We start from the raw sequence: 56685 nt of genomic DNA on the forward strand, positions 1-56685 counted from the left end.
CGCGGGCACAGACGCCGCGTGCCCCCGTGATCAACTTGTCATCGAACGTACACGTCAACCGCCGAGTCGCGAGTGCATCTCCCAGATGAGCACCTCGGCCGAATCGGCAGCTGTAATACGTTGCCCACCAGTGGAACTCATGCGCACCGCGTCACCCTCGTACAGATCTCCTACGCCTTCCATCGAGACGGTGCCGCGGACCACGAACACGTGGACGAACGGAGCGTCGGGAACGGTCACGGTCGAATCCGGTGTCAGTCGCGCAGCGTGCAACGCGGCCGACTTCTGGCCGATGCCGATTGCCGCCTGACCACGGTGTCGGTCCATGCCCGACGCGACCGTGACGAGTCCGCCGCGCAGCAGCTCGTCGTCGATCTCGAGTTGTTCATAGCCGGGTGCGGTGCCGGGACTGTCGGGCATCACCCACATCTGTACGAAGCGGACGGGTTCGGTGTGCCGATTGCCGTCGATACTCCAGGAGTCGTTCTTCTCCGAGTGCATGATGCCTTTGCCCGCACTCATCCGTTGCGCCAGTCCGGGATAGATGATGCCGGAGTGCCCGATCGAATCCTGATGCACCAGAGAGCCCTGCACCACCCACGTGATGATCTCCGTGTCGCGGTGCGGATGCGTCTCGAATCCCTGCCCGGCGGTGACGATGTCGTCGTTGTTCACCAACAGCAGGCCGTGGTGGGTGTTCTCGGGGTCGTAGTGCTGACCGAAAGAGAACGAGTGCTTCGAGTCGAGCCAGGACACACGGGTTTTCAGTCGATCACCGGCACGATGCACGTCGATGTGGGCGGTCAGTGGAGCGGACATGTCCCCACTGTACGAGCATGTCGATGCACCGGCGTAAGACCTGCATAACGTTCGGGTGTCTTTGCTGCCGGGGTGTGGCGGTGGCTCCGAGTGGGTAGGTTCGGACACGGTACGGTCACACGCTCTGCAACTCCCCGAAGGCGGCGAGAGATACTCATGGTCGGTTCCAGCTCGAGCGCGGCACACGCTGTTCGACACCTGCTCGAGGACGCACTGGTGTCGTGGTTACCAGGTCAACGATGGTTCGGCGCAAAGGGTTCGACGGTGGGTGCCGTGCGGATCGTCGCTCTGGACGTACTGCACGACGAGCCGCATTTCGCCGCCGAGCACCTGCTCGTCGAAGTGGATCTCGTCCAGGACGGCACGTCGGTGACCCAGACCTATCAGGTGCCCCTCGGTTTCCGCACCGAGGTGCCCGAGGAACTACGCCCGTGGCTGTTGCCGGTGCCCGGTGAGATGGCAGTGTTCGACGGCCTACGCGATCCCGAGATCATCGCCCTGTACGGTGACGCGTTCTCCGATGAAAAGCCTACGGGCAGTATCGAATTCAAGGTCGTCGACGGTTCGAGCGTGCCGCAGGGGATGCGCGGTCGGGTTCTGGGTGCAGAGCAGTCCAATACTTCGGTGATTCTCGGTGATCTGCTGCTGCTCAAGCTGTTTCGTCAGGTACCGCCCGGAATCAGTCCGGACGTCGAGTTGCACCGCGCGCTGGCGGAGGTAGGCAGCGTCAACGTGGCACCGCTGCGAGGGTGGCTGGAAGCGCAGGTCGGCGGCGAGACGACCACGCTGGGGATGATCCAGGACTTCGCGGCGAATTCTGCCGAGGGATGGACCACTGCGCTGGCGAGCGTGCGCGAGGTGTTCGATTCCCCCGCCACGCCGATCGAGGATCTGTCCGCCGATTTCGCTCCCCACGCGCATCGACTCGGCGCTGCCGTCGCGCAGGTACATCACGACCTCGCCTCGGTCTTGGGTACCGCCGAACGTTCCGTGGAATCGACGGCCGTCGAAGAGATCCTCGAGCGCATCTCCGGAGTAGCGCGAGTGGTTCCGGAGATCGCCCGGTACATCCCCGCCGCGACGGCCCTGATCTCACGGGCCGAAGCGTCGAGCAGTACCACCGTTCAGCGCATTCACGGCGATCTGCATCTGGGGCAGGTGTTGGGAACCCCCGAGCGGTGGCTGCTCATCGACTTCGAGGGAGAGCCGGCCAAGACGCTGGACGAACGCAGGCAGATGGACAGTGCTTTGCGCGACGTCGCCGGAATGCTGCGGTCGTTCGACTATGCCGCCAACCATCTGCTCGTCGACCTACCGGAGGACCCGGCGCTGCGGGAACGCGCCGAGCAGTGGGCTGCGCGAAGCATCACGGCCTTCTTCGACGGGTACACGTCGGTGGCCGGCCACGATCCACGCGACGAAGCCGATCTGTTGCGCGCGTACGAACTGGACAAAGCCGTCTACGAGGTACTGTACGAAGCGCGCAACCGACCGACCTGGTTGTCTCTGCCCATGCGCGCCGTCGAACGCTTGGTGAGCTGACGGCCGTGGAACGAGCTACAGGGGCGGGCGTGGACCGGCCCGTCTACGACAAGTACCGTATTGCCTGACACGGGAGGCAGGACATGAACGGTATTTTGGCAATCTTCGGCATCGCGGTGGTAATCGTCACCATCGTCGTGGTGGTCGTGCTCGTCGCGGTGTTGTTCGTCGCATCGATCAAGCCCGACAAGCTGAACATCGACCTCGATCGCAAGAAGCGTGCACGGGAAGAAAGTTCCTCGAAGGTCTGAGACCTCGGTCACCTCTGGCACCGATTCGGGCGCACGCGAAGTTGTATCGATTCGAAGCGTCGGTCGACGCTTCCGGTTCTACAACTGGAGACCTCGTGAGCACAGCACTGTCAGCGCCTACGGAGCCCGACTGCAGGGCACGCCTGTTCGGTGAGACTGTGCCGGCCCAGTTTGCTCGTTTCGTGATCGTCGGGGTATCGAGCAACGGCGTCTATGCACTGCTGTTCGTCGCTCTCGCGTCGTTCGGATCTTTCCCCGCCAATCTGGCGGGAGTGGCTGCGAGCACCGTGCTTGCCAACGAGTTGCACCGTCGCCACACCTTCCACGCCGCCGACCGCGTCGGCTGGTTCCAGACCCAGTGGGAAGCGGGAGGACTCGCCCTGATCGGGCTGGGTCTGAGTACCGCCGCGCTGGCCGCAGTCCACCTCCTCGTTCCCGCCGCCGCCACGTACGTTCAAGTTCTGGCAGTGATCGCCGTCAGCAGTCTGGTCGGTGCCGCTCGATTCCTTGCCCTTCGCGGATGGGTGTTCCGCTCGCCGAGCCTCCCGGGGATGGAAGCGGCTCACTCGTGATGCTGTGACAGAGCACGACCGATCTCGAAGATCGGTTGCTACCTGTAACAGAGTTTCGGCGAGGCTTCGTGATAGTCGCCCGCATCGACCTAGGCTCGTGAGCTGACGTCAATGCGAGGAGGCATGTCGATGGCCAGGGATCTGACACAGCTCGAGCTTCTGCAGGAGCTGGTGCCCACTGCCGAGGACAACGTGAACCGTCACATTTCGATGGCGCGCGAGTGGCACCCCCACGACTACGTGCCGTGGGACGAAGGCCGCAACTTCGCCGCACTCGGCGGCAAGGACTACGACCCGGAGCAGTCCAAGCTCTCCGACGTCGCGCAGGCTGCGATGATCACCAATCTGCTCACCGAGGACAACCTGCCGTCCTACCACCGTGAGATTGCCGAGAACTTCTCCCAGGACGGTGCCTGGGGAACCTGGGTCGGCCGCTGGACCGCCGAAGAGAACCGCCACGGCATCGTCATGCGTGACTACCTCGTCGTCACCCGTGGCGTCGATCCCGTCGCCCTCGAAGAAGCCCGCATGATCCACATGACCAACGGCTACGCGTCGCCCGCCGGGGCAGGTGTCGGTCTGCTGCATTCGGTCGCGTACGTGACGTTCCAGGAGCTGGCGACCCGCGTCTCGCACCGCAACACCGGCAAGGTCTGCGACGACCCGATCGCCGACCGCATGCTCCAGCGCATCGCCGCCGACGAGAACCTGCACATGATCTTCTACCGCAACATCACCGGCGCAGCGATGGACATCTCGCCCGATCAGACGTTGCAGGCTGTCTCGGACATCGTGACGAACTTCGTCATGCCCGGTGCCGGCATGCCGAACTTCCGCCGCAACGGTGTGCTGATGGCCAAGCACGGGATCTACGACCTGCGTCAGCACCTCGAAGACGTCGTCTGGCCCGTGCTGCGCAAGTGGCAAGTGTTCGAGCGCAACGACTTCACCGCCCGCGGTGAGAACAAGCGCGAAGAACTCGCCGCGTTCCTCGAAGACCTCGAACGTCAGGCCACCAAGTTCGAGGAGATGCGAGATCGCTCGCTCGCCCGCGAACGCGCCAAGGCCGAAGCGCGCGCGTCCTGAGGTGCCTGCGGCAGTGGTGCGACAAGGCCTGCGGGTCGTTCCGCAGGCTCCACTCCCATGTGCACCCAGCGGCACATAACCGCACCACTGCGGCGAAGCCGCATACTGTGGTGTGAACGAATTCTGGGACCGCATTTCCGCGGTGAGTCCTGATCCACCCGTGTGGATCGTCCAAGTGGCTGCCCTGGCGGCGCTCGTCATCGTCGTGTTGCCGCAGACGTGGCGAATTGCACGCAACGTGGTGACCATCGCGCACGAGGGTGCGCATCTGTTCGTCGCGCTGATCACCGGCCGACAGCTGATGGGTCTGCGACTGCACTCCGATACCTCCGGCGTCGCGATCTCCAAGGGCAAACCGACCGGGCTCGGTGTCATCGCCATGACCTTCGCAGGCTACGTCGGTCCGTCGCTTCTCGGCCTCGGAGCCGCTCTGGTACTGGGTACACAGCGAGCCTCGGCCGTGCTGTGGATCGGCATCATCTCGATTGCGTTGATGCTGTTGATGATTCGCAACATCTACGGACTGCTGTCTCTCGTCACCGTCGGTGGACTGCTGTTCGTCGTGTCCTGGTGGGGTACCGGGGAACAACAGGTCGCCGCGGCGTACTTCATCACGTTCTTCCTGCTGATCGCCGGTCCGCGGCCGGTTCTCGAACTGCAGAAATCCCGAAGTGCCGGGCGAGCTCGGGACTCCGACGCCGATCAACTGGCTCGGTTGACCTTCCTGCCCGGCATCGTGTGGGTCGGACTGTTCCTCGTCGTCACCGTCGGCGCACTCGCGCTGGGGGCGTGGAGAATCCTCGTGCCGGTGCAGTGACGACTGGCCGTTGTGTTCAGCCCGTCCGTCTACTCGCTTTCCGTCAACGACCTCACCAGTCGCGTGATGCGCTCTGCTCGGGTCTGCGGTCGCGCAGCATTGTCGATCGGCATCAACAACTGACGTCGGTCGCTCGCCCTCTTCCGCTCCCATACGGTCGTGCAGCTCGCGTCTTCCATCGCACGCGCAAGATCCTCGGGCACCGGAACGAGATCGGGGTCGGCCGGTTCGAATTCGCACGACACCAGATCACCGGCAGCGACGCCCAACCGACGCTGGAGACCTGCACCGATGTAGACGAACGACCCGGACAGCACAGTCGAATCTGCTTTGTTGAGACCGAGATTGAGACTCAGTCCGTCGATCGAACCGTCGATCCGGCGAGTCGGCCACCGCTCCGCTGCCTCGACCAATCGAGTCGGAACACGAATGATGGTGTACGTGTTCTTGCCCCACGTCATCGGCTCGAGCACTCCGTCGAATCGAATGCTGTCACTCACGATTGCCTCGCACCGTCGGTACACCGCTGAAGGAAATGTCGCCTGAGACTGCAGCATGTCGAGTGATCTCCGCGGAAAGGAGAACCGTAACAAACCCCTCGCCGATCGAGACCCATTAGGTTCGAGTCGTGAACCTCACCGCGGTATGGACCGCGTACATGGCGACGCTTCGTGAACGTGCGCCCATCACTGCTGCGTCGATTCGGCCGCCGCGGACCGCGGGCGAGCGAGAGTCTGCGGAACGTGCGACAACGCCGTGGACCGAGGAACTGCGCGAGTTCTACGGACTGCACGACGGGCAGCAAGTTCCCCTGGGTGAGGATTACGTTTCGGTCGGCTCGGTCTTGCCGGACTCGACGCTTCTGTCGCTCGACGAGGTGGTCCGCGAGCACAACAACAATGTCGAGAACCCGCACCGGATCGATTACTTGGGCGATGATTGGCCGGCCACCGCGGGGGCTCAGGAGGCAGGCGAGACCGCGGAGATGTTTGTCCCCGCCTACGTCCCGTTCGCCGAGGGCATCTTCGGGCTCACCTACATCGACACACGCCCGGGTCGACGGCGCGGCTGCGTACGGATGTTCTCGGCCGAGGCGGCGGACGGGGGCGCACCGCTGTTCGATTCCGTGACCGAATACATCGCAGCGATTCACCGCAGCGTCGAGACCGGATCAGCGCTCGGGGAGATGACGCCCGCGTTCGAGGACGGTGTGCTCGAGTGGCGTGACCCCGAGTTTTCCGACGAATCGATGGCACATGCGGCGACGCTCCCCGTCATCCGAATACCTTTCGCACTCATCGACTTTCGTCCGTCGCAATTGTCGGACGACGACGACCTGATCGATCTCGACCATGTCCGTCGTACCGTCATCGAGACCGCTCGGAGGCTGCATCCGCAGGCCGTGGTCGAGGACGCCCGAGCAGTGTATCGGCAGGTGCCGCGTGTGCGCGGTGCCAACATGAATTGGTGGGTGTCGATGGACGGTGCGGAGGTCATCTTCACCGCGATCGTCACCGGAGAGGACCACGACGTCATCGTCCTGGAGCTTCCATCCGGGGGATGCGTGTTCGAAGCCGACGAGTGAGACGAGCGCTGTACTGGTGCCGACGAACGAAGGGGTACGCATGGCCGTCATGGACGACGCACCGAGGGTGCATGCCGAGACACGTGCCCAGTGGCGGACATGGCTGATCGCACATCACGGAACAACGGAATCCGTGTGGCTGGTGTCGTAAAAGAAGGCGACCGGGAGACCTGCGGTCAGCTACGACGACGCCGTCACGGAAGCACTCGCGATGGGGTGGGTCGACAGTCGACCCCGCAAGCTGGACGACGAGCGAACCATGTTGTATTTCTCGCCCCGCAAACCCGCGAGTGCATGGTCCCGTCCGAACAAGATTCGCATCGAGGCCCTTCGTGAAGCAGGCCTGATACTTCCAGCGGGGGAGCGAGCCGTCGAGGCCGCCGTGGCCAACGGCGCATGGACCGTACTGGACGAGGTCGAGGATCTGATCGTGCCCGAGGACCTTGCGGCTGCATTCACCGAACACGTTGATGCGGAGAATAACTGGAACCAGTTTCCGCCGTCCGCGCGCCGCGGGATTCTGGAGTGGATCGTGACCGCCAAGCGGCCCGAGACCCGAGCCGCTCGTGTGCACGAGACTGCTCGGCTCGCATCGATCGGCGAGCGCAGCCCGCTGGCAACCCAAGCGCGACGGGCGATAGCAGCCGGGTCGCCGACTGTCACGAGCGAAGTGATCCTCGAAAGAGTATGTCCAGCAATTGGCGTCGCGCCTCGGTCGGCGATATCCGTTCCTCCCGCACGTGACGTGTCATCGAAGTGATCCCCGCGATGACAAGACCGGCCGCTGCCTGGCGAGACACGTAGGGCCAGGGCGTGTCGGTCATACCTGTCGAGGGTCGGCGCGAGACCGCTGCCAGACTGGCGACATGTCGATCACACTCGTCCCGATCACTCGTCAACGGTTTCCCTCATGGCTGAAACGGAGCGGAAGCGAGTACGAGACGGACCTGATCGCTGTAGGTGAGACGCCGCGCGCCGCTGAAGAGCACTCCAGTAATGCCATCGAGCGTGCTTTCCCGGCGGGTGCTCCCACCCCGAACAACACTGTGTTCGACCTCGTTGACGACACTGGCCAGATCGTCGGGTACCTCTGGATCGGTCGCGACAACTCGGACGACGCCAGCTCGTGGTGGGTTTGGGATGTCGTAGTCGAGCCGGAGCACCGAGGCCAGGGCTATGGGCGAGCAGCGATGCAGCTCGCCGAAGACCATGCACGGGCGGAGGGCGCGCGGACGCTGGGACTGAGCGTGTTCGGTTTCAACGCGGTCGCGCGCGGGATGTACGAGTCAGCCGGATATGAAACCACAAGTGTGAAGATGCGCAAGCAGCTCTGACCCCCTCAGTTTTGGGCCGTCGGGATGGTCGTGAGCTGGTAGAGGGTCGCGGCGAGGCAGAGACCAGCGCGGTGGGTTGCGAGCGGGCTTGGCTGACCTCGCCACAACGCCGCGCCGGTGCTCGAGCTCGTCGTACCGACGTTCGACGACACACATCCGGTGTAGCGGCCGTGCTGGTTGTGGCCGAACCCCGCTAGAACACCACCCACAGCAGCGACGCGAGGGCGAATATCGCCAGTCCCAGTGTCGTTTCCATGACGGTCCAGGTTTTCAGTGTCGTCTTCTCGTCCATGCCGAAGAAGCGGCTGACGAGCCAGAAGCCGGAGTCGTTGACGTGGGAGAGCACGGTGGCTCCGGCGGCCAGTGCGAACACCAACAGCGCGATCTTGAAATTGCTCAGATCGAGCTCGGCGACCTGGACCGAGATCAGCCCGGCGGTGGTGGTCAGGGCCACGGTGGCCGAGCCCTGTGCGACGCGAAGAGCGGTGGCGATCAGGAAGGCCTGCAGCAGGATCGGCAGTCCGAGGCCGGACAGCGAGGAGGTGAGCGACTGCCCGATGCCGCTGGCCCGCAGCACTCCACCGAACATGCCGCCGGCACCGGTGATCAGGATGATCGAACAGATGGGTCCGAGGGCTTGATCCATGTACTTGGCACCGTCGGCGACGGGGAAGCGTCCCGGCGCGAGAATGAACAGAGCCAGCAGCAAGGTGATGAGCAGCGCGATGGGCGTCTGACCGATGAGTGTCAGCGCTGCTGCCCAGGTCTCGTCTCCGGTCAGCACACCCGAGGTGGTCAGAGTGTTGACCACGGTGTTGAGGGAGATCAGTACGAGCGGCGTCAGCAGGATGAGCAGCACCGCACCGAACTTCGGCGCAGGGTCGCGGAGGCCGGCCATCTCTTTGTCGTGTTCTTCGGAGTTGGCTGCGCCCTCGGCGAAGAGGTCGGCAGGCGCGGTGACGAATCGTTTGCCGAGCTGGGTACCGACCAGGTAGGAGCCGACGAACCAGGAGACGACTGCGACGGGAACTCCGACGAGAAGCACCGAACCGATATCTCCGCCGAGGAGTTCCGTGGCGGCGACGGGACCGGGGTGCGGGGGAACGATGGCGTGCATCGCGGCGAACGCGCCTGCGGTCGGCAGTGCGTACAGCAATACCGATCCACCGAAGCGCTTGGCGACGGTGAAGATGATCGGCAGGAAGACGACGAGGCCGGCGTCGAAGAAGATGGGGAAGCCGAAGATGAGTGCGGCGACACCCAGGGCGAGCGGTGCACGTTTGGCCCCGAAGCGGTTGATCAGAGTATCGGCCAATACTTGAGCGCCACCGGTGATTTCGAGCAGTCGGCCGACCATCACACCCAGGGCGACGAGTAGAGCGACCGAACCGAGGGTGGAACTGAAGCCCGAGAGCAATGCCGACGGCACGTCTGCCAGTGGGATGCCCGCTGCGACGGCGGTGACGGCGCTGACCAGGACCAGCGAGACGAAAGCGTGCAGTTTCACCTTCATGATCAGGAACAGCAGAACTGCGACGGCTGCTGCTGCGATCAGGAGTAGGGGAGTCGTCCCGTACGCCGGTTCGATCGGATCCATCTGTGTACCTCGTTCGCTCGGCTGGAGATTCGACCATAACGGACAGCTCGATGACCGCGCGGGGATACCGAGCACGGTCGTCGGACCTGAAGTTCGCGGTGGAGTACCGTGCGGGTATGAGTGATGGGGATCACGTAACGGGTGGGGACAGCTCCGACAAGCCTTCGAAGGACGCTTTACGCGAGCAAGCGCAGCGTTATGCCGCAGCGGCTCGGCTGAAGATGAAGGAGCGACGCGAGAAGGCGTCGGGTGGCCTCGGGTCCGTGGTCGCCGACCGCGCAGGAAATTGGGATCTCGACGATCAGAACACCGTGGCGATGGACCGTCAGCAAAGGCTCTGGAACGGGGTGATGGATCGCTACTTCCGGATGGAGATCGACGGTTGGGAGACGATTCCCGAGTCGCCGGTTCTCGTCGTCGGAGTGCATTCGGGTGCGCCGTTCGTGTGGGACGCGTGGACCGTCGGAGCGCAGTGGTGGCGACACTTCGGCGAGAAGCGCATCCTGCACGGCACTGCGCACGACGCGCTGATGGCATTTCCGTTGATCGGGAAAGTCTTTCGATCCATGGGTGTGTTGCCTGCGGCCCCGGACTCGATGTCGACCGCATTGGCCGAGGGCAGGGACGTGATCGTGTGGCCCGGTGGAGAGGTCGATTCGCTGCGACCGTGGAGCAAGCGTGACGAGGCGACGCTCGGTGGTCGAACCGGTTTCGTCAAGCTTGCGATCCGAATGGGCGTGCCGATCGTTCCGGTGGCGACCGTGGGCGGTGCCGACGCGATGCCGGTGCTCATTCGAGGCGACAAGCTGGCCAAGGCGCTCGGACTGGACAGATTTGCGCGCCTGAAGGTTTTTCCCATCGCCATCTCGCTGCCGTGGATCATCGCTCCTGCCGCGCTGCCGCAGATTCCGTTGCCCGCCAAGATCCGAACCCGGTTCATGCCCCCGGTCGAGCTCGACCACGATCCGGCTCGCTGTGACGACGAGGCCTACGTCGAAGCGAAGTACGACGAGGTCCGGGCCAGTATTCAGGCCGGCATGGACGAGCTCGCCAGCAAGCGCAAGTTCCCGGTGTTCGGCTAGTTCACTCGCGCCGAGCATCGCGGACCGTAGCTGACCGCGATCGTTTCTAGCGTCTCCTCTCGTACGGATTCACCGATACGACGAGGGGCGCACGAGATGATCGAAACATCGGGACTGACCAAGACTTTTCGGCAAGGCAAGAAGACCGTGGAGGCGGTGCGCGGCATCGATCTGACGATCGGTGAGGGAGAACTGGTAGCTCTCCTCGGTCCCAACGGTGCAGGTAAGTCGACCACGCTCCGAATGCTGACCACACTGCTCGCGCCCACGTCGGGCTCGGCTCGGATCGCCGGGTTCGACGTGGGCCGGGACCGGGACAGTGTCCGGCGCAGCCTCGGCTATGTGGGGCAGGGCAACGGTGCGGGACACAACCAGCGCGTGCGAGACGAGCTCGTCGTGCAAGGCCTGTGTTACGGCATGACTCGTCACCGATCACTAACTCGTGCAGACGAATTGATCGACGCACTCGAACTCGGCGAACTGCGGTCGCGCACCGTCTCGACGCTGTCCGGCGGACAGCGTCGCCGACTCGACATCGCCTTGGGACTGGTGCACAGGCCGGCACTGTTGTTCCTCGACGAGCCGACGACCGGAATGGACCCGCAGAGTCGGGCCAACCTGTGGGATCACATCCTCCGGCTGCGACGCGAGATGGGCACGACCATCGTTCTGACCACACACTACCTCGACGAGGCCGATTCGATGGCCGAGCGGGTCATTGTCGTCGACCACGGAACCGTCATCGCCGACGACACCGCTGCGTCGCTGAAATCGGAACTGGCAGGAGATCTGATCGTTCTCACCGTGTCCGACGCGTCGGCGCTCCTTTCGCTTCTCGCCGGAATGGACGGCATCAGGGACGTCACGAGAACCGGCTCGCGCCTGAACCTGCGCGTCGGACGCGCCGAAGTCGTTCTCCCGGAAGTACTGCGTTGCAGCGAGATGCACGGTATCCGCGTTCTCACCGCGGACATGACCCGACCGACTCTCGACGACGTGTTCCTCGGCCTCACCGGCCGTAGTCTTCGAGAAACTGCCGCAGCGCTCGACAACGCAAGCACGGCAGGAGAACTCCGATGAACGTTCTCTCCGGAAGCGCTTTGGTGATGGGTCGGGAATTGCGGCCGATGGTGCGCGATCCGTTCACCGTCATCTTCAGTCTCGTCCAACCGCTGATCCTGCTCGCTCTGTTCGGCCCACTGCTCACCGATGTCCCCGGTCTCGGAGACGGAAGTGTCTGGGACTGGTTCGTGCCGGGTGTTCTCGCGATGATCACCATCTTCGGCACTTCCATGACCGGCTCGAATCTGCTGGCAGAGTTGCAGCAGGGTTCTCACGAGCGAATGTTGGTGACCCCGTTGCCGCGATCGGCTCTGCTCGTCGGGCGGGCGTTCAAGGAAATGGTGCCGCTCGCTGCGCAGGCCGTGTTGATCGTTCTGGTCGCATTGCCACTCGGCCTGTCCGTGAATCCGATCGGTGCCGCCGTGGGAATAGTGCTCCTCGGAGTGTTCGGCGTCGGGCTCGGCGCGCTGTCCTACGCGTTGGCTTTGGCTGTGCGCGGGCAGGATTGGGTGTTCTGGTCCATCCAACAGACGTTGATGTTCCCGCTGCTCATCCTCTCCGGCACGATGTTGCCGCTGACGGCCGCACCGGGGTGGATGCAGTTCTTGGTGAACATCAACCCGCTCGGATATCTCGTCGACGCCGAACGTGCACTGTTCGCCGGCGACTTCGCGAGTTCGACGGTGACGGCAGGTGTCGTCGCAGCCGCGGCCACTGCGGCGGTCGGGTTGGTCGTCGGCATCCGGGCTATGGGCTCCTCGCGCGTGTGAGGCTAAGCTCGCGTCATGGATCGGCCTGCGGTAATTCTCGAGAACGACGAGACGGTGTACGACTTCTATCTGCGGCATCAGCAGAATCGTCAGGTTGCGAGGCTGGCGTATGCCGCCCTCGCCCGGCGCTTCCGCCCGCGGGTGTCGTATTCCGACGGTGCCCGGGAGGAGCTGCGGCGTCTGGTGTACGACAACACCCGTCTGCTCATCGCGGTCAATCACCTCACCGAGAGTGATCCGTACACCCTCGCAGCGGCGGCCTGGGCGTCGCCGCTGCGTCCGGTGATCGGGCGCACCAGAGTGTTGGCGAAGGACGAATTGTTCCAGGAACCCAAGCAGCGCAAGCGAATCGACATGATGGGCGGCATTCCCGTCTTCCGCGGCAAGAATCACGGGATGCGGGCAGTCAGTGCGGCAGGCAACCGCATGATGGACATCAGTGCCGAAAGAATGAAGCGCGGCGACGACCTCGCAGTGTTCCCGGAAGGCACCTGCAACCTAGAGGACCCGACGACGGTGCAACACGTCGGCAGCGGAATCGGCCACATCGCGATGCGGGCCCGCAAACTCGGCGTCGAGCCGACGTTGATCTGCATCGGACTGAGTTACGGCCCCGGCTCGGCGAAAGTGAAGCAGGCGAGCGTCTACTTCGATACGCCCATCACCGATCTGCCCCAGAAACCGATCGACATCACCCGGGTGGTGGCAGAGGGAATGCAGAAAGCACTCGACGGAGCGGTGGCTGCGTACTGACTGCGCCGCCGGGGTTGGTAGAAACAGATGACAGATAATTCGATTCGGCGTTGTGTCAGGAGATATTCGTGAGCGATCAGATCAAGACGGCCATAGTCACCGGTAGTGCGCGTGGAATCGGCGCTGCGGTCGCGAAGCGGCTGGCCAAGGACGGTTTCGGCGTCGCGGTGGTGGACCTCGACGAGGCCGCGTGCAGCGACACCGTCGGCGCGATCGAGTCCGCAGGCGGGCAGGCCGTGGCCATCGGCGCGAACGTGGCCGACGAGGAGTCGGTCCAGACTGCAGTCGACCGCATCGCCGGCGAGTTCGGTGCGCCGACCGTACTGATCAACAACGCAGGCATCACCCGCGACAACCTGCTGTTCAAGATGACGGTGCAGGACTGGGATTCCGTGCTCGGCGTGCACCTGCGCGGCTCGTTCCTCATGACGCGTGCAGTGCAGAAGCACATGATCGACGCCAAGTGGGGTCGCATCGTGAACCTGTCGAGCACCTCGGCCCTGGGTAACCGCGGTCAGGCGAACTACTCCGCGGCCAAGGCCGGAATGCAGGGATTCACCAAGACCCTCGCCATCGAGCTCGGAAAGTTCGGCGTCACCGCCAACGCCATCGCCCCCGGATTCATCGAAACCGAGATGACGGCAGCCACCGCCGAGCGGGTCGGAATGTCGTTCGACGACTTCAAAGCTGCTGCGGCGTCGCAGATTCCGGTCAATCGCGTCGGACATCCCGACGACATCGCCCACCTGGCGTCGTTCTTCGTCAGTGAGGGTGCCGGATTCATCTCGGGCCAGGTCGTCTACGCAGCCGGTGGCCCGAAGGACTGACGTTTCCCGAATGCGTGAATGGACCATTCACGAGCCCGGACGGGTGTGAATGGTCCATTCACGCAGAGCGGACCCGACTACGGCGTCGGCATTCCGCCGTTGACGTTGAGGGTGTCTCCGGTGACGTATCCCGATTCCGCGGAAGACAGGTACACGTACGCGCCCGCGATCTCGGCCGGCTGACCTGCTCGGCCCAGTGGGGTTTCCTTGCCGAATTCCGGCAGTGCCGACGTCGGCTGTCCGCCCGCGGCCTGCAGCGGAGTCCAGAATGGGCCCGGTGCAACGACATTGACCCGAATCCCCTTCGGTGCCAACTGCTGCGCGAGAGCCTTGCTGATGGTGTTGATGGCCATCTTCGTCGTCGCGTAATCCACCAGACCGGGCGAGGGGGTGTACGCCTGGATGGAGCTGGTGTTCACGATCGTCGAGCCGGCAGGCATGTGCGGCACCGCTTCCTGAATGATCCAGAACAGTGCGTACACATTGGTTTTGAAGGTCTGGTCGAACTGCTCAGAGGACAGGTCCGCCAGATCTTCGACGAACTGCTGCTTGCCTGCCACGTTGATCAGCAGGTCCAGGCCGCCGAGCTCGTCGACGGCGGTGTGCACCAGAGCGCGGGCAGCTTTCTCGTCGGTGAGATCTGCCGGGGCCAGGACGGCGGTGCGACCGGCGTCGCGAACCAACTGGGCGACGTCCTGAGCGTCCTTCTCCTCCGACGGCAGATAGTTGAGGACTACGTCGGCACCCTCGCGGGCAATGGCGATGGCTGCCGCGCGCCCGATGCCGGAGTCGGCACCGGTGACCAAGGCCTTACGGCCGGTCAGGCGTCCGGACCCGCGGTACGTCTGCTCGCCGTGGTCGGCCAGTGGTTGTAGATCGGCAGCGAGACCGGGCGGATCCTGGTGCTGCTCAGGGAATCCGTCTTGGCGGTACTGCGTGACGGGATTGGTGAAGGTGTACTGATCACTCACGATGGGGTCGTCTCCGAACCTGGTATTCATTGCGTGGGGAACCTGCTGCTCGATTCCGTCTCCACGCCGAATGCCCGAAGTCGTCCGCAAACAAACTGAGTCGGGTCTCTCCCTGGCTCACGCCGTATCCCTGGCTCACGCCATGCCCGCCAACGGATGAATGCGACATTCAGCTACGTGGAGTAGCCGAATGCCGCATTGATCCGGAGGGGGGCGTGCCGGGAAGGTAAGGCCGCGGGCTAGGAGTACGTGTAGAAACCCTTGCCGCTCTTGCGACCCAACATTCCCGCGTCCACCATGCGCTGCAGCAGCGGTGGCGGAGCGTAATGCGGCTCGCGGAATTCGGCGTAGAGCGACTCTGCGACCGCGAGGGTGACGTCGAGGCCGACGGTGTCGGTCAGACGCAACGGTCCCATGGGGTGGGCGCAACCGTTCACCATGCCGTCGTCGATGTCCTCGGCGCTGGCGAAGCCGGACTCGAGCATCCGGATGGCCGAGACCATGTAGGGGATGAGCAGCGCGTTGACGATGAATCCCGCACGGTCGCCCGCGCGAATCGTCTTCTTGCCCAGGGTGTTCGCCGCGTAGTCGGTGACCGCATCGACGGTCTCTTCGCTGGTGAGGAGGCTGACGACGATCTCCACCAGCGGTAGCACCGGCACCGGGTTGAAGAAGTGCACTCCGACGACCTGGCCGGGCCGCTTCGTCGCGTTGGCCATCTTGATGACGGGGATCGACGAGGTGTTCGTCGCCAGGATTCCCTCGGGTTTGACGATGGAATCGAGCTTGCCGAACAGATCCAGCTTGAGTGATTCGATCTCCGGTGCCGCCTCGATCACGAGGTCGCGATCCGCGAAATCACTGATATCGAGCGTCAACGAGATTGCGGCGCGGGCTTTCTCGGCCGCGCCGGCTTCGATGCGGCCGGACTTGACGGCCCGTGCGAAGGACTTGTCCAGGCGGGCCTCGGCTGCGTCGGCGGTGGCCTGGCTGGTTTCCAGGATCAGTACGGAACTGCCGGAGCGAGCACACATCTCGGCGATGCCGGCACCCATGGTGCCGCCACCGATAACGCCTACGAGTTCGATCGCGCTCATTTGAGCAGTGCCCGCGACATGACGACACGCTGAATCTGGTTGGTGCCTTCGTAGATCTGGGTGATCTTGGCGTCGCGCATCATGCGCTCGACCGGGAAGTCGGTGGTGTAGCCGGCACCGCCGAAGAGCTGCACGGCGTCGGTCGTGACCTCCATGGCCACATCGGACGCAAAGCACTTCGCTGCGGCGGAAATGAACCCGAGGTTCTTCTCGCCGCGCTCGGCGCGTGCTGCGGAGCTGTAGACCATCAGGCGAGCAGCTTCGACCTTCATCGCCATGTCGGCGAGCATGAACTGCACGGCCTGGAAGCTCGAGATCGACGTGCCGAACTGCTTGCGGTCCTTGGTGTATGCGATCGCCGCGTCGAGAGCGCCCTGAGCGAGGCCGACGGCCTGTGCGCCGATGGTGGGCCGGGTGTGGTCGAGAGTTTCGAGCGCGGTCTTGAATCCGGTGCCGGGCTCACCGATGATGCGGTCTCCGGGGATCTTGCAGTTCTCGAAGTAGAGCTCTGCAGTGGGCGAACCCTTGATGCCGAGCTTCTTCTCCTTGGGGCCGACGACGAATCCTTCGTCGTCCTTGTGCACGATGAACGAGCTGATGCCGTTGGCACCCTTGTCGGGATCGGTGACGGCCATGACGGTGTACCAGTCGGACTTGCCGCCGTTGGTGATCCAACACTTGGAGCCGTTGAGGATCCAGTCGTCACCGTCGGCCTTCGCGCGGGTGCGCATACTGGCGGCATCGGAGCCGGCCTCACGCTCGGACAGTGCGTACGACGCCATCGCGCCGCCTGCGAGCGAGGGCAGGACCTGCTTCTTGAGCTCCTCGGAGCCCTTGAGGATGAGGCCCATCGTGCCCAGCTTGTTGACCGCGGGGATCAGCGAGGACGAGCCGCAGACACGGGCGACCTCTTCGATGACGATGCAGGCGGCAACCGAGTCGGCACCCTGACCGTCGTACTCCTCGGGGACGTGAACGGCGTTGAAGCCGGAAGCGTTGAGGGCATCGAGCGCCTCCTGCGGGAAGCGCGAGTCCTCGTCGACCTCCTTGGCGTACGGGGCGATCTCCTTCTCCGACAGGGCTCGGATCGCTGCGCGCAGCTCCTCGTGCTCCTCGGGTGACTGGTAGAGATCGAAGTCGGGATTTCCGGCCATGTCGGCCACGCTCCTCGCGATGTCGGGGGTACAGCACTGCCCAGAAGGGGCACTCAGTGCCAAGCTTCACCCCAGTGTACGACCGTGCCAGCCCCGATTCAAGGGTGGGGCTCGTCGAGACGGCACTGAGTGCCATCTCGGGTGGGGGTCACTCGGGGAGATGACGGGCCAACGCGTCGGCGACGGTGTCCACGGACGTGCCCCGCGGGAATGTCGCGACCACGACGTCTCCCGAGGACTGGGCGCGGACCTGCGCCAACGCTGCGCGCAGGTCGGTGACGGACGTGGGCAGCCCGTCGCGAATCATCCGTCGTAGAAAGTAGTTGTGGGTCGCGGTCACCGAGGCGGAGAACTGCAGGATCTCCAGATGAGGGTGGTCGGGCAGCGCCCGCTGCAGGTATTCGACGAAGAGACGGTCGTAGCGGAACACGGTGACGATCTCGCGATCGCGCAAGGCGGGAATTCGATGCACCACCTGATATCGCAGCCGCGACATCTCTTTCCAGTCCGAGAATCGCTCGTACACCAGCTGCGCGGCATCGCAGACGGCCTGCCATGGGTCGCCGGTGTCGGCCGCGAGCAGAGCGCCGACCTGCTCGAGCAGAATCTCGTGATCGGCGAAGACGACGTCTTCCTTGGCGCGGAACTGCCGAAAGAACGTCCGACGCGAGATTCCGGCCGCCACCGCGATGTCGTCCACCGTCGTCGAGTCGTAGCCCTTGACCGAGAACAGATCCAGGGCCGCGGTGGCCACGGTCAGCCTGAAGTCGGTGGATTCCTCGGGTTCTCCGCGCATGCCAGTGAAGGTAGCGGAGTTTCGGCAGGGGCCACGGAGATCGTCCTTCTCGACGGCTGATTGCTAGTGTTCGCAAGTAGCCTGCTGCGCAGTGCTCGGCGAAGCGGAAGGACGTCATGGCCACGGATTCGAGTCGACCGCTGTACAGAATGAAGGCCGACTTCTTCAAGACGTTGGCCCACCCAGCGCGCATTCGAGTGCTGGAGCTGTTGAGCGAACGCGAACACGCAGTGTCCGAGATGCTGCCCGAGGTGGGCATCGAGCCGGCGAATCTGTCTCAGCAGCTGTCTATTCTGCGCCGCGCGGGTCTCATCGAGGGCACTCGGGAGGGATTGTCGGTGTCGTACACGCTGACGTCGCCGAAAGTGGCGGATCTTCTGGTGGTGGCCCGGGAGATATTGACCGGAGTGGTGGCCAACCAGGTGGAACTGCTGGACGGCGAGTCCGGACCGCGCACCTGACCTGATGTTCGAGGATGGTGTGCAGCATCTCGTCGCATCTGATTCATTACTTGCTAAACTTAGCAATCAACTGGATCAGGAACGATGAGTTTTCAGGAAGCGTCGCATGTCCGAACCGACGAAACGCACCCGCACGAGCGACGCCCTGAGGGCGGTCACCGCCCTTCTCCCCCGGTGGAGCGAGTGGAAGCCCGCGCTGCACGCACCCGGTTCGGATCTGTTGGCAGGCCTCATCGTGGCACTGGTCGCGTTGCCCCTGGCCCTCGGATTCGGCGTCAGCACCGGGTTGGGTGCAGCGGCGGGACTGACCACGGCGATCATCGCGGGAGTCGTCGCCGCGGTATTCGGTGGATCACGGTTTCAGGTATCGGGGCCGACCGGTGCCATGACGGTGGTGCTGGTCCCGATCGTCGCCGAATACGGGCCGACGGGAGTGCTCGCGGTCGGCCTCCTGGCCGGGGTCATTCTGTTGGTGCTCGCGGTAGCAGGCATCGGTAGGGCAGTGCGGTACATGCCCGCGCCCGTCATCGAAGGTTTCACCGCGGGTATTGCCGTTGTCATTGCACTGCAACAGGTTCCGTCGGCGCTGGGTATCACGGACGCGGAAGGTGACAAGGTGTGGCAGTCCGCGTTCGATGCTGTCCGTTCGTTCGTCGCGCATGCGAGCATCCTCACCCCCGCTGTGGCGATCGCCGTCGCGATCGTCATGCTCGTCGGCGGCCGCCTGGCACCGAAGATCCCGTTCTCGTTGGTCGCGGTTGCTGCCGCTACCGTGGCCACCCAGCTGTTCGATCTGGACATCGCCCGCATCGGCACCATTCCGTCGTCGCTGTCCGCCCCGAGCCTGGCCTTCTTCCACCTGGGTGACGTGACGGCGTTGCTGGCCCCGGCGTGTGCCGTCGCCGCGCTGGCTGCCTTGGAATCGTTGTTGTCCGCCACGGCCGCGGACTCGATGGGCGTCGGCGCACGACACAACCCCGACCGGGAGCTGTTCGGGCAGGGCCTTGCGAACATCGCCGCGCCCCTGTTCGGTGGCATCCCCGCCACGGGTGCCATCGCCCGGACGGCAGTCAACGTTCGATCCGGTGCCCGCACCAGGCTCGCGGCCCTCACCCACGCGGTGATCCTCGCTGTCATCATGTACTCCGCGGCCGGGTTGGTCGCCGATATCCCGCTCGCAGCCTTGGCCGGAGTGCTGCTCGCAACCACGGTGCGGATGGTCGAGACCGCGTCGATCCGGGCGATCACCCGCGCCGGTCGCGGGGACACCATGGTGATGGCGGCGACCTTCCTCGTCACGGTGGTCTTCGATCTCGTGACGGCGGTGGCGGTCGGCGTCGGGTTCGCTGCCGTCCTTGCTCTACGGGCCGTTGCGCGATCGGCCACGGTCGAGCAGGTCCCCTTGAACACACTGGATGCGGTCTCGGCGGAGGAAGGCGACCTGCTTCGGGAACACATCGTCGCGTACCGCATCGACGGTGCGCTGTTCTTCGGTGCGGCGCACAGCTTCCTGCTCGAACTCGCCGACGTCTCGGACGTGAAGGTGGTGATCCTGCGCATGTCCCGAGTCACCACGATCGATGCCACCGGGGCCATCGTTCTCAAGGACACCATCACCGAACTCGAACACCGTCACATCACCGTCCTCATCTCCGGTGCCAAGCCCGAGCACTTGCGTCCCCTCGCGGCCCTGGGCGTGTTCACCACGAAGGACGACGACGCTCGACACGTCTTCGACACCACCCCGCAGGCCATCGCCTGTGCGCGCACGTTGGTGACCGAGGCGACCACGCCCCGCGGGTAGGGTCGTAGGTCACACTTGCGTACGAAAGGACCAGCTCATCGTGGCTCTCGTTGCCGGAATCGACTCTTCCACCCAATCGTGCAAGGTTTTCGTTCGCAATGCCGACACAGGGGAGTTGGTGCGTCACGGCCGTGCCGGTCATCCCGACGGCACCGAAATCGATCCGCAGCGGTGGAAGGAAGCACTCGACGAGGCCGTCGATGCCGCCGGAGGGCTGGACGATGTCGCTGCGGTGTCGGTCGGCGCTCAACAACACGGCATGGTCTGCCTCGACGACAACGGATCCGTGGTCCGTAAAGCATTGCTGTGGAACGATACTCGGTCGGCCCAGGCGGCAGAAGATCTGATCGCGGAGCTCGGCGAGAAGACCGGTGGCGACGGCGGTCAGGCTTGGGCCGACGCAGTCGGCGTGGTCCCGTTGGCCTCGATCACTGTCGCCAAGCTGCGCTGGCTCGCCGACAACGAGCCCGACAACGCCGATCGCACTGCGGCGGTGTGCCTTCCGCACGACTGGATCGGTTGGCAGCTCGGTGGCGCGTCGGGGCTCGACGCCTTGGCCACCGATCGCGGTGACGCGAGTGGCACCGGATACTTCTCGGCGGCCACGAACGAGTATCGAACGGATCTGTTGCAGCTGGGTTTTCGTGGCCGCAACCCACTGCTGCCTCGTGTGGCAGCGCCGAACGAGGCGATAGGCCGCACTGCCGCCGGCGCGCTGATCGGCCCGGGTACCGGCGACAATGCCGCTGCTGCGCTTGCCCTCGATGCGCAGTCCGGTGATGTGGTGGTCTCGATCGGCACGTCGGGCGTCGTCTCGGCGGTGACAACCGCCGCAGCCGCCGACGGTTCGGGCCTGGTCGCCGGATTCGCCGACGCCACCGGGCGTCAACTGCCGTTGGTGTGCACGCTCAACGCTGCTCGCGTCCTCGATGCGACGGCGCGGATGCTGGGCGTCGATCACGACGAGTTGTCGCGGTTGGCTCTGTCGACGACGAGCGACGGTGTGGTGATGGTGCCGTACTTCGAAGGCGAGCGGACGCCCAATCTCCCCCATGCGTCCGGTGCGATTCATGGACTGCGACTGAGCAATTCGACGCCGGGCCATCTCGCGCGCGCTGCCGTCGAAGGACTGCTGTGCGGTTTGGCCGACGGTATCGACTACCTGCGTGCACAGGGCGTGGACGTGCGGCGTGTGCTGCTCATCGGCGGCGGTGCCAAGTCCGCCGCACTGCGGGCCTTGGCCCCGGCAGTTCTGGGGGTACCGGTGGCCGCACCCGAGCCCGGTGAATACGTCGCCGACGGTGCGGCGCGCCAGGCGGCCTGGACGTTGGCCGGAACCAGCGAGCCTCCGACCTGGGCACAGGCGGCGTCGAAGACCTACGAGGCAGACCCCACGCCGGCGGTGCGAGAGCGCTACGCCGAGGTGCGGGATCTGACCGAGGGCAACACCGCCATGTGAGCGGAACTTCGTAGCCCACTACGAAGTTCCGCGCACATGCGGCGGAGCCGCTCTAGGGAATCAGACGCGCATCTCGGTAACGCTGAATCACCGAGGCGATGGCATCGGGCGTGGATCGAAAGCCCAGGAAGCCGGCCTTCTTGGACTTGTTCATGTCCGTCAGGCATTCCATGTCGCGGCCGAGGTCACCGTCGGTGTGCCACCACGACGCCAGGCGGGAGACGTCGCTCTCCACCAGATCGTGCTTCTCGGCGATGCGCTTCCACGCGGCGGCCGCGTCGGACATGCGGGGTTCGAGGGGACGCGGCTCGGTGTCGAAGCCCTCGGGCTCGACGCCGAACATCTCGGCGAACTGCGGCCACAGCCAGCGCCACCGGAAGACGTCACCGTTGGCGATGTTGAAGGCTTCGTTGTGCGCATTGTCATCGGTTGCGGCCCAGACCATCTGCTCGGCGAGCAGGTCGGCGTCGGTGAGGTCGGTGAGCCCGTTCCACTGCGTTTCGGAACCGGGGAAGACGAACTTCTCGCCCAGCTCCTTGCAGATCGATGCGTACACGGACAGCGTCAGCATCATGTTCATTGCGTTGCCGACCGCGAATCCCGAGATGGTGTGTGCGCGGTGCACGCTCCACCCGAATCCGGACTTCTCGGCACCGGCGAACAGTTCGTCCTCTTGCGCGTAGTAGAAGTTCGGAGTGTCGAGGCGGTCCTCGGTCTCGTGGAACGGCGTCTCGGCCATGACGGCCTCGCCGTAGGCATCGAACGGCCCGAGGTAGTGCTTGAGGCCGGTCATGAGAGCGACGTGCTTCACCGAATCGAGGGGGCCGAGAACGTTCAGCACGTTGCGTAGGGTCGCCGAGTTGACCTCGATGTTCTCCTGCTCGGAGTCCTTCTTCATCCACGCCGTGAAGAACACGACCTCGGGTCGGACGTCGTTCAGCGCCTGCTCCAGCGAGGTCACGTCGAGCAGATCCGCGGCCACCGGCACGACGCCGTCGACGGGGGTACTTCCGCTGCGACTCAGTCCGTAGGTGGTCCAGCCTGCATCGAGTGCGGCGTGGCACAGGGCCTGCCCGGAGATACCGGTGGCACCGACGATCAGCGCGCGCGTGGTGGTAGTCATCGAATGCGGTTACCCAGTGGAGCCGATGCAACACGTGATGCTTCCCTCACGTCAGGGCAAGTACTTGCTGAACGACGAGCACGATCGCCCCGACGGCCGAGACGGTGATCGCAGTGATACGTAGGCGTCGACGATCGAGAACTCGGTTGATCACACGAGAGAGCAGGAACCCCAGAACAGTCGCCGGGGCCAGGAACGCGAACAGCGTGGCGGTGTGGCTGTTCACCGCTCCGGCCACCGCTAACACCGCGATGGAGATGATCGAGCCGACGAGGAAAAAGCAACTCATCGTGCTGCGGAGTTCGGCTCCGGAGTTGCCCTGCCACACCAGGGCCATCGGTGGCCCGCCGATGGAGGTGGCGGTTCCCAGAACCCCCGACGCAGCCCCGGCGACCACGAGGTTTCGTTTGTGCGGCAACGGCTTCCAGCCGAAAGATGTCAATGCGACGCCGCCCAACACCACCAGTGCGAGCAGAATGGCCAGGCCGCGTTCGGGCAACAGGACGAGGAGCAGTGCGCCCACCGCCGACCCGGGTAGGCGACCGGCCAGCGCCCAGCCCGCGCCCGAAAGGTCGAGGGCAGTGCGATCACGAACCAGTACGAGCACACTGACGACGACGGCGAGCATGATCAGCGTCGCCGGAATGAGGCCGGGGTCCACGATGGCCACGATCGGCGCAGCGAGCATGCCCATGCCGAATCCGATGGACGCCTGCATCGCCGACGCGAAGAAGATGGCCAGCGCGACGACGACGAATCCAGTGACGCTCAGATCTGTCGCCATCACGTCCCGGCGGCGACGAGACCGAGATTCCCCGCCACGAGCGGATAATGGCATTCGGCAACATGATCGGCCTCGTCGGCGTCGTGCGCGACGGGTGGTGCGTCGCTCGCGCACAGGTCGGTCGCCTTCCAGCAGCGAGTACGGAAACGGCATCCCGACGGCGGATTCAGTGGCGACGGCACCTCGCCTTTCAGCAGGATCTTCGTCCCGCGGGTCGACGCGTCGAGTGTGGGTGCGGCCGACATCAACGCTGCGGTGTAGGGGTGGGCGGGCCGATCGAATACTGCCTCCGTAGCGCCTGATTCGACGATGCGGCCCAGGTACATCACCGCGACTCGGTCGGCGACGTGCCGAACGACCGAGAGATCGTGCGAGATGAACACATAGGAGATGCCGAGCTGTTTCTGCAGATCGTTGAGCAGGTTGAGCACCTGCGCCTGAACCGAGAGATCGAGCGCCGACACCGGCTCGTCGCAGATGATCACGTCGGGGTTCAGCGCCAGAGCTCGCGCGATGCCGAGGCGCTGCCGCTGACCACCGGAGAACTCCTGTGGGAATCGGTTCTCGTCGCTCGGTCGTAGACCCACCAGGTGCAGCAGCTCACGGACCCGTGCCGAACGATCACGTCGAGTCTTGTACAGGCCCTTGTGGGTTCGCCAGGGCTCACCGATGATGTCACCGGCAGTCATGCGTGAATTCAGTGAACCGTACGGATCCTGGAACACCATCTGTACGCGTCGACGCCACGCGAGGAGTTCCTTGCCGCGTAGCGCGAACGGATCGGTGCCGTCGAAGGTGACGGTGCCCGAGTCCGGTCGTTCGAGCATCATCAGGGTGCGCGCAAGAGTGGACTTGCCGCAGCCGGATTCGCCCACCAGGCCGAGGGTTTCGCCGCGCCGCAGGTCGAGGTCGATGGAGTCCAGGGCGCGTAGCTTCCCGCGGCCGACGTCGAAGGTCTTGTTCAGTCCGCGAACGGTCAACAGTTGCTCAGACATTGCGCGATACCTCGTTCGGGAAGTGGCACGCCGACAACCGGCCGGTGTCGACGGATTCGAGTGGCGGTCGACTGCTGATGCAGATGTCGCGGGCAAGAGGGCAGCGGGCTTGGTAGACGCATCCGTCGGGGATCGAGTGCAGATCCGGAGGGGTGCCGCCGATGGATTTGAGATCCTCGCCGCGGACGGCGTGCACGGGTACCGAGTCGAGCAGACCCTTGGTGTAGGGGTGGCGCGGCGATCCGAACACCTCCGAAACCAACCCGGTTTCGACGACGTTGCCCGCGTACATGATTGCGACACGGTCGGCCTCTTCGGCCACCAGAGCGAGGTCGTGGGTGATGAGTACGACGGCCATGTCGTGCTCGGTGCGCAATTCTTTGAGCAGCGCCATGATCTGCGCCTGCACGGTGACATCGAGGGCGGTGGTCGGTTCGTCGGCCAGCAGTACCGACGGACTCAGGGCAACTGCCATCGCGATCAGCAGGCGCTGCCGCATGCCTCCGGAGAACTGGTGCGGGTAGGAGTCGGCGCGTGATTCGGGCTCGGGGATACCCACTCGGGCCATCAGTGCGATCGCTTCGACTCGCGCCTGTTTGGCCGTCATGCCGCGGTGGATCCGAAACGGTTCGGCCAGTTGCGTTCCCACGGTGTAGACGGGATTGAGTGCCGTCAGCGCATCCTGGAAGACGATGGCCAGTTCGGTGGCTGCGATGGTGCGTCGCACCTTGGTCTTGGCAGTCACCAGGTCGACCTCACCCATCTCCACCGAGCCGCCGGTGATGTCGGCGATCGGCTCGAGCAACCCGACGATGGCCTGTGCCGTCATCGACTTGCCGCAGCCCGATTCACCCAGTAGAGCGAGAGTTTCGCCGCGGCGGGCGCTGAAGGTGACGTTGTCGACGGCGCGAATGACACCCGACGGCGTCCGCAGATCGACGGTCAGTCCGCGGACGTCGAGAGCGACGCTGCCGGTATCGGAACGCCGAGGTGCGGTTGCCGGTGCGCTCATGAGACGACCTTTCGTGCGGGGATCAGGCGAGACCGCTTGGAACGGGGAACATTGAGTCGCCACCGCTGTGCCGGATCGGTGGCAATGCGGGCCCAGGCGGCGAGGACGGTGGCCGAGACGGTCGTCAACACGATGGCCAGGCCGGGGAAGAACGAGAGCCACCAGGCGGTCTGCAGGTAGGTGCGGCCCTGCGAGACCATCAGTCCCCAGGACACGTCCGGTGGCTGAATGCCGATGCCCAGGAAGCTCAACGACGATTCGGCGAGAATGACGAAACAGAAGTCGAGAGTGGCGACGGTCAGCAGGGTCGGCAGCAGAATCGGGGCCACATGGCGTCTGATCACCGATCCGCTCTTCGCGCCGAACGTACGGGCGGCATCGACGAACAACCGACTCTGCAGTTCTGCGGACTCGGCGCGAGCGGTACGGAGGTAGATCGGGATGCGCGTGACCGTCAGGACCAGAACGATGTTCGCGGCACTGGGCGAGAAGACGTAGAGCACCACGACGGCCATCAGCAGGGACGGGAAGCTGAGAATGACGTCGGCGACGCGCATCGCCGCTGTCTCACGCCAGCCGCGATGGAAGCCGGCCCACATACCGATGAACGAGCCGATGATCGCCGAGAGGATCACTGCCGGAATGGCCACCGAGAGTGTGGTTCTGCTGGCCACGATCAACCGGGCGAACATGCTGCGCCCCAGTGGATCCGTGCCGAGGATGTTCATCCAGCCGGTGTCGAGGGTGAACGGTGGCAGGTTCGAGCGGTCGAGATCCTGATCGGTTGCGGCGTCACCGACCAACATGGGGCCGAAGATCGCGGTGAGGAAGACCAGCACCAGAATCGCGGCAGCGACGGTGGCAACCCTGTCGCGCAGCAGCAGCTTCCACAACGGGGCCGACGCTTTACGGGCTTCCACCGGAACCGTCGGTGGAACATCCTCGGGTTCCGATGTTTTCGGTGCTTCGAAGTCGAGTGACATGTTCTTACCTAGACCTTCACCTTGTCGCGAACCCGGGCGTCGAGCAATGCATAGCAGGCATCGATGACGATGTTGAGCACGAAGATGCTCACTGCCGTCAACAGCACGGCCGCCTGCAGAACAGCGAAGTCGCGCTGCAGGATGGCGTCGATCATGAGTTTTCCGATTCCGGGCCAGCCGAAGATTGCTTCGACGACCACTGCGCCGTTGACGAGCCCGACCATCAGGTCGCCGGCCACGGTCAGCGCCGGTGCGGCGGCGTTGCGCAGAGCGTGGTGGGTGACGATCCGAAGATCCCCCGCCCCTTTGCTTCTCGCGAGGCGAACGTACGGTGCCGACAGCGCCGAGACCATCGCCCCGCGAACCACCTGAGTCAGCACGCCGAGGGGGCGAATGAGCAGCGTGGCGATCGGCAACACCCAGGAGAGCATTCCGCTGTCCACGCCCGAGGTGGGCAGCCAACCGAACACGATGGCGAAGACGTAGACGCCCATGATGGCGAACCAGAAATCGGGGATGGATGCGGCCGTCATCGACAGCAGGCTCGAGATGCGATCGGCAAGCGAGTTCGGCCGGTATGCGGCCCAGCAGCCGATGATCACCGCACCGAGGATGGCGAGGAACATCGTCGCGAACGCCAGCTGCAGTGTTGCGGGAAAGGCGCGTAATGCCATCGCCGACGCGTCTTCGCCGGTGCGAAGTGACTGCCCGAAGTCGAGTTGCACAACACCCTTGAAGTAGTCCACCAGCTGCGTCAGGACCGGCTGGTCGAAGCCGTTGGTGGCGCGAAACGCTTCGCGCTGCGCCTGAGTGGCCGACTCGGGGAGGTACAGGCTGGTGGGGTCGCCGGTAAGACGAGCGAGGAAGAACACGCCCAGCAGAACGACGAACAGTGGGATCAGGCTGGTGTAGATCCGTCGGCGCAGAAATCTGAACATGTCAGGGCCTCTCGGTATCGGCGCGCGTCATCGCGGCCAGGTGCATTTCGTCGACCGTGGCCGAGTCCGGCGTGTAGTTCACCGAGGCGGCCTTGGCGAGCACCCCGTTCATGTGAGCGATGTAGGCCATCTGCATGATGTCCTTCGGTTCGTCCGCGAACACCTGCGCATACGCGGCCTGCCGGTCCTCGCCGGTGAGGGCACCGGCAGCAGCTATCTCCTTGTCGAAGTCCGCTGTGCCGTAAGCGCTCTGGAATCCGTCGCTGGTGAAGTACTGATCGACGGTGAAGGCGGAGTCGCCGGCCTGGTTGCCGTGCTGAATCACCAGTAGATACGGCCCGACGTTCGGGAACGGACGTTCCTGGTATTCGGCCGTACCTGCGGCGTCCATCATCTCGATCTTGACGTTCATGCCGATCTTGGACAGCGAGTTCTGAATGACCTCCACCGTCTCGTTGATCTTGGGGAACTGCCCGGTGCGTCCGATCAAGCGGATCTCGGTGTCCACCGGAACCCCGTCGGCGCGGGCCTGGTCGATCAACGTCCTGGCCTCGTCCATGTCGTACGGCCAGGGAGTCAGATCCTCGTTGTATCCGACGACCCCCTCGGAGATGAGCTGTGCTGCAGGCGAACCGAGTCCGCGGAACAACGCCTTGACGATGCCGTCGCGGTTGATGGCGTAATTGATCGCCTGCCGAACCCGCATGTCGTCCAGTGGCGGTTGCGCGGCCTGCATGCGCAGTGCCGTGGTCTCGTTGTTGGGATAGGCCACGCCGAGGTCGCCTGCACCGTCCTCCGGTCCGACCGACGTGGCGATCTCGGCCTCGCCGTTGGTCACCATCGACGCGCGGACACTGCCCTCGCTGCGCCATTGGTATTCGGCCCTTGCGTATTCGGGCTTCGGGCCCCAGTAGGTCTCGTTGCGTACCAGTGAGAGCTTCTGGCCGTAGTCCCACCGCTCGATCGCGAACGGGCCGGTGCCGATCGGTTCGCGCACCCGCTCGGTGTAGCTCGCAGTGCGCGGAACCATCTCCACGAACGAGAGCCGCAGCGGCAAAATGGGATCCGGCTCTGGTGACTGCACCGTGAGCGTCACCGGGTCGACAGCTTTCACCACCAGGTCGGCGTCGCCGAAGACATATCCCTCGACGTTGCATCCCAGTTCGGAGTTGACCGTGCGGTCGATGGAGAACGCGGCATCCTCGGCCTCGAAGGGGCTGCCGTCGCTGAACGTCACGCCGGGGTGAATGGTGAACGTCCACTCGGTGTCGGAGGTCTGCTCCCAGGAGTCGGCGAGTTTGGGTTCGAGATCGCCGGTGCTGGGGTTGCGCTCCATGAGCGGCTCGGTGATGTTCGAGCGAGTGACCACACCGACCGACGTGAGCGAGACGTCGCAGGCTTCGAGGGTCGGAGGTTCCTGAGGCAGGACGATGCGAAGAGTATCTGCGCGGGCGGCTCCGCCGTTGTTGGAGTTGGCGACGGTGCAGCCGCTGGCGATCAGTGAAAGTGAGAGTGCGCCAACAGCAATTGCGGCGACGCGGTGGGTCCGTCCCTGCTGCACGAAGAGTGCAGGGCTCATGGTGGCCTCCAGTGGGAAAGAAAGGATCCGCGTCTGCGAGTTGCAGCCGAATCTGTGACGGTAGACACACGTTATGAGCGGGCCGTATTCACCGTCAACCGGACGAAATGCCCTTTCCGGCCAGTTTCGTGGGTCACAAACACAGTTTCGATGGGGCCTGAATCACACCTGCGGGGGACTGACCAGGCCGGATGCAGGGAGGAGCGGACGGGTCTGCATCGGCAGCGGGTCGTTCATGCCGTTTGGGTATCGGTCCATGTTATTTCCGTGTTGGACAGGTATTCGAGGAGCGGCATACCGTACAGGAAACGCGCACGTTCCACCATCTCGCGAGGAGAACAATGGTCACCGTCAGCTCGCAGAGTTCCTCTGTGTCTCAACCGGATTCGCAACAGGGCGGTCGAGTGCTCCGAGTCGGACCGCTCAAGCCGTCGCTGATGGCCACGTTGGTCGCCGAGTACGACGCGCTGGAACTGCCCGAGGGGGACGGCCGCGACGCATTCCTCGATGCGCACGGCGATTCGGTCACCGCGGTGGTCACCTCCGGCCGCACCGGCGTCGATGCCGCGTTGATGGCGCGGTTGCCGCAGCTCGGAGCCGTCGTGAACTTCGGCGTCGGATACGACACCACCGACGTCGACGCGGCAGCTGACCGCGGCATCGCCGTCAGCAATACTCCCGACGTGTTGACCGACTGTGTGGCCGACCTCGCTGTCGGTCTGGTGATCGACACCATGCGGGGGCTGTCGGCCGCCGAGAGGTTCGTGCGTGCCGGCCGGTGGCCGGCCGAGGGCAACGCACCACTGACTCGCCAGGTCACCGGAAAGCGCGTCGGAATCATCGGACTCGGCCGCATCGGCTCGGCAATTGCCGATCGGCTCACCGGGTTTCGCTGCGAGATCTCGTACCACAATCGCAACGAGATCGACGGTTCGCCGTACACGTACAAGGCCGGTCCGGAGGAACTCGCCGGTAGCGTCGACGTGCTGATCATCGCGGCGTCGGGTGGCTCGGGGACTGCCCATCTGGTGGATCGTGCGGTGCTCGAAGCGCTGGGGCCGCAGGGATATCTGATCAACGTCGCACGTGGAAGCGTCGTCGACGAAGAGGCGTTGATCGAGTTGCTCGCTGCGGGGCAGCTGGCCGGAGCCGGTCTGGACGTGTTCGCCCACGAACCGAACGTGCCCGACGCGTTGTTGGCAATGGACAACGTGGTGCTGCTGCCGCACGTGGGAAGTGGGACGGTGGAGACGCGGGCCGCGATGGAAGCGCTCACCCTCGAGAACCTCGATCGCTTCCTGGCCGACGGCACCCTCGTCACGCCGGTGACGCAGTGACCGTCGTCGTCGGCTACTCGCCGACCACCGAAGGAAAAGGCGCGCTGCCCTTCGCTTTTCGTGAGGCGCACATGCGTGGAACGGACTTGCTCATCGTGGCCGAGGACAACAGCGCAGCCGACGCCGACTTCGCTGCCACCGTCGAATCGGCTCGCGAGGAGACGTCGGCCGTCGGTGTCACGACGAAAATTCACGACAACGAAGCGGGCCGCTCGCACGCCGACAATCTGATCGACCTGTCGTTCGACGAGCAGGCTCAGCTGGTCGTGATCGGAATCCGGCGTCGATCGCCCGTCGGAAAGTTGTTCATGGGCAGCATCTCTCAGCGCGTACTGCTCGAGGCGCATTGCCCGGTGACTGCCGTCAAGCCGCCGGTGGGGACGCCGCGGTAGCCGTCACGACCACTCACGCGTCGGGAGCACATCGGTCATGAAGCGGTGCAGTGCCGGGTTGTCGTTGTCCACGCGCCATGCCGCGTCGAGTTCGACGGGGCGTTCCTTCACGGTCCGAACCGGCCGGAACACAACACCTTCCGGCCGCATGGTCGACGCAGACTCCGGTACCAGTGCCAGCCCTATCCCCGATCGAACGAGCACCAGCATCGTGTGCACCTGAGTCACGTACTGCACGTAGCGCGGGGACACCCCGACGATGGTGAACGTGCTGATCAGCAGTTCGTGGAAGTACCGTGCATCGACGGGCGAATACATGATGATCGGCTGCTCGTCGAAGTCTTCCACCGACAGTTCGTTCTTCTCGGCCAGTGGGTGTTCCTCGGGCATCGCCGCGATCAACGATTCGTGCAGCACCGGGCGGGACGCGATGCCCGGTCGCTTGAGTGGTGGCCTGGCCAACCCGAGATCCAGATCGCCGACGGCCAACGATTCCATCTGTACCGCCGAGACCATCTCGCGTAGAACGAGTTTCACGTCCGGTAGCTTCTCGCGCGCGGCGTCGAGCAACTGCGGGAGCACTGCATGCGCCGATGCACCGGTGAATCCGACGACCACGGTCCCCAAGTCTCCGGTGGGTACGCGTCGCACGGTGAGCAGTGCGCCCTCGGCGAGGTCGAGGATGCGTCGGGCCTCGGGTAGAAAGGCCAATCCAGCGGCCGTCAGGGTCACCGACCGGCTCGTGCGGTCGATCAGCTGGACGCCGACTTCGCTCTCGAGCTGTTGGATCTGCCTGCTGAGCGGCGGCTGGGTCATGTGCAGCCGTTCGGCTGCGCGGCCGAAGTGCAGTTCCTCGGCGACAGCGATGAAGCAGGAGAGCCTGTTGAGCGAGAACATCGATTCATTCCTTGCATCGCGGAGTGAGTTCTGTTGTGCCTCTGTATATGAATCTAGCTCACCAGCCGCGCGCCGACGATTGACAACCTTCTCTCCGGTAAGAGTAGAGTTGCCCGCTGAGTGGACGTCGTACCTGTCGCAGTCCCTCGCACCCATCGAACGGAGTTGTCGTGTCTCGAGCTGCCCAGGTGCCTGCCACCGCCGTCGAAGACGTCTCGGTGCTGGGTGCATTGCGCTCACCCAGGCGACTCAAGACCGAGGTCCTCGCCGGCCTGGTGGTGGCTCTGGCGTTGATTCCGGAAGCCATTTCGTTCTCGATCATCGCCGGAGTCGATCCACGAGTCGGGCTGTTCGCGTCGTTCACGATGGCCGTCACCATCTCCATCGTCGGTGGCCGGCCGGCGATGATCTCCGCGGCCACCGGAGCGATTGCCCTGGTCGTCGCCCCGTTGGCGCGTGAATACGGCCTCGACTACCTCATCGCGGCGGTGATCCTCGGCGGAGTGTTGCAGGTTCTGCTGAGCGTGCTCGGCGTCGCCAAACTGATGCGGTTCATCCCGCGCAGCGTCATGGTGGGATTCGTCAATTCGCTGGCGATCCTGATCTTCACCTCGCAGGTGCCGTACTTGATCGGGGTGCCGTGGCTGGTCTATCCGATGGTTGCCGTGGGCCTGCTCATCATGTTCTTCCTGCCCAAGCTCACCACCGTTGTCCCGGCACCGCTGATCGCCATCGTGATTCTCACCGGCGTCACACTCGTGTTCGCTCTCGCGGTTCCCGATGTGGGCGACGAAGGTGAGCTGCCGTCCTCGCTGCCGTCGTTCTTGATCCCGGATGTGCCGTTCACGTTCGACACGCTGTCGATCATCGCGCCGTTCGCACTGGCCATTGCCCTGGTCGGCCTGCTGGAGTCGCTGATGACAGCCAAGCTCGTAGACGACATCACCGATTCCCACTCCAACAAGACCCGCGAGGGCTGGGGTCAGGGTGTGGCGAATCTGGTCACCGGGTTCACCGGCGGTATGGGCGGCTGCGCGATGATCGGCCAGACCATGATCAACGTCAAGGTCTCCGGAGCTCGCACCCGAATCTCGACGTTCCTTGCCGGCGTCTTCCTGCTGATCCTGGTCGTCGGTCTCGGCGACATCGTCGCGTTGATCCCGATGGCCGCGCTGGTCGCGGTGATGATCATGGTCTCGATCGGCACCTTCGACTGGCACAGCATCAACCCGAAGACGTTGCGCCGCATGCCCAAGAGCGAGACCCTCGTCATGGTGGCCACCGTGGCGGTCACCGTGGTCACCCACAACCTCGCGTACGGCGTCGTCGTCGGAGTGATCACCGCGATGGTGCTGTTCGCTCGCAGGGTCGCCCATCTGACCGAGGTCGTCGACATCGCACATCCCGACGAGAACACCCACGTCTACGCGGTGAAGGGCGAGTTGTTCTTCGCGTCGAGCAACGATCTGATCTACCAATTCGACTACGTCGGAGATCCGAAGAACATCGTCATCGACATGTCCGAGTCGCACATCTGGGACGCATCGACCGTGGCGACACTCGACGCCATCACGACCAAATACGCCGCCAAGGGCAAGACGGTGAAGATCGTGGGGCTGAACGCGCCGTCCACCGAGCGGCACGACCGCCTCAGTGGAAACCTCGGTGCCGAGCACTGACTAGGGTGGGCTGTCGAGGAGAGGCGGCACATGGCAGACGACGGCATGCACATGCAGATCGGACAGGTAGCTCAACGAACCGAGCTGTCCATCCGCACGGTTCGTCATTACGACGACGTCGGCCTCGTCACGCCCTCTGCCCGGACCGCCGGCGGCTTCCGGCTCTACACCGAGTCCGATGTCGAACGACTGCTGGTCATTCGTCGGATGAAGCCCCTCGACTTCACGTTGGCCGAAATGAAACAGCTACTCGAATCCCTCGACGTTCTGGGCGACGAGAACGCGACGGACGACGCCAAGTCGTCGGCCGCGGCCTTCGTTCGTGAGTGTCACACCAAGGCCGAGGAAAGCTGCCGCACGTTGCGGCGGCAGCTCGCCTACGCCGAGGAACTGACCGAGGTGCTGTCCACCCGTGGTGCGGCAGCTCAGATCTGACCGGACCGCCTCTAGCCGTCCACGACCACCGGGACGATGAGGGGCTGGCGGCCCAGAGTCTGCTTGGCCCAGCGGGCCGATTCCTGCACGATGCGCTTCTCGATGTTCTCGCGGGAGGCAACCTTGACGTCGCTCTCGCGTGTGAGGGTCTTGCCGATCGCCTTGGCCAACGAGTCGAAAGCGTTTGCCTCATGGGCGAATCCGCGTCCGATGAAGTCGACGTCGTCGACCAGCAGGCCGGTGTCGGGATCGACGATGGCGATTACGGTCAGCACGCCCTCGTTCGCGAGGAGGCGACGCTCGGCCAGTGAATCCTCCGTCACGCCACCGACGGCACTGCCGTCGACGTAGATCAGCTCGATGGGGACGGAGCCGGTGATCTGCGCGACGCCGTCGTACAGGTCGATGACGCTTCCGTTCTCGGCGATGATCACGCGATCGCGAGGAACACCGGTCCTGATTGCGAGATCGGCATTGGCGCGCAGGTGCCGCGACTCACCGTGTACGGGAAGCACATTGGCGGGTTCGAGGATGTTGTAGCAGTAGACGAGCTCGCCGGCGCTGGCGTGACCGGAGACGTGCACCTTCGCATTTCCCTTGTGCACCACGCGTGCACCCTTGTCGACGAGGCCGTTGATGACGCGGTAGATCGCGTTCTCGTTGCCGGGGATCAGGCTGCTGGCCATCAGCACGGTGTCGCCGTCGCCGACCTTGATCTGGTGCTCACCCGACGCCATCCGCGACAGCGCCGCGAGGGGCTCGCCCTGCGATCCGGTGCAGATCAGGGTGATCTTGTTGGCCGGAAGCCGATTGAGCTTCGGGAGGTCCACGACGAGCCCGTCGGGAACGTCGAGGTAGCTCAGGTCGGTCGCAATCTTCATGTTGCGCACCATCGATCGGCCGACGAACGCAACCTTGCGGCCCTGCGCATGTGCGGCGTCGAGTACCTGCTGAATGCGGTGCACGTGACTGGCGAAGCTCGAGACGATCACGCGTCCCGTTGTTTCGCGGAACACCTTCTCGATGGCCGGGACCAGGTCGCGTTCGGAGACCATGAACCCGGGCACTTCGGCGTTGGTGGAGTCGACGAGGAGGAGATCGAGCCCTTCCTCGCCGAGGCGTGCGAAGCTCCGGAGGTCGGTGATCCGACCGTCCAGCGGGAACTGGTCCATCTTGAAGTCACCGGTGTGCAGCACCAAACCGGCGTCGGTACGAATGGCGATGGCCAGGCCGTCGGGAATCGAGTGGTTGACGGCAATGAACTCGAGCTCGAACGGTCCTTCCTGCCGGGTTTGTCCCGCCTCGACCTCGATCAGCGTCGTCGAGACCTTGAACTCCTCGAACTTGGCAGCCAGGAAGTGCAGTGTCAGCCGCGACGAGATGACGGGAATGTCGCCGCGTTCGCGCAGCAGATACGGAACGCCGCCGATGTGGTCCTCGTGCCCGTGCGTCAGAACGATGGCGACGACGTCGTCGAGGCGATCCCGGATGCAACTCCAGTCGGGGAGGATGACGTCGACGCCCGGCTGATGCTCCTCGGGGAACAGGACGCCGCAGTCGACGATGAGCAGTTTTCCGTCGAATTCGAAGACGGTCATGTTCCGGCCGATCTCGCCGAGACCGCCCGTCGCGATCACGCGAAGGTGCCCTGCCGACAGCGCTGAGGAGGATCGCTTTCGAGGTGCGGCGGGGGATCTGCGGTTCCGTGGTGATCTCGACATGCCTCTTACGCTACGGGGGCCGCCCGACCTGGCTTCGACCCCGGTCCGAAGATCCACGCATTGCTCCCCGTCGAGGGTGGATTACCGACCGTGTCATGGCCGTCCTCGAGCCATGGGACAGCTCGTCGTCCACGTCGATCTCGCGGCCGACACTCGTGTCGTCAGGTAGTGCAGAGTGAACGCGATGCAGCAACCAAGGCTGCAGCGTGCACGATGTCGCTGTCGTGGGCGGTGTTCGTGGCAACGACCGCTTGGACGAGGTCCGTGTAGCACGTCGGTGATCGAAGGGCTTGCGCGTTCGAGGCAAGCTGGGTGACCACCGCAGAGGTGAGTGCGGTGATGCGTTCCCGGATCGGCGCGAGGTCAGCGGGCGCATCGGGAGCGTCGGCCGGATCGGCGTGCCACTGGGCCAGGCGGAGCGATTGGATCGCCTTGCCCACCTCGATCTGGTCGCGAACCACAGTTCCTGCGCGTTCTGGTGCAAGTCCGAGCCCGATGGCAGCGTTCTGCGCCGCATCGATCACCTGGGCCTCGCGCTCGGGATCGCTGACGGGGCCGCCTGTCTTCCACTTCACCGCGGCCACGCTGTCTGCGGTGGCCAGACGGTCTGCAAGAACGTCGGTCAGAGATTGCAGATTCTCGGCAGGCGTCTCGGCCGCGCTTGTTGCCGCCGTCGGTAACAGGACCAGCGGTACGACCGCTGCGATCACGGCAATTCTGGCGATGCGACGCAGCCGCGACGCGTTTGCCGGTAAGGACACCTCAGTAGACATCTCACGCACCTTTCGTTCGACGGTTCGACGCCGATAGTGCCCGACGACGGTGAACAACAAGGGAACCGCCATTGCGGAATCGAGCGTCATCACTTTAGTGTGATGACACGCAACATCGGATTGCGTCTTGTGCTGGAGGGGTTCGTCGACATGCGTATTCACACCGTGGTGATCATCGGTAGCGGCTTCGGAGGTCAATGCGCCGCCAAAGCCCTGCTCGACCGCGGTATCGACGACCTCGTCATTCTCGAGCGAAGGCCCTTTCTCGGTGGAACCTGGAAGCAGAACCGCTACCCGGGTGCAGCCGTCGACGTGCAGAGTCCGCTGTATTCGATCGCGTCGGAACCTTTCGAATGGTCGCGCATGTTCGCCGAGCGGGAGGAACTCGAGCGCTACACCCAGCACGTGCTCGAGTCCAACGGGCTGCCGCAACGCACACATGCCGACACCGACGTTCAGAAGATCCAATGGGTCGGCGATCACTGGCTGATCACCACGCCTCGCGGTGATTACGCAGCGAAGTTCGTCGTCAATGCATCCGGGCCGCTCAGCACCCCGGTGATCCCCCCGTTCTCGGGCCGAGAGAAGTTCCGCGGCAAGCAGTTCCACACCAACGACTGGGACACTTCCTACGATCACGCCGGAAAACGGGTAGCCATCGTCGGTAGCGGTGCCAGCGCCGCACAGGTGATCCCCGCGATCCAGCCCGACGTCGAAGCGTTGCACGTCTTCCAGCGCACGCCACACTGGGTGATGCCGCGTCACGATCGCGAATTCACGCCGCTGCAACGAAAGTTGCTGCGATTCGAGCCCATTCGTCGGCTGGTGCGAGCCGGCATCTACTGGAGCCTCGAGACCCGCATCATCGGATTCAAGTACTCGCGGCGGATGCTGAAAGCCGTGGCCCAGCGGACTGCCCTGAAGCACATCGAGTCTCAGGTTCCGGACTCCCAGCTTCGGGCGAAAGTCACCCCCGACTACACCATCGGGTGCAAGCGGGTGCTGCTGTCCAACACGCTGTATCCCGCTCTGGGAGAAGCGAACGTGACCCTGCACGACAAGAACGACGGCATCGCCGAGATCACCGAAACCGGGATCGTGACCACCTCGGGGGAACACGTCGACGTCGACCTGCTGGTGTGGTCGACCGGATACGACGCCACCGACGGGGTCATCTCGTATCCGGTGATCGGGCGGGACGGCCGGGCGCTGTCCGAGGTCTGGGATCCCTACCCCCGCGCCTACCTCGGCACCACGATTCCCGGTTTCCCCAACCTGTTCGTGGTCACCGGACCGAACACCGGAATCGGGCACACCTCCACCATATTCCTCATCGAGGCGCAGATGGAGTACATCGTGCGAGCCGTCGACGCAGTTCAGCACGCGGGTGCAACCGCCATCGAGGTCACTGCCGCCGCCGAGCAGGAGTACACCGACACGATTCACCGCGAGATGGACGGCACCGTCTGGAAGGACGGCGGCTGCCACAGCTGGTACCAGTCGAAATCCGGGCATGTCGTCGCCATGTTCCCCGGCTTCAGCTTCACGTTCCGACGGTGGGCCAAGCGTTTTCGGCCGGAAGCCCATCACATCCATCGGTCGTCCACCGACGTGACGACGAAGGACGAGGTATCGGCATGAAGGATCATTCGGGCCAGGTAGCGCTGATCACCGGTGCGGCAGGCGGTATCGGCTCTGCTGTGGCGGCAGCACTGCATCGACGCGGTGCCTCGATCGTCCTGGTCGACATGGCGTCGACCGATCTCGAGTCGGTAGCAGCGAAGCTGGGCAACCAACGCGTGGCAATCGCCTATGCCGACGTCACCGTGCGGGAGCAGCTCGACGCCGCCGTCGCGACCGCGATCGACACCTTCGGCAAGCTGGACGTCGTGATGGCCAACGCCGGAATCTCCAGCGGTGCACAGGCATCGACCGTTCGATCGGTCGAGGACGGCGTGTTCGAGCGGGTCATCGGCGTCAACCTGATCGGCGTGTGGAACACAGTGCGTGCTGCCCTTCCGCACATCGTCGAGTCCGGGGGCTACGTGCTACTCACCTCGTCCACGTACGCCTACCTCAACGGCCTGGCGAATGCGCCGTACGCAGCCTCGAAGGCCGCGGTCGAACAGCTCGGTCGTGCTCTGCGTACAGAGCTGGCCGGCACGAAAGCGACGGCGGGAGTGCTGTATCCGGGATGGGTCGCGACGCCGATCGCCGAAGTCGCGTTCGGCGGCGATGACGTCGCGACGGCCATGACCGCCCGCGCCTTCCCCACACCGCTGCTCCGCCCGATCACCCCCGACAAGCTGGCCCGCGTGGCCGTTCGAGGTATCAGGCGGCGAGCTCCGCGAATCGCCGTGCCCGGTCGCTGGATTCCGATCTCGATACTGCGCGGCATCGTCAACCCGATCATGGACGCCGCGATGGAGCGGGACGCCGAATTGATCAGGCTCACTGCCGAACTGGATGCCCGACGGTCATGAGTACAGTGTCCGAAGCGGCCGGCCGCGCCTACGGCGGTGAAAGCGCGGCCGACCGCGACGATCGCAGGCGGCGACAGCTGTTGGACGCGGGACTGCGGGTGTTCGGCAGCAGCGGGTACCGCGCCGCAACTGTGCGCGGACTGTGCCGCGAGGCCAAGATCGCCGACCGGCACTTCTATCAGTATTTCGACAAGACCGAGGACCTACTGCTTGCCGTCTATGCCGAATGCATTGCACGCCTCACCGATTCGGTGTCCGACGCGATTGTGCAGGTGAATCGAGACGGCGATCTGAGGGAGGTTGCGAAGCAGTTGCTCGACCCCTTCTTCCAGGTTGTCGAGGACCCGCACCTTGCCCGCGTGGTGTGGATGGAGGTGCTCGGGGTCAGTCCTCGCGTCGAGCAGACGTATCTGACGGTGATGCAGCAATTCGGGACACTTCTGCTCGGTTACCTCCGCACGTTCGCGGGTGAGGTGCCCTCGGGCCCCGATATGGATGTCGACCTGCTCGCCACGGCTGCGATCGGCGGAATCAGCCACACTGCGATGACCTGGTTCCAGAGCGGCTACGCCGCGGATCGCCGCATAGTCGTCGCCACGATCGCGACGATGCTCGTCAACATCGTCGCGCCGCTGCAGACGTAGAGTCCGATCACCAACGTGGGCAGGTGTTCTCGAAGCTCGGATTAATGCTCTGCATGTAGCCGGTGTCGTCGCGGTCGCGAATTCTGCAGTCGAGGTACTGCTGATGCAGTGCCGCGAGCGCGTCCTCGTCGATCTCGATTCCCAGACCGGGCCCGGTGGGAACGGCCACTGCGCCGTCGACGAAGTTCAACACGCCCGGCACGACGACATCCTCGTTCTTCCATGGCCAATGCGTGTCGCAGGCATAGGTCAAGTTCGGTGTCGCCGCTGCGAGATGAACCATGGCGGCCAGACTGATTCCGAGGTGGCTGTTGGAGTGCATCGACAGCCCCATCTCGAACGTCTCGCAGATTCCGGCGAGCAACCTCGATCGCTGTAGTCCACCCCAGTAATGGTGGTCGGACAACACCACCTGCACCGAATCCTTCACCACCGCGGGCTTCAGATGATCGAAAGCGACGACACACATGTTGGTCGCCAGTGGCATCTTCGCCTCGCGCGCGACCTCGGCCATCCCGTCGAGACCGGGTGTCGGGTCTTCGAGGTATTCCACGATGCCGTCCAGCTCGGAAGCGACTCGGATGGAGGTGTCGACCGTCCACGCGGCGTTGGGGTCGAGTCGAAGCGGCAGCTCCGGGAATGCTTCGCGGAGCGCCTTGATTCCGGCGATCTCTTCGTCGGGTGGAAAGACGCCACCCTTGACCTTGATGGCTCCGAAGCCGTACTCGTCGATCATCTTTCGGGCCTGACGAACCAAGCCGTCCGGATCGATCGCCTCGCCCCATTCGTCGGGTTTCCGGCCGGGATGAGCTGCCCACTTGTAGAACAGATACGCACTGAACGGAACCGAGTCCCGAACCTTGCCGCCGAGCAGGTCGGAGACCGGTCGACCCAGGACCTTGCCCTGCACGTCCAGGCACGCGATCTCGAACGGGGAGAACACTCGATCGGTGGTGCTGGCCGTGGTGATCATGCCTGCGACGCCGTCTCCGCCGGTGATCGACAGCGTGCCGAGGATCGTATCGATTGCATCTCGAATCCCGTTGAGTGCGAACACGTCCAAGCCTGTGATGGCCTGAGCTGCGGCATCGAGTCGGGCAAGATGAGCGGTGTCGGCGTACGTTTCACCGAGCCCGACAACGCCGGTATCGGTGTCCAACTCGATGATGGCGCGCAATGCGTAGGGCTGATGCACGCCGACGGTGTTGAGCAACGGAGGATCGACGAAGGCAATCGGAGTGATTCGAGCGCCGGTGATCAGAACCGGATCCTGCATCAGTGCACCGCGAGCTCGTCTGCCAGCACGGCCCGGCCGGCGGCAACGATTGCGGTGAGTTCCTCGAGATGCGGTGCGCTGATGTCCACCAGCGGTGGGCGAACGGGCCCAGCCTCGATACCTTCCATCGTCACGCCGGCCTTGATGAGGGAGACGGCATAGCCGGGCACCTTGTCGCGCAAGCGCACGAGCGGGTGGAAGAACTCGCGAAGCAATGCGGCAGTGAGTTTCTCGTTGCCGCTGTCCAGCGACCGGTAGAACGCCAGTGCCAATTCGGGCGCGAAGGCGAACGTCGCAGAGGAGTACAGCGTGACACCGATCGCGCGGTACGCCTGCTGGGAGACCTCGGCGGTGGGGAGGCCGTTGAAGAACTGGAAGGGCTTGCCCGACGGCTCGAGGGCATCCAGAACTGCACGGACGATGCGGCCGACCTGATCGAGATCACCTGTGCCGTCCTTGAATCCGACGACGGTGGGCAGCTGTGCCACCTCGACGGCGGATTCCTCGGTGAAGCGGGCGTTGCCGCGGTTGTAAACGATCAACGGCAGATCGGATGCGGCGGCGACGGCCTTGGTGTAGTTGACCAGACCGGCCTGCGGCATTGTCACCAGGTACGGAGGCAGCAGCAGGATGCCGTCGGCTCCGTTGGTCTTCGCGCTGGCCGCGAACGCCTTTGCCTGGGCGACGGATCCGCCTGCGCCGGCGTACACGGGAACCCGGCCCGCGACGACATCGACTGCGGTGCGCACGATCTTGCCGAACTCCTCGCTTTCGAGGGCGTGGAATTCGCCGGTGCCGCAGGCGATGAACACTCCACCGGGTCCGGCGTCGACACCCTTCGCGATGTGTGCGGCCAGCAGGTCGTAATCGACCTCGCCGGAGGCGGTGAACGGGGTGACGGGGAAGAACAGGACTCCGTCGAGCATGGGGGTCTCCTCGAAAATTGGGTGGGGGTGAATCAGTCTTGGGTGAGCTGGCCGTCGATGCGACGGAAGATCCCCTCGGGGTTTCCGTCGGCGATTGCATTGGGCAGCAGTGATTTCGGAACATCTTGGTAGGAAACTGGACGCAGGAAACGCTCGATGGCGAGTGATCCGACCGAGGTGGTGCGGGAGTTGGAGGTGGCGGGGAAGGGGCCGCCGTGCACCATCGCATGGCCGACCTCGACGCCGGTGGGCCATCCGTCGAACAGAATGCGGCCGGCCTTGAGTTCGAGAACCGAGAGCAACTTGCCTGCCTCGGTGTGGTCGGACTCGTCGGCGTGAACGGTAGCGGTGAGCTGACCTTCGAGCAGCGCGGCGACGTCGCGAACCTGCTGTGCGTCTGCGCAGCGAACGACGAGGCTCGATGCGCCGAATACCTCGGCCTGTGCTGCCTCGGAGGTGAGGAAGGTGTCGGCATCGGTCTCGAACAACGCTGCGCGGCAGGCATTCGGGGCCTGTGTGTCGGTACCGCGGGCGAGCTCGGTCACGACTTCGCTCAAGGTGTCGACACCGTCCGCGTAGCTGGAGGCGATGTTCGGGGTCAGCATCGTGGTGGGGGCGGATTCCTGTACCGCCGCCGTCGCTGCGTCGGTGAAGGACTGCAGGCCCGGGCCGTCGACGGCGATGACGAGACCGGGGTTGGTGCAGAACTGGCCCGAGCCCATCGTCAACGAAGCGACGAAGGCGCGGCCGAGCTCGGCACCGCGGGTGGCCAGAGCGCCGTCCAAGACGAACACCGGGTTGATGGAACTCATCTCGGCGTACACCGGGATGGGCTCGCGACGACCGGCTGCGGCGGCAACGAGAGCCATTCCACCCGAACGCGATCCGGTGAATCCGACCGCCTTGATTCGAGGGTCGGTGACCAGCGCGGTGCCGAGTCCGCGGCCCGAACCGAACAGCAGAGAGAACGTTCCCGAGGGCATTCCAGTGGAGGCGACGGCGTCGGTGATGGCCCGGCCGACCAGTTCGGACGTTCCCGGATGGGCATCGTGAGCCTTGACGACCACCGGGCATCCGGCTGCGAGAGCAGAGGCGGTGTCGCCGCCGGCGACGGAGAAGGCGAGCGGGAAGTTGCTTGCCCCGAACACCGCAACCGGGCCCAGTGGAATCTGCCGCTGGCGGATGTCGGCGCGTGGGAGCGGTGTGCGCTCGGGCTGAGCCGGATCGATGCGGGCACCGTTCCAACTACCCTCGCGCAGAACCGAAGCGAACAAGCGCAGTTGTCCGGTGGTGCGACCGACCTCGCCGGTGATGCGGGCCAGTGGAAGTCCGGACTCGGCGACGGTGCGCTCGATCAGTGTGTCGCCGAGTGCTGCGATGTTGTCTGCGATGGTTTCGAGGAACTGAGCTCGGGTTTCCGAGGAGGTGGCGCGGTAATCGGCGAATGCTTCGGCCGCTGCGGCACAGGCCTTCTCGACGTCGCTGTTGCCGCCGTGACCGTAGGCGGGCTCGAGGTTCGCGCCGGTGCTGGGGTCGATTCCGTGAATCTGCGTGCCGGCACCGAAGACCGGGACACCGGCGATGATCATCCGGCCGGTGAGGTGGGTGGACTGTGTCGTCGACGCTGTCATGGGGTGACTCCTAAGGCTGTGATGCGGTACGTGCGCTGACGCCGAGGCGTGACCTGGCTCATAGCTCACCACGGTAGAAGGCCGATCGATACATGTCCAAGTCTAAAAATGTCGTATTTGATTCAGTCTCGGTATCGATCGCACTGCCAGGGCTGATGCGCTTCGGGTGTCGTTACCGATGCCGCTACTGCATCGGTCGATGCGCAGATGGTCTTGGACAGGAATCGATCAGGACTTCTACTGTCGTGTGAGCCGAGTCACTGAAGGCGTACGAGAAAGGCCGGACATGAACGTCCACACCAGCACACCAGTCGTCTCCGAGATGCGCGTCATTCCGATCGCGGGGCACGACGACATGTTGCTGAACCTCAGCGGAGCCCACGCCCCGTACTTCACCCGCAATCTGGTGGTGCTCACCGACTCGGACGGGCGCACCGGCGTCGGCGAAGTGCCGGGGGGAGAGGCGATTCGGCAGACTCTCGAGGATGCGCGCGTGCTCGTCGAGGGTCAGGGAGTCGGCCGCTACAACGCAATTCTCGCAGAGATGCGCCGCGCCTTCGCGGATCGTGATGCCGGTGGACGCGGAGCGCAGACCTTCGATCTGCGGATCGCGATACACGCTGTGACCGCGGTGGAATCTGCATTACTGGATCTGCTCGGCCAGCACCTCGGCGTCAGCGTCGCGGCGTTGTTGGGCGACGGACAGCAGCGCGAGAAGGTTCAGGCACTGGGCTATCTGTTCTTCGTGGCCGATCGGAACAAGACCGACCTCGCGTACCGCGGTGCAGCCGACGAGGCGGTTGGGGCCGATGACTGGATGCGTATCAGGCACGAGGAGGCCATGGATCCCGAGTCGATCGTGCGCCTCGCCGAGGCGGCGCAGGCCCGATACGGGTTTCAGGACTTCAAGCTCAAGGGTGGTGCGTTGCCCGCGGCCGAGGAGGCTGCCGCGGTGCGAGCGCTGGCCGAGCGATTCCCCGAGGCCCGAATCACGTTGGATCCCAACGGTGGTTGGCTCCTGAAGGATGCGATCGACACCTGCCGCGGCCTGCGCGATGTGCTGGCCTATGCCGAGGACCCCGTCGGACCGGAGGGTGGATTCTCGGGCCGCGAAGTGATGACCGAATTCAAGCGCGCCACCGGATTGCAGACCGCGACCAACATGATCGCCACCGACTGGCGCGAGATGGGCCACACCATCCGATCCGGCGCGGTGGACATCCCACTCGCCGATCCGCACTTCTGGACGATGGCCGGGTCGGTACGTGTCGCGCAGCTCTGCGATGCGTGGGGACTGACATGGGGATCGCACTCCAACAACCACTTCGACGTGTCCCTGGCAATGTTCACCCATGTCGCTGCTGCCGCTCCCGGGACGATCACCGCCATCGACACCCACTGGATCTGGCAGGACGGGCAGCGAGTGACCAAGGAGCCGTTCAGGATCGAGGACGGATACCTCACGGTGCCCGACAAGCCGGGCCTGGGTGTCGAACTCGACTTCGAGCAGATCGATGCAGCACACGAGCTGTATCAGAAGGAGGGTCTCGGTTCTCGCGACGACGCCATCGGTATGCAGTATCTGATCGAGGGCTGGACGTTCGACAGCAAGCGGCCGGCCCTGGTTCGATGAGTTCTGGTGCGCTGATGAAGATCGTCGTCGGCGATCGGAATGTGCTGCCCCATCGGGAGCAGTTCGAGGCGGGGCTGCCCGCCGGTGCCGAGGTAATCTGGTGCGTGCCGTTCGACGAGAGTCGGGTCATCGGCGAACTTGCCGATGCAGACGTCTACATCGGCGGCAAGTTCAGTGCGGACATGGGCAGCGCTGCCCCGAAGCTGCGCATGGTGCACGTTGCCGGTGCCGGAACGGAGAACGTCGATCGCTCCGGATTGGGTCCCGATGTGCAGGTGTGCAACACCTTTCACCACGAGCAGTCGATTGCCGAGTACGTCGTTGCTGCGACGGTGATGCTGCGGCGCAAGTTCCTCCAGCAGGATCGCGAACTCCGCTCCGGAGTGTTCGCCACTTCTGTCTACGACCCGACGATCGCGCAACCACTGTCACTCAGTGGCGCCCGCATCGGATTCGTCGGGTTCGGGCATATCGGCAAGCGAACGTGGCAGCTGTTTCGGGCGTACGGTGCGGTGGGTGCTGCCGTCACCGGGAGTGGACGGGCACCGGATGAGAACCTCGAATGGGTTTCGGATGCAGAGGATTTGACAAGACTTGCCGATTTCGCCGATGTTCTCGTGGTCTCCGCACCGCTGAACGAACGAACACGCGGGATGATCGGTGCCGAGGAGTTGCGCAGGCTCGGTCCCGACGGGGTGCTCGTCAATGTCGGTCGTGGACCTTTGGTGCAGGAACAACCACTGTTCTACGCTTTGTCGCGCAACGATATTGCCGCAGCCGCCATCGATGTCTGGTACCGCTACCCGGGGCCGGACGGGATGGGCGAGCCGAGTGTGTTGCCGTTTCGCGATCTCGACAATGTGCTGATGACGCCCCACTCGTCCGGCGTCACGCATCACACGTTTGTCGGCCGGGTGGCCGATATTGCATCGAACATCGATGCTCTGGCGGCATCAATTGGCCGATAATTGGTGTTGGACCCACATCGATCGTCGAAATAGTCTGTGAGACAAAGTGAATCGACGACATCAGGAGCCTGAGAGATGACCATCGCCACAGACAAACCGACAAGCGGCCTCACCGCCCCGGATGCTGCGATCGCTGCCCTGGCCCCCGGTGCCGCAAGTATCGACCGCATCGTCGAGGTGACGCTGTCCTCGATCGTGTTGCCGCTGAAGAATCCGATCAGCGATGCCAAGGTGCTCACCGGTCGGCAGAAGGCGATGACCGAGGTGGTGTTCCTGTTCGCTGAGATTCGCACCGAACAGGGTCACGAGGGAATCGGTTTCGGGTACTCCAAGCGTGCTGGCGGGCCGGCCCAATTCACGCATGCCCAGGAGATCGCTCCGGTACTCATCGGGGAGGACCCGAACGACATCGGCAAGATCTGGACCAAGCTCGTGTGGGCTGGAGCGTCGGTGGGCCGCAGTGGTGTTGCGACGCAGGCGATTGCCGCGTTCGACATCGCGCTGTGGGATCTCAAGGCCAAGAGGGCAGGCTTGCCGCTGGCCAAGCTGATCGGATCGTCACGCGATTCGGTGCAGACCTACAACACCTCCGGTGGATTTCTGCACACGCCGATCGAGGAGGTCATGGAGAACGCCGCCATCTCGCTCGCGAGCGGAATCGGAGGCATCAAACTCAAGGTGGGACAGCCTGATTGGCGCACCGACATCGCCCGCGTCACCGCGGTGCGCGAGTTTCTCGGCGACGACGTCCCGTTGATGGTGGACGCCAACCAGCAGTGGGATCGTCCGACGGCGAACCGCATGTGCCGGATCCTCGAGCAGTTCGACCTCGTCTGGATCGAAGAACCGCTCGACGCCTACGACGCCGAGGGGCATGCGATGCTGGCCAGGAATTTCGACACCTCCATCGCGACGGGGGAGATGTTGGCCAGCGTCGGCGAGCACGTTCGTCTCATCGAGGCCGGCGCGGTCGACATCCTGCAGCCCGACGCACCGCGCATCGGCGGAATCACGCAATTCCTGAAGTTGGCCACGCTGGCCGAGCACCACAATCTGCAACTCGCCCCGCACTTCGCCATGGAGATCCATCTGCACCTGGCGGCGGTGTATCCCCTGCAGACCTGGGTGGAGCACTTCGACTGGCTGGACCCGCTGTTCGACGAGCACCTCGAAACCCGAGACGGCCGGATGCATCTGTCCGCTCGCCCGGGTCTGGGATTCACATTGAGCGAGCAGGGACGGGCCTGGACGGTGGCGAAGGCAGTGGTGCGCTGACCTGGAGCGCTGACGCGCAGGTGAGCGGAAACTCGACCCCTGCTACGAGTTTCCGCTCACGTGCCGCGAAGCGGCTCTACCGCACTCCCTCGGCCCGTAGCTCTCGGGCCCAGGCGGCGGCGTGGTCGGTGAGCACCCCGGCGATACGTTCCAGTTCGCCCGGGTAGGAGGCAACTTCCGCGGGCATCGAGACGCTGAGCGCATCGGTGGCCGGGATTCGATAGGGCACGACGGTCGCTATGCAGACCACGCCGGCGGTGCCCTGCTCCTGTTCCAACGACCAACCGCGACGGCGAACCTGCGCGAGTTCGGCGATGAGGGCGTCACGATCGACGATGGTGTTCTCGGTGTACCGCTCGAGTTTCTTCGGCAGCAGCTGTGTCACCTCGTCGGTCGTGAGTTCGGCGAGCAGTGCCTGACCGAGTGCGGTGACGTGGCACGGCAACTTGCGTCCGACGCGGTGCATGCGTCGCACCTCGAGCTTTGAACCGCGGCTGGCGAGGTAGATGACGCAGTCCTCGTCGCGTCGGGCGAAGTGGACGGTGTGCCGAACGTCCGAGCGCAGCGTCTCCAGTACTGCCGCCGCTCGACCGACGACGGAGTCCTTGTCCAGGTAGGACGTGCCGGTGAGCAAGGCATGGGTGCCGATGCCGTACCGCGAGCCGGACTCGTCGGCCTCGATCCAGCGCAGGTCCTTGAGCGTCCTCAGCAAGGCGTGCAGACTCGATCGGGGGTACCCGCACGCCTCCTGCAATTCGCCGAGGCTCATGCGCGTGGGGGATGCGGCCAGCGTCTCGAGGATGTGGATCGTGCGCTCCGCGGATTTCACCGGCTGGCTCTCGGACACCGCAGCGGCCGTGACATCGTTCACCATGGAGACAGTGTCCCTCATGATGAACGATGCTTCATACGCGGACACGGATGTCGCCGACGAACACTAGTACTCGGCAATCAGATTGTTCGAGATGTACTCCAGGTCGATGTCCTCACCCAGGCCTGGTCGCGATGGCATCTGCACCATCCCGTTCGCGTCTATCGGATCGACGATGGACTTCAGGTGCGGCGGCACCCAGTCGTAGTCGACCAGTGGATGCAGCAGGCCACGTTCGTACCACTGGATGTTCGGAGCGCCGCCCACCAGTGCGAGATTGGGGGCACCGTTGCCGTGGATCTCGCACTCGAGCCCGAAGCCGTCGGCCATGTGCACGGTCTTCAATGCCGGGGTGATGCCGCCGCCGTTCATCGCACCGACGCGCAGGATGTCGCAGGCATCGTCGGCAATCCAGTCCGCTCGCGAACGATGCCGACCGGGAGTGGTCTCCGGGCCGATGACGGGAGTATCGATCTGATCCGCCAACCACTTGTACGAGCGCATCGAGAATTCGTCCATGGGCTCCTCGAACCAGTCGAATTTCAGTGCGTCGAGTTCCCGGCCGAGCTTGAGGGCGTCGGTACGTGAGTACCAGTGATAGCCGTCGAGCATCAACGAGAACCCTGGTCCGACGGCATCTCGCACCGCCGCGCAGGCCTCGATGTCCCGCGTGAGGCTCGGTGCCCCTTCGAGCGGCGGCATCCAGGTGTGCAGTTTGATTCCCTGGTAGCCCTGATTTTTCAGCGCAACAGCGAAATTCGCATACTCCTGTGGAGTGGACAGGCCACCTTCGATGGTGTCGCCGCACATGGTGCTCGCGTAGGCCTTGACCTCGCTGCGCGCTCCGCCCAGCAGCTTCCACACAGGGGTATCGAATCGGTTGCCCGCCAGGTCCCACAGTGCCTGGTCGAGGTAACTGCAGGTGTGTTCGGGAAGTTCGACGGCTCGCGTGCGTTGCCGAATTGCGAATTTGCGGTCCATTTCCTCGCGGTGCAGCGGATCGGTGCCGATGAGGACCGGTCGAAAGTGTTGCTCCACTTGATCTTCACGCAGGTAGTTGGTCTTACCCAGGACGTAACCGCTGACGCCGTCGGAATCTGTGATGCGCAGCAGTGCCTGAGTGGTGGGTATCGACGGTCCGGGGTGTCGATGCCCGTAGGAATCGACGGCGGTGCGAGCCTCGGTCTTGAAGACCTGGACGGCAACCTCGGTGATGACGCTGGACATGGTGATGAGTCCCCTATTTACCCTGTCGGGCATCGTATTTGGCCTTGGAGCGGTTGAGCTTCTCGGCGAAGTCGTCGGCGAAATCCTGGGCGCTGAGCTGCCCGATGAGGACCTTCTGCCACTGACCCAGCATCTGGACCTGCACGATCTTGCCGAAATCGGGCAGATAGTCCGGCGGGGTCACCAACACGGTCTTCGGATCGTCGAGGGCGGCCTGGGCGGCTTGCACGGACGGCATCGCCTCGAAGGCGGGCGTGGAGCGGGCGTCGGCGTTGACCGGGATCTGCCCCACGTTCTCGTTCCAGTAGGCCTGCGACTCCGGCGAGGTCATGAACTCTAGGAACTTCCAGGCCGCTGCCTGGTGCTGGCTGCTCTTGAACACCGTGTACGACGGGAACGGGTCCGTCATCACGGTGCGGACGCCGTTGTCCGCGAGAGGCAGGGCGACGGCACCGACCTTGTCGCCGAGCGCCTTGCGGTGATTGCTCAGTGATCCGAGGTTGTGCTGCATCATCGCCACCGAACCGCCACCGAAGCTGGCGACCATCTGTGGAAAACCGTTGTTGACATCGGCGGTAGGTGTGTCGACGTCGTAGAGCGCCGCGAAACGTTCGATGGCTCGAACCATCTCGGGCCGGTTGACGGTGGATTCGCTGCCGTCGAAGAAGTTGTCGATGCCGGTGACGGCGAACATGTGTTGCAACAGTGGATAGATCGAGCCGGCACCGCCTCGGATGGTGAACCCGTATCTTCCGGCGGACTTGTCGGTCAGTTCGTCTGCGGCGTCGTAGAACTCGTCCCAGGTATCGGGTGGCTCGATTCCGGCCTCGTCGAACCAGTCCGCTCGATACCACAGGGTGGCGTTGTTGCTGGTGAAGGGCAGACCGTACAGGTTCTCGCCGCCGCCGGACTCCATTGCCGATTCGATGATCTTGGGATCGTATTGGTCCTTCTGCGGAGAGGATGCCATGAAGTCGTCGAGCGGGATCACGGCATTCTGCGCGACGAGGGGCGCGAGATATGCGGTGGAGACGATGCCCAGGTCGGGTGCGGACCCACCCGCGAGAGCCGTCTGATATTTCTGCTGCGCACTGTCGGACGGTAGGCCGACGTACTGAATGTCGATGCCGGGATTGATCTCCTCGAAACGTCGAATCAGCTCCTCGTACAACGGGGTTCGATCCGGCCCGGCATTGTTGTCCCAGAAGGTGAGGGTGCCGCTGTTCGGATCTCCGAGGGCACCGTCGGGCAGGGAGGTTTCGGAACTGCAGGATGCCAGCACGAGCGTGGCCACCGCACCGACGAGGGTGGTGCGCAGCAAGGTGCGTCGATTCATGTCGATTCTCTTTCCGTACGTCATGATCAGCCCTTGACCGCGCCGGCGCTGAGGCCCTGGACGAGATACTTCTGGATGACGGCGAATACGGCGACCACCGGCACGGCGGCGATCAGGCCGCCCGCCGCGAGCACGCCGAAGTCGACGTTGTACGAGCCGATCGTGTAGCTCAATCCGACTGGGAGGGTGAACTTGTCCTGGCTACTGATGAACATCAGGCCGAACAGGAAGTTGTTCCAGCTGCCGATGAACGCGAAGGAGCCGACGGCGATCAGGCCGGGCCGCAGCAGAGGCAACATGATGATGCGGAAGGCCTTCAGACGCGAGCAGCCGTCGACCATGGCTGCCTCCTCCAGTTCCACCGGGATCTGAGAGATGAACCCTGCCATCAGCATTGCCGCCAACGGTAATTGGAAGACGGTATCGGCGACGATGAGTCCGAACAGGTTGTTCACCAGTCCCATCTCGCGGAACACCTGGAACAGTGGAATGAGCAGCATCGCACCGGGGACGAACTGGCTGCACAGCAGGGCCATCACCAGGGGTATCTTGGCGCGGAACTTGAAGCGTGCCAACGCATAGCCGGTCGCCAGTGCGACGAAGGTGGTGAGTACCAGCGACAGACCGGCGACGATGAGGCTGTTCTTGAAGAAGAAGCTGAAGCCGAGGGTGTTCCAGACGGTGTCGAAATGGTCGAGCGTGATGGGCCAGGGGAGCATCGAATTGGACCCGGCAGGCCGGAACGCGAAGACGATCATCCAGTAGAACGGGACGAGGGTGAAGAGCAGGTAGACGGCCAACGGAAGGCCGACGCTGAACACGCGTGGCTTGGTGCGGTGCACGCGCACCTTCTCGGAGTGGTCCGACGGCGGACTGGTCACGACGGGACGGTCTGCGGTAGTGGTCATGTGCGTCAGGCCTTATCGCTGTTGAATTTGCTGAGGCGCAAGTAGAGGATCGAGCAGAAGAGCAGGATGACGAACGCGACGGTGGTCAGAGCCGATCCGTATCCGAAGTCCTGCGCGGTGGTCGCGAGCTGAGAGACGTAGAGCGGCAACGTCGTCGTGACGTCGGCCGGTCCGCCTGCGGTGAGGGTGTAGAGGAGATCGACGTTGTTGAACTCCCAGACCCCGCGCAGCAGGGTGGACAGAATGATCACGGCTTTGAGATGCGGCAGCGTCACGAACCGGAAGCGTTGCCAGCGGTTCGCGCCGTCGACGTTCGCAGCCTCGTACAGATCCTTGGGCGCACTCTGCAGTTCGGCGAGAATGAGAATGGCGAAGAACGGAACTCCGCGCCAGAGCTCGGCAACGCTGGTGGCCCAGAACGCGGTGTCCGGATCGGCGATCGGCGCGGCGGTACCGTCGCCGATGCCCATATTGCCCAGCAGTTTGAACAATCCGGTCGACGGGTTGTAGATGAGCAGCCAGATGCCGGTGGTGAGCACGCCGGAGACGGCCCAGGGAGAGAACACCAGGGCACGGGCCAGGCCGCGTCCGCGGAATACCTCGTTGACCAGCAGGGCCAGTCCGAGGCCGAGGATCAGCTGGAACACGACCTGCACGCCCACCCACTTGGCGGTGACGACGAGGCTGTTCCAGAACAGGTCGTCGGCGAACATCAGCTTGAAGTTCTCCAGGCCCGCAAAGCCGTTGTCCCACGGCGTCGTCGGGTTGTAGAACTGCAGGCTGTAGTAGAAGACGCTGCCGACCGGGTAGAAGATGAACACTGCCAGCAGGATGACGACGGGCGCGATCAGGATGTACGGGGCCGAGATGCGGCGCTTGCGTTTCGGTCGAACGGGAGGGACGGCCGCGCTCGGCGCGCGGGTACCCCCCGACCGGGGGGGTGTGGTGGTGACCATGGGGACGCTCCGAAGCGTTCGGGGCCGGATGGAAAGCCGGCGAGCGGGTCTGGCGGGATGTCTTCCGACCCTGAGTGAGCCGGGCCGTGCAAGTTTTGTATGTTCACATATATGAACGGTCGTCTTCTATGTGAATTTCTGGACCAACTATGACGGCAGTCACAAGCGCTGTCAAGCATTCCCCGTCACACGTGCATGCTCAACCAGCCGACCGCCGCGTCCTGCATGGTCGTCGTGAATCGATGCGGTTCCGAAAACCATTGTGTGAACAGTGTTTCCGATTCTCCGTAGTCGAGGCGGAGCGCCGCCTCGGCGTCGCGCATGCCGGGGAGGCCGAAATGGGAATCCAGCTCAGCGAATTGGACCAACAATGGGGTCGGGGCTGCGGCACCGGCGATCTCCGGCCAATCGCACACCGCAGGCAGGCCCGGGGTGATCATCAACCAGGTGGTGTCGTCCGCGTGACCGTTCGCGATATCGGCGAACGTGCTCATCGATGCCGTGATCACCCCTGCCCGTAGGCGATCGCTGCACGCCAGTAGATGTGCGACGCGCACTCCGCCACCGGAGAATCCGGCAGTGGCGATGCGGTGTGCGTCCACCTCGGGGCACTCCGCCAGTGCCTGCAGCGCGATCAGGTCCTCGCTCAGCACCTGCCCGGCCAATGAACTGCCCTGCAGCGCTGCCACTTTTGCGAGTCCGTGCTCGTGCTCGCGGGCGGCCGCCTCGTATCTCGGCAGCCCTTCCAGCTGGGCACCTGCACGTCGAGCCCGCTCGGGGAGGTCCTCCCACGGCACCCGGCGACTGCCCCACGGGAACACGTCGTGGACCAGGACTGCGAAACCCGCTGCAACCAGACGGGCGGCTGGCGCGCTGCCGCCGTATCCGCGCCTGCGCAACTCCTCGAGGTCGGGTGCCATGCAGTCGGGGCCGTCTGCCACCTTCTCCTTGCCGTAGAACTTCATACCGTCGTGACCGTGCATGAGCAGGATCGCGGGCAGTGGAGTCTTTGCGTCCGGGGGCGTCAGCAGCCATGCGGCCGTGTTGTCCCAGTTCAGCTCCACGCCGGAGATGCCATCGCGTGTCCAGGTCCGACCGCGGGTCACGTGCGGACGTGGAGGATCGTCGAATGCCCCCAGGGCTCGCCGGATCTCTGCTCGTCGCGTGAATCGTGGACAGTTGGGCTCGAATTGTGTTCCCATGTGTGAACTCAGTTCTCTCTACCGAACAAATCAGCCATCAAAGGATGATCTTCATGACCGTCGACCGCATCGTCGCGCACGCCTACCCCTGGGACGTCCTGGGCGATCCGCATTTCGTCGAACGCGCCAACAGACTCGGGGTGCACGAGATCTCGCTCGCCGCGACGTACCACTCCACCAGGGCGGCAACCCCGCTGCATCCGCAGCACAAAGTGGTCGACGCCCACCACGCAGCGCTGTATCGACCGGTTCGTCCCGACGCTTGGGCCGGGCACACGATCACTGCGCGGACGGCCGCCTGGGGCGGTGCCGAGGACGCGTTCGGCGAGGCAGCGGGTGTGCTGCGGGAGGCCGGATTCCTGGTGAACGCGTGGATCGTGCTGACACACAGCACAATTCTCGGCCACGCCCATCCCGACGCGTCCGTCGTCAACTGTTTCGGAGATGCCTATCGGTATGCCCTCGCACCAGGGCATCCCGACATCGTGCGGTACAGCGCCACGCTCGCGGCCGAAGCGATCCGCGGCGTCGAGGTACACGGGGTGTCTGTCGAGGCATGCGGGCAGATGGGCTTCGCTCATGTCGGACCACACGAGAAGACGGACGGCGCGTTCCCGGACATCGGCGACACGCTGATGTCGATCAGCTGCACACAGCGCGAGCTCGACGCCTGGAGCGAACGAGGAGTCGACTCGGGGAAGGTGACGCAGAAGCTGCGCGACGGTGTCGACGCCCTGTCGGCCGGAACCTTGCCTGCAGGTGCGGCGATCACGGACGTGTTGGCCGCCGACGAGATCGACGCGGTGCTCGCCGTCCGACACGCCGACGCCGATCACCTTCGTGCGGAAGTGCTTGCCGCCGTGCGTGAACAGGCTCCGTCGGCACGCGTGACGCTGCACGGTCACCCGGATCCGTGGAAGACCGGGCCTTCGCCTGCGCTGACCGCCACCGTGCCAGCCGATGTGGATGCGGTGCTGGTGTCGGCCTGGCCGGGAACGGCCGAGACGGTGTCGGTGGTGCAGGCAACCCGGGCGACCGTCGGCGACGGGGTCGATGTGGGTGCCTACGTGTCGGTACTGCCGCCGAAGAAGCTCGACGAGGTGGCCGCGCATGTGGCCGCGACCGTCGACGCCGGGGCGAACGAGCTGCACCTCTATCACCTCGGTCTCGTCAACCGCCCCCAGCTCGACGCGTTGGGGTCGATCGTCACAACGTATTCGTAAGGCGGACTGCAACAGGCGCTCCACTCGTCCGTCCGCGGCGGGGAATCCCCCGCCCGAGGACGTCGAGTGGAGCAGAGGGTGCGTCAGCGCATCCGCTGGCCGAGCGGGTGATCGCAGAATGCGCCGCCGACTCGTTGCAGGATCGGATCGCTGAACGTCCACTCGTGTTCGGCGAGGAACTGCTCGGCGAACTGTTCCGCGTCGTCGCGAGGTAGGTACCCGATCTCCGCGCCCTCGTTGCCGGACCACCACGCGCGCGAGTTCTTCGAGATGCCCCACACGGTGTGAAAACCTTTGGCGCTGTCCGACAGTGACGCCTCGATCAGTCGCGCAGTGTCGGCGGGCGACATCCAGGTGGCCAGGCCGCGGTAGTTGGGCGGCGCGGCGAAGCTCGAACCGATACGCAGATTGATGACGTCGATGCCGAAGCGGTCGTGGTACATCCTGCCCAGGGCTTCGACCGCGGCCTTGCTCCACCCGTAGAATCCGTCGGGTCGCGGAACGGCGTCGCCCGGAAGTGGCGAGTCGCCTGCCTCGTCGTGCGTCCAGAATCCGACTGCGTGATTGCTCGACGCCACCACTATCCGAGAAACCCCCTGCGCCACAGCGGCTTCGAAGACTGCCTGAGTGCCGTCGACGTTCACCGACAGAATGTTGGCCCACGAGTCCTCGGTGCTCAATCCCCCAAGGTGCAGGATTGCATCGACACCGTCCACCGCGGCGGCCACGGCAGCGCGATCGGTGACCGAACCCTGTACGAATTCCTCTGTGGCCGAATCGATGTCGGTGATCTCGGCGATATCGAACAGGCGCAGCGTGCGGCCGGGAGTCGCCAGTAGAGGCCTGAGCATCGCCCCCATGTTGCCTGCGGCCCCGGTGATGAGCACTCGTGAAACGGTGTCGGTCATTCTTCTCGAACTCCTTCGATGGAAACCTTGTAATGGGCATCACAGTAATACATACTTCTAAACGAAGTCAGCATTCTGGCATCCATTCACATACATGAATCTCACTCGGATCGTCCGGCACGTTCCTGCCGGTGAAGGGACCACCATCATGGCCACCGTTGCATTTCAGGGCGTCACCAAATTGTTTCCCGGCGGCGACAAAGCTGCAGTCGACCAGCTCGATCTCGACATCCAGGACGGTGAATTCCTCGTCCTCGTGGGCCCGTCCGGCTGCGGAAAGTCGACGTCGCTGCGCATGCTCGCCGGTCTCGAAGAAGTCGACAGGGGAGCCATCACCATCGGCGGCAAGGACGTCACCGACCATCAGCCCAAGGATCGAGACATTGCGATGGTCTTCCAGAACTACGCCCTGTATCCGCACATGACGGTCGGCGAGAACATGGGATTCGGACTTCGCATCGCCGGCGAGGACAAGGCCGAGATCAAGCGCCGCGTCGAGGACGCTGCCAAGATCCTCGATCTCACCAAATTCCTCGACCGCAAACCCAAAGCGCTCTCCGGCGGCCAGCGTCAGCGAGTCGCCATGGGCCGCGCCATCGTTCGCAAACCCCAGGTGTTCCTCATGGATGAGCCGCTGTCCAACCTCGACGCCAAACTTCGAGTGCAGACCCGCGCGCAGATCTCTGCACTGCAACGCAGGCTCGCCACGACGACCGTGTACGTCACCCACG

The 56685-nt window shown here is 64.3% G+C and carries 55 protein-coding genes (1 of these 55 cut by a window edge); 28 read left to right on the top strand and 27 right to left on the bottom strand.

Features of this window, described 5'->3' with window-relative positions:
- Positions 1-54 precede the first annotated feature (54 nt).
- The gene (locus QM588_RS02485; protein WP_283311233.1) at positions 55-819 is read right to left on the bottom strand and encodes a pirin family protein; all 765 of its coding nucleotides are present in this window, start codon (positions 817-819) and stop codon (positions 55-57) included.
- 156 nt (positions 820-975) lie between these two features.
- Between QM588_RS02485 and QM588_RS02490 the strand changes: the two genes are divergently transcribed.
- The 5 genes from QM588_RS02490 to QM588_RS02510 all read left to right on the top strand — a co-directional run bounded on the left by QM588_RS02490 (position 976) and on the right by QM588_RS02510 (position 5087).
- Positions 976-2361: a maltokinase N-terminal cap-like domain-containing protein gene (locus QM588_RS02490; protein WP_283311235.1), complete on the top strand. Its 1386-nt coding sequence runs from the start codon at positions 976-978 to the stop codon at positions 2359-2361.
- Positions 2362-2444: 83 nt separating this feature from the next.
- The gene (locus QM588_RS02495; protein ID WP_283311238.1) at positions 2445-2612 is read left to right on the top strand and encodes a hypothetical protein; all 168 of its coding nucleotides are present in this window, start codon (positions 2445-2447) and stop codon (positions 2610-2612) included.
- A 95-nt stretch (positions 2613-2707) separates the two neighbouring features.
- Positions 2708-3184 (top strand): GtrA family protein, encoded by a 477-nt coding sequence (locus tag QM588_RS02500; protein ID WP_442972851.1) that lies wholly within the window; start codon positions 2708-2710, stop codon positions 3182-3184.
- A 129-nt stretch (positions 3185-3313) separates the two neighbouring features.
- Positions 3314-4270 carry an acyl-ACP desaturase gene (locus QM588_RS02505; protein ID WP_167329357.1) on the top strand — a complete coding sequence of 319 codons (957 nt, stop codon included), beginning with the start codon at positions 3314-3316 and terminating at the stop codon, positions 4268-4270.
- A gap of 112 nt (positions 4271-4382) precedes the next feature.
- Positions 4383-5087: a M50 family metallopeptidase gene (locus QM588_RS02510; protein ID WP_032369542.1), complete on the top strand. Its 705-nt coding sequence runs from the start codon at positions 4383-4385 to the stop codon at positions 5085-5087.
- A gap of 29 nt (positions 5088-5116) precedes the next feature.
- On the opposite strand, the gene QM588_RS02515 is transcribed toward QM588_RS02510, so the two are convergent.
- Positions 5117-5587 (bottom strand): YdeI/OmpD-associated family protein, encoded by a 471-nt coding sequence (locus QM588_RS02515; protein WP_283311242.1) that lies wholly within the window; start codon positions 5585-5587, stop codon positions 5117-5119.
- Positions 5588-5715: 128 nt separating this feature from the next.
- Between QM588_RS02515 and QM588_RS02520 the strand changes: the two genes are divergently transcribed.
- From QM588_RS02520 to QM588_RS02530, 3 genes are all read left to right on the top strand, one after another.
- Positions 5716-6672: an SMI1/KNR4 family protein gene (locus QM588_RS02520; RefSeq protein WP_283311244.1), complete on the top strand. Its 957-nt coding sequence runs from the start codon at positions 5716-5718 to the stop codon at positions 6670-6672.
- 211 nt (positions 6673-6883) lie between these two features.
- Positions 6884-7432 carry a YdeI/OmpD-associated family protein gene (locus QM588_RS02525; RefSeq protein ID WP_283311245.1) on the top strand — a complete coding sequence of 183 codons (549 nt, stop codon included), beginning with the start codon at positions 6884-6886 and terminating at the stop codon, positions 7430-7432.
- Positions 7433-7538: 106 nt separating this feature from the next.
- A complete protein-coding gene (locus QM588_RS02530) occupies positions 7539-8006 on the top strand; it encodes a GNAT family N-acetyltransferase (protein WP_283311247.1) in 468 nt (155 codons plus the stop codon).
- 193 nt (positions 8007-8199) lie between these two features.
- Here the strand turns inward: QM588_RS02530 and QM588_RS02535 are convergent, their stop codons facing one another.
- Positions 8200-9603: a GntP family permease gene (locus tag QM588_RS02535; RefSeq protein ID WP_283311250.1), complete on the bottom strand. Its 1404-nt coding sequence runs from the start codon at positions 9601-9603 to the stop codon at positions 8200-8202.
- Between the two features lie 116 nt (positions 9604-9719).
- On the opposite strand from QM588_RS02535, the gene QM588_RS02540 reads away from it, so the two are divergent.
- From QM588_RS02540 to QM588_RS02560, 5 genes are all read left to right on the top strand, one after another.
- A complete protein-coding gene (locus QM588_RS02540) occupies positions 9720-10685 on the top strand; it encodes a lysophospholipid acyltransferase family protein (RefSeq protein ID WP_283311251.1) in 966 nt (321 codons plus the stop codon).
- A gap of 96 nt (positions 10686-10781) precedes the next feature.
- Entirely contained in the window at positions 10782-11765 is a 984-nt protein-coding gene (locus tag QM588_RS02545) for an ATP-binding cassette domain-containing protein (protein WP_283311252.1), read from the top strand.
- Positions 11762-12517: an ABC transporter permease gene (locus QM588_RS02550; RefSeq protein ID WP_283311253.1), complete on the top strand. Its 756-nt coding sequence runs from the start codon at positions 11762-11764 to the stop codon at positions 12515-12517. The genes QM588_RS02545 and QM588_RS02550 overlap by 4 nt, the downstream gene beginning before the upstream one ends.
- Positions 12518-12532: 15 nt before the next feature.
- The gene (locus QM588_RS02555; RefSeq protein ID WP_283311254.1) at positions 12533-13270 is read left to right on the top strand and encodes a lysophospholipid acyltransferase family protein; all 738 of its coding nucleotides are present in this window, start codon (positions 12533-12535) and stop codon (positions 13268-13270) included.
- A gap of 68 nt (positions 13271-13338) precedes the next feature.
- Positions 13339-14097 (top strand): SDR family oxidoreductase, encoded by a 759-nt coding sequence (locus tag QM588_RS02560; protein WP_283311255.1) that lies wholly within the window; start codon positions 13339-13341, stop codon positions 14095-14097.
- 77 nt (positions 14098-14174) lie between these two features.
- Here QM588_RS02560 and QM588_RS02565 read toward each other — a convergent pair whose 3' ends face one another.
- The 4 genes from QM588_RS02565 to QM588_RS02580 all read right to left on the bottom strand — a co-directional run bounded on the left by QM588_RS02565 (position 14175) and on the right by QM588_RS02580 (position 18115).
- Positions 14175-15098: a glucose 1-dehydrogenase gene (locus tag QM588_RS02565; protein ID WP_283311257.1), complete on the bottom strand. Its 924-nt coding sequence runs from the start codon at positions 15096-15098 to the stop codon at positions 14175-14177.
- 209 nt (positions 15099-15307) lie between these two features.
- Positions 15308-16156 (bottom strand): 3-hydroxybutyryl-CoA dehydrogenase, encoded by an 849-nt coding sequence (locus QM588_RS02570; RefSeq protein ID WP_283311794.1) that lies wholly within the window; start codon positions 16154-16156, stop codon positions 15308-15310.
- A gap of 5 nt (positions 16157-16161) precedes the next feature.
- Positions 16162-17319: an acyl-CoA dehydrogenase gene (locus tag QM588_RS02575; RefSeq protein WP_027495295.1), complete on the bottom strand. Its 1158-nt coding sequence runs from the start codon at positions 17317-17319 to the stop codon at positions 16162-16164.
- Positions 17320-17467: 148 nt separating this feature from the next.
- The gene (locus QM588_RS02580; RefSeq protein ID WP_283311259.1) at positions 17468-18115 is read right to left on the bottom strand and encodes a TetR family transcriptional regulator; all 648 of its coding nucleotides are present in this window, start codon (positions 18113-18115) and stop codon (positions 17468-17470) included.
- A 116-nt stretch (positions 18116-18231) separates the two neighbouring features.
- On the opposite strand from QM588_RS02580, the gene QM588_RS02585 reads away from it, so the two are divergent.
- The 3 genes from QM588_RS02585 to QM588_RS02595 all read left to right on the top strand — a co-directional run bounded on the left by QM588_RS02585 (position 18232) and on the right by QM588_RS02595 (position 21839).
- Positions 18232-18576 carry an ArsR/SmtB family transcription factor gene (locus tag QM588_RS02585; protein WP_283311261.1) on the top strand — a complete coding sequence of 115 codons (345 nt, stop codon included), beginning with the start codon at positions 18232-18234 and terminating at the stop codon, positions 18574-18576.
- Between the two features lie 106 nt (positions 18577-18682).
- The gene (locus QM588_RS02590) at positions 18683-20380 is read left to right on the top strand and encodes a SulP family inorganic anion transporter (RefSeq protein ID WP_283311262.1); all 1698 of its coding nucleotides are present in this window, start codon (positions 18683-18685) and stop codon (positions 20378-20380) included.
- A gap of 40 nt (positions 20381-20420) precedes the next feature.
- Positions 20421-21839: a xylulokinase gene (locus QM588_RS02595; protein WP_283311263.1), complete on the top strand. Its 1419-nt coding sequence runs from the start codon at positions 20421-20423 to the stop codon at positions 21837-21839.
- A gap of 52 nt (positions 21840-21891) precedes the next feature.
- On the opposite strand, the gene QM588_RS02600 is transcribed toward QM588_RS02595, so the two are convergent.
- The 7 genes from QM588_RS02600 to QM588_RS02630 are packed head-to-tail and all read right to left on the bottom strand — an operon-like array spanning position 21892 to position 29253.
- Positions 21892-22962, bottom strand: a complete 1071-nt coding sequence (locus tag QM588_RS02600; RefSeq protein ID WP_283311264.1) for an SDR family oxidoreductase — start codon at positions 22960-22962, stop codon at positions 21892-21894.
- A 46-nt stretch (positions 22963-23008) separates the two neighbouring features.
- On the bottom strand, positions 23009-23746 hold the full coding sequence (locus tag QM588_RS02605; protein WP_442972852.1) for a sulfite exporter TauE/SafE family protein: 738 nt from the start codon (positions 23744-23746) through the stop codon (positions 23009-23011).
- A complete protein-coding gene (locus QM588_RS02610) occupies positions 23746-24741 on the bottom strand; it encodes an ABC transporter ATP-binding protein (protein WP_283311265.1) in 996 nt (331 codons plus the stop codon). Before QM588_RS02610 ends, QM588_RS02605 begins: the two co-directional genes overlap by 1 nt.
- On the bottom strand, positions 24734-25753 hold the full coding sequence (locus tag QM588_RS02615; RefSeq protein ID WP_283311266.1) for an ABC transporter ATP-binding protein: 1020 nt from the start codon (positions 25751-25753) through the stop codon (positions 24734-24736). The genes QM588_RS02610 and QM588_RS02615 overlap by 8 nt, the downstream gene beginning before the upstream one ends.
- A complete protein-coding gene (locus QM588_RS02620; RefSeq protein WP_283311267.1) occupies positions 25750-26736 on the bottom strand; it encodes an ABC transporter permease in 987 nt (328 codons plus the stop codon). The genes QM588_RS02615 and QM588_RS02620 overlap by 4 nt, the downstream gene beginning before the upstream one ends.
- An 8-nt stretch (positions 26737-26744) precedes the next feature.
- Positions 26745-27674 (bottom strand): ABC transporter permease, encoded by a 930-nt coding sequence (locus QM588_RS02625; RefSeq protein ID WP_283311268.1) that lies wholly within the window; start codon positions 27672-27674, stop codon positions 26745-26747.
- A 1-nt stretch (position 27675) separates the two neighbouring features.
- Entirely contained in the window at positions 27676-29253 is a 1578-nt protein-coding gene (locus QM588_RS02630; RefSeq protein ID WP_283311269.1) for an ABC transporter substrate-binding protein, read from the bottom strand.
- Between the two features lie 341 nt (positions 29254-29594).
- Between QM588_RS02630 and QM588_RS02635 the strand changes: the two genes are divergently transcribed.
- Together QM588_RS02635 and QM588_RS02640 are read left to right on the top strand one after the other, a co-directional pair.
- Entirely contained in the window at positions 29595-30590 is a 996-nt protein-coding gene (locus QM588_RS02635; RefSeq protein ID WP_222056961.1) for a 2-hydroxyacid dehydrogenase, read from the top strand.
- On the top strand, positions 30587-30982 hold the full coding sequence (locus QM588_RS02640) for a universal stress protein (protein WP_222056963.1): 396 nt from the start codon (positions 30587-30589) through the stop codon (positions 30980-30982). The genes QM588_RS02635 and QM588_RS02640 overlap by 4 nt, the downstream gene beginning before the upstream one ends.
- A 3-nt stretch (positions 30983-30985) precedes the next feature.
- On the opposite strand, the gene QM588_RS02645 is transcribed toward QM588_RS02640, so the two are convergent.
- Complete coding sequence (locus QM588_RS02645) at positions 30986-31879, bottom strand: LysR substrate-binding domain-containing protein (protein WP_222056970.1); 894 nt, start codon at positions 31877-31879, stop codon at positions 30986-30988.
- Between the two features lie 170 nt (positions 31880-32049).
- Between QM588_RS02645 and QM588_RS02650 the strand changes: the two genes are divergently transcribed.
- Together QM588_RS02650 and QM588_RS02655 are read left to right on the top strand one after the other, a co-directional pair.
- The gene (locus QM588_RS02650) at positions 32050-33558 is read left to right on the top strand and encodes a SulP family inorganic anion transporter (protein WP_283311270.1); all 1509 of its coding nucleotides are present in this window, start codon (positions 32050-32052) and stop codon (positions 33556-33558) included.
- Between the two features lie 30 nt (positions 33559-33588).
- Positions 33589-33993 carry a MerR family transcriptional regulator gene (locus QM588_RS02655; RefSeq protein WP_283311271.1) on the top strand — a complete coding sequence of 135 codons (405 nt, stop codon included), beginning with the start codon at positions 33589-33591 and terminating at the stop codon, positions 33991-33993.
- 11 nt (positions 33994-34004) lie between these two features.
- Here QM588_RS02655 and QM588_RS02660 read toward each other — a convergent pair whose 3' ends face one another.
- Together QM588_RS02660 and aroQ are read right to left on the bottom strand one after the other, a co-directional pair.
- Positions 34005-35630 (bottom strand): ribonuclease J, encoded by a 1626-nt coding sequence (locus QM588_RS02660; RefSeq protein ID WP_176456777.1) that lies wholly within the window; start codon positions 35628-35630, stop codon positions 34005-34007.
- Positions 35631-35875: 245 nt separating this feature from the next.
- Complete coding sequence (gene aroQ, locus QM588_RS02665) at positions 35876-36577, bottom strand: gamma subclass chorismate mutase AroQ (protein WP_283311275.1); 702 nt, start codon at positions 36575-36577, stop codon at positions 35876-35878.
- Between the two features lie 12 nt (positions 36578-36589).
- Here aroQ and QM588_RS02670 point away from each other — a divergent pair, with 12 nt between their 5' ends.
- Genes QM588_RS02670 through QM588_RS02680 form a run of 3 tightly spaced genes read left to right on the top strand, consistent with a single transcriptional unit; the run spans position 36590 to position 39614 of the window.
- Entirely contained in the window at positions 36590-38128 is a 1539-nt protein-coding gene (locus QM588_RS02670; protein WP_283311276.1) for a flavin-containing monooxygenase, read from the top strand.
- On the top strand, positions 38125-38970 hold the full coding sequence (locus QM588_RS02675) for an SDR family NAD(P)-dependent oxidoreductase (RefSeq protein WP_032400485.1): 846 nt from the start codon (positions 38125-38127) through the stop codon (positions 38968-38970). The genes QM588_RS02670 and QM588_RS02675 overlap by 4 nt, the downstream gene beginning before the upstream one ends.
- A complete protein-coding gene (locus QM588_RS02680; protein ID WP_283311278.1) occupies positions 38967-39614 on the top strand; it encodes a TetR/AcrR family transcriptional regulator in 648 nt (215 codons plus the stop codon). Before QM588_RS02675 ends, QM588_RS02680 begins: the two co-directional genes overlap by 4 nt.
- A 7-nt stretch (positions 39615-39621) precedes the next feature.
- Here QM588_RS02680 and QM588_RS02685 read toward each other — a convergent pair whose 3' ends face one another.
- From QM588_RS02685 to QM588_RS02695, 3 genes are read right to left on the bottom strand one after another with little or no spacing between them, the layout of a single operon-like run.
- Entirely contained in the window at positions 39622-40890 is a 1269-nt protein-coding gene (locus tag QM588_RS02685) for a glucarate dehydratase family protein (protein ID WP_442972853.1), read from the bottom strand.
- Entirely contained in the window at positions 40890-41816 is a 927-nt protein-coding gene (locus tag QM588_RS02690) for a 5-dehydro-4-deoxyglucarate dehydratase (protein ID WP_283311279.1), read from the bottom strand. The genes QM588_RS02685 and QM588_RS02690 overlap by 1 nt, the downstream gene beginning before the upstream one ends.
- Before the next feature lie 32 nt (positions 41817-41848).
- Positions 41849-43447, bottom strand: a complete 1599-nt coding sequence (locus QM588_RS02695) for an aldehyde dehydrogenase (NADP(+)) (protein ID WP_283311280.1) — start codon at positions 43445-43447, stop codon at positions 41849-41851.
- Between the two features lie 286 nt (positions 43448-43733).
- Here QM588_RS02695 and QM588_RS02700 point away from each other — a divergent pair, with 286 nt between their 5' ends.
- The 3 genes from QM588_RS02700 (at position 43734) to QM588_RS02710 (ending at position 47323) form a co-directional block, all read left to right on the top strand.
- Entirely contained in the window at positions 43734-45080 is a 1347-nt protein-coding gene (locus tag QM588_RS02700) for an enolase C-terminal domain-like protein (protein WP_283311282.1), read from the top strand.
- Between the two features lie 14 nt (positions 45081-45094).
- Positions 45095-46048 (top strand): 2-hydroxyacid dehydrogenase, encoded by a 954-nt coding sequence (locus tag QM588_RS02705; RefSeq protein ID WP_283311801.1) that lies wholly within the window; start codon positions 45095-45097, stop codon positions 46046-46048.
- 75 nt (positions 46049-46123) lie between these two features.
- A complete protein-coding gene (locus QM588_RS02710) occupies positions 46124-47323 on the top strand; it encodes an L-talarate/galactarate dehydratase (protein ID WP_283311283.1) in 1200 nt (399 codons plus the stop codon).
- Positions 47324-47399: 76 nt separating this feature from the next.
- On the opposite strand, the gene QM588_RS02715 is transcribed toward QM588_RS02710, so the two are convergent.
- From QM588_RS02715 to QM588_RS02740, 6 genes are all read right to left on the bottom strand, one after another.
- Positions 47400-48215, bottom strand: a complete 816-nt coding sequence (locus QM588_RS02715) for an IclR family transcriptional regulator (RefSeq protein WP_230594557.1) — start codon at positions 48213-48215, stop codon at positions 47400-47402.
- Positions 48216-48260: 45 nt separating this feature from the next.
- Entirely contained in the window at positions 48261-49421 is a 1161-nt protein-coding gene (locus tag QM588_RS02720; RefSeq protein WP_032377517.1) for an enolase C-terminal domain-like protein, read from the bottom strand.
- A gap of 13 nt (positions 49422-49434) precedes the next feature.
- Entirely contained in the window at positions 49435-50757 is a 1323-nt protein-coding gene (locus QM588_RS02725; RefSeq protein WP_283311286.1) for an ABC transporter substrate-binding protein, read from the bottom strand.
- A 26-nt stretch (positions 50758-50783) separates the two neighbouring features.
- On the bottom strand, positions 50784-51665 hold the full coding sequence (locus QM588_RS02730; RefSeq protein ID WP_283311288.1) for a carbohydrate ABC transporter permease: 882 nt from the start codon (positions 51663-51665) through the stop codon (positions 50784-50786).
- 5 nt (positions 51666-51670) lie between these two features.
- The gene (locus QM588_RS02735) at positions 51671-52621 is read right to left on the bottom strand and encodes a carbohydrate ABC transporter permease (RefSeq protein ID WP_032377519.1); all 951 of its coding nucleotides are present in this window, start codon (positions 52619-52621) and stop codon (positions 51671-51673) included.
- Between the two features lie 185 nt (positions 52622-52806).
- Positions 52807-53685: a dienelactone hydrolase family protein gene (locus QM588_RS02740; RefSeq protein ID WP_283311289.1), complete on the bottom strand. Its 879-nt coding sequence runs from the start codon at positions 53683-53685 to the stop codon at positions 52807-52809.
- 191 nt (positions 53686-53876) lie between these two features.
- Here QM588_RS02740 and QM588_RS02745 point away from each other — a divergent pair, with 191 nt between their 5' ends.
- A complete protein-coding gene (locus QM588_RS02745; RefSeq protein ID WP_283311290.1) occupies positions 53877-55046 on the top strand; it encodes a hypothetical protein in 1170 nt (389 codons plus the stop codon).
- Between the two features lie 83 nt (positions 55047-55129).
- On the opposite strand, the gene QM588_RS02750 is transcribed toward QM588_RS02745, so the two are convergent.
- Positions 55130-55954 carry an NAD-dependent epimerase/dehydratase family protein gene (locus QM588_RS02750; protein WP_283311291.1) on the bottom strand — a complete coding sequence of 275 codons (825 nt, stop codon included), beginning with the start codon at positions 55952-55954 and terminating at the stop codon, positions 55130-55132.
- 148 nt (positions 55955-56102) lie between these two features.
- On the opposite strand from QM588_RS02750, the gene QM588_RS02755 reads away from it, so the two are divergent.
- Positions 56103-56685, top strand: the 5' portion of a protein-coding gene (locus QM588_RS02755) for an ABC transporter ATP-binding protein (protein WP_027495330.1). 497 nt of this gene lie beyond the right edge of the window; 583 of the gene's 1080 nt are visible here — the first part of the coding sequence; its start codon is at positions 56103-56105; its stop codon lies beyond the right edge, outside the window.

This window comes from Rhodococcus sp. IEGM 1354, from assembly GCF_030056855.1.
GTDB lineage: Bacteria > Actinomycetota > Actinomycetes > Mycobacteriales > Mycobacteriaceae > Rhodococcoides.

Bases quoted from the DNA above. Each gene is read 5' to 3' on its own strand.
- QM588_RS02485 (WP_283311233.1), bottom strand. From the start codon at position 819: ATGTCCGCTCCACTGACCGCCCACATCGACGTGCATCGTGCCGGTGAT.
- QM588_RS02490 (WP_283311235.1), top strand. From the start codon at position 976: ATGGTCGGTTCCAGCTCGAGCGCGGCACACGCTGTTCGACACCTGCTC.
- QM588_RS02495 (WP_283311238.1), top strand. From the start codon at position 2,445: ATGAACGGTATTTTGGCAATCTTCGGCATCGCGGTGGTAATCGTCACC.
- QM588_RS02505 (WP_167329357.1), top strand. From the start codon at position 3,314: ATGGCCAGGGATCTGACACAGCTCGAGCTTCTGCAGGAGCTGGTGCCC.
- QM588_RS02525 (WP_283311245.1), top strand. From the start codon at position 6,884: ATGGGGTGGGTCGACAGTCGACCCCGCAAGCTGGACGACGAGCGAACC.
- QM588_RS02530 (WP_283311247.1), top strand. From the start codon at position 7,539: ATGTCGATCACACTCGTCCCGATCACTCGTCAACGGTTTCCCTCATGG.
- QM588_RS02535 (WP_283311250.1), bottom strand. From the start codon at position 9,603: ATGGATCCGATCGAACCGGCGTACGGGACGACTCCCCTACTCCTGATC.
- QM588_RS02540 (WP_283311251.1), top strand. From the start codon at position 9,720: ATGAGTGATGGGGATCACGTAACGGGTGGGGACAGCTCCGACAAGCCT.
- QM588_RS02545 (WP_283311252.1), top strand. From the start codon at position 10,782: ATGATCGAAACATCGGGACTGACCAAGACTTTTCGGCAAGGCAAGAAG.
- QM588_RS02550 (WP_283311253.1), top strand. From the start codon at position 11,762: ATGAACGTTCTCTCCGGAAGCGCTTTGGTGATGGGTCGGGAATTGCGG.
- QM588_RS02555 (WP_283311254.1), top strand. From the start codon at position 12,533: ATGGATCGGCCTGCGGTAATTCTCGAGAACGACGAGACGGTGTACGAC.
- QM588_RS02565 (WP_283311257.1), bottom strand. From the start codon at position 15,098: ATGAATACCAGGTTCGGAGACGACCCCATCGTGAGTGATCAGTACACC.
- QM588_RS02575 (WP_027495295.1), bottom strand. From the start codon at position 17,319: ATGGCCGGAAATCCCGACTTCGATCTCTACCAGTCACCCGAGGAGCAC.
- QM588_RS02580 (WP_283311259.1), bottom strand. From the start codon at position 18,115: ATGCGCGGAGAACCCGAGGAATCCACCGACTTCAGGCTGACCGTGGCC.
- QM588_RS02585 (WP_283311261.1), top strand. From the start codon at position 18,232: ATGGCCACGGATTCGAGTCGACCGCTGTACAGAATGAAGGCCGACTTC.
- QM588_RS02590 (WP_283311262.1), top strand. From the start codon at position 18,683: ATGTCCGAACCGACGAAACGCACCCGCACGAGCGACGCCCTGAGGGCG.
- QM588_RS02600 (WP_283311264.1), bottom strand. From the start codon at position 22,962: ATGACTACCACCACGCGCGCGCTGATCGTCGGTGCCACCGGTATCTCC.
- QM588_RS02605 (WP_442972852.1), bottom strand. From the start codon at position 23,746: ATGGCGACAGATCTGAGCGTCACTGGATTCGTCGTCGTCGCGCTGGCC.
- QM588_RS02610 (WP_283311265.1), bottom strand. From the start codon at position 24,741: ATGTCTGAGCAACTGTTGACCGTTCGCGGACTGAACAAGACCTTCGAC.
- QM588_RS02615 (WP_283311266.1), bottom strand. From the start codon at position 25,753: ATGAGCGCACCGGCAACCGCACCTCGGCGTTCCGATACCGGCAGCGTC.
- QM588_RS02620 (WP_283311267.1), bottom strand. From the start codon at position 26,736: ATGTCACTCGACTTCGAAGCACCGAAAACATCGGAACCCGAGGATGTT.
- QM588_RS02625 (WP_283311268.1), bottom strand. From the start codon at position 27,674: ATGTTCAGATTTCTGCGCCGACGGATCTACACCAGCCTGATCCCACTG.
- QM588_RS02630 (WP_283311269.1), bottom strand. From the start codon at position 29,253: ATGAGCCCTGCACTCTTCGTGCAGCAGGGACGGACCCACCGCGTCGCC.
- QM588_RS02635 (WP_222056961.1), top strand. From the start codon at position 29,595: ATGGTCACCGTCAGCTCGCAGAGTTCCTCTGTGTCTCAACCGGATTCG.
- QM588_RS02645 (WP_222056970.1), bottom strand. From the start codon at position 31,879: ATGTTCTCGCTCAACAGGCTCTCCTGCTTCATCGCTGTCGCCGAGGAA.
- QM588_RS02655 (WP_283311271.1), top strand. From the start codon at position 33,589: ATGGCAGACGACGGCATGCACATGCAGATCGGACAGGTAGCTCAACGA.
- aroQ (WP_283311275.1), bottom strand. From the start codon at position 36,577: ATGACGCTCGATTCCGCAATGGCGGTTCCCTTGTTGTTCACCGTCGTC.
- QM588_RS02670 (WP_283311276.1), top strand. From the start codon at position 36,590: ATGACACGCAACATCGGATTGCGTCTTGTGCTGGAGGGGTTCGTCGAC.
- QM588_RS02675 (WP_032400485.1), top strand. From the start codon at position 38,125: ATGAAGGATCATTCGGGCCAGGTAGCGCTGATCACCGGTGCGGCAGGC.
- QM588_RS02680 (WP_283311278.1), top strand. From the start codon at position 38,967: ATGAGTACAGTGTCCGAAGCGGCCGGCCGCGCCTACGGCGGTGAAAGC.
- QM588_RS02685 (WP_442972853.1), bottom strand. From the start codon at position 40,890: ATGCAGGATCCGGTTCTGATCACCGGCGCTCGAATCACTCCGATTGCC.
- QM588_RS02690 (WP_283311279.1), bottom strand. From the start codon at position 41,816: ATGCTCGACGGAGTCCTGTTCTTCCCCGTCACCCCGTTCACCGCCTCC.
- QM588_RS02695 (WP_283311280.1), bottom strand. From the start codon at position 43,447: ATGACAGCGTCGACGACACAGTCCACCCACCTCACCGGCCGGATGATC.
- QM588_RS02700 (WP_283311282.1), top strand. From the start codon at position 43,734: ATGAACGTCCACACCAGCACACCAGTCGTCTCCGAGATGCGCGTCATT.
- QM588_RS02705 (WP_283311801.1), top strand. From the start codon at position 45,095: ATGAAGATCGTCGTCGGCGATCGGAATGTGCTGCCCCATCGGGAGCAG.
- QM588_RS02710 (WP_283311283.1), top strand. From the start codon at position 46,124: ATGACCATCGCCACAGACAAACCGACAAGCGGCCTCACCGCCCCGGAT.
- QM588_RS02715 (WP_230594557.1), bottom strand. From the start codon at position 48,215: ATGAGGGACACTGTCTCCATGGTGAACGATGTCACGGCCGCTGCGGTG.
- QM588_RS02720 (WP_032377517.1), bottom strand. From the start codon at position 49,421: ATGTCCAGCGTCATCACCGAGGTTGCCGTCCAGGTCTTCAAGACCGAG.
- QM588_RS02725 (WP_283311286.1), bottom strand. From the start codon at position 50,757: ATGAATCGACGCACCTTGCTGCGCACCACCCTCGTCGGTGCGGTGGCC.
- QM588_RS02730 (WP_283311288.1), bottom strand. From the start codon at position 51,665: ATGACCACTACCGCAGACCGTCCCGTCGTGACCAGTCCGCCGTCGGAC.
- QM588_RS02735 (WP_032377519.1), bottom strand. From the start codon at position 52,621: ATGGTCACCACCACACCCCCCCGGTCGGGGGGTACCCGCGCGCCGAGC.
- QM588_RS02745 (WP_283311290.1), top strand. From the start codon at position 53,877: ATGACCGTCGACCGCATCGTCGCGCACGCCTACCCCTGGGACGTCCTG.
- QM588_RS02750 (WP_283311291.1), bottom strand. From the start codon at position 55,954: ATGACCGACACCGTTTCACGAGTGCTCATCACCGGGGCCGCAGGCAAC.